At 30.6% G+C, this 57,671-nt stretch carries 52 protein-coding genes, 1 tRNA gene and 1 pseudogene (2 of these 54 cut by a window edge); 8 read left to right on the plus strand and 46 right to left on the minus strand.

Translation table 11 applies throughout. The features are described 5' to 3' along the window. From KQI41_RS16545 to saoL, 5 genes are all read right to left on the minus strand, one after another. Positions 1-676 carry the start of a hypothetical protein gene (locus KQI41_RS16545; protein ID WP_216585748.1) on the minus strand. Its footprint begins 1,778 nt before the window's first position, so 676 of the gene's 2,454 nt are visible here — the first part of the coding sequence; it begins with the start codon at positions 674-676; its stop codon lies beyond the left edge, outside the window. 360 nt (positions 677-1,036) lie between these two features. Then, positions 1,037-1,669 (minus strand): 50S ribosomal protein L25, encoded by a 633-nt coding sequence (locus KQI41_RS16550; RefSeq protein WP_154442889.1) that lies wholly within the window; start codon positions 1,667-1,669, stop codon positions 1,037-1,039. 93 nt (positions 1,670-1,762) lie between these two features. After that, the gene (locus tag KQI41_RS16555) at positions 1,763-2,023 is read right to left on the minus strand and encodes a pro-sigmaK processing inhibitor BofA family protein (protein ID WP_154442890.1); all 261 of its coding nucleotides are present in this window, start codon (positions 2,021-2,023) and stop codon (positions 1,763-1,765) included. Between the two features lie 68 nt (positions 2,024-2,091). Then, the gene (locus KQI41_RS16560; RefSeq protein ID WP_154442891.1) at positions 2,092-2,373 is read right to left on the minus strand and encodes a DUF2508 family protein; all 282 of its coding nucleotides are present in this window, start codon (positions 2,371-2,373) and stop codon (positions 2,092-2,094) included. 89 nt (positions 2,374-2,462) lie between these two features. Then, positions 2,463-3,149, minus strand: a complete 687-nt coding sequence (saoL, locus tag KQI41_RS16565) for a MerB-like organometallic lyase SaoL (protein WP_244971114.1) — start codon at positions 3,147-3,149, stop codon at positions 2,463-2,465. Positions 3,150-3,301: 152 nt separating this feature from the next. Between saoL and saoD the strand changes: the two genes are divergently transcribed. The 4 genes and pseudogenes from saoD to saoC all read left to right on the plus strand — a co-directional run bounded on the left by saoD (position 3,302) and on the right by saoC (position 5,534). Then, complete coding sequence (gene saoD, locus KQI41_RS16570; RefSeq protein ID WP_216585749.1) at positions 3,302-3,634, plus strand: DsrE-related protein SaoD; 333 nt, start codon at positions 3,302-3,304, stop codon at positions 3,632-3,634. Between the two features lie 103 nt (positions 3,635-3,737). Further along, positions 3,738-3,956 (plus strand): annotated as a pseudogene (gene saoT, locus KQI41_RS19215) (thioredoxin-like (seleno)protein SaoT); the annotation flags it as partial. 5 nt (positions 3,957-3,961) lie between these two features. Continuing rightward, positions 3,962-5,059, plus strand: coding sequence for an efflux transporter SaoE (saoE, locus tag KQI41_RS16580; RefSeq protein WP_229768647.1), 1,098 nt, complete (start codon positions 3,962-3,964; stop codon positions 5,057-5,059). Between the two features lie 4 nt (positions 5,060-5,063). Next, positions 5,064-5,534, plus strand: coding sequence for a Cys-Cys-COOH (seleno)protein SaoC (gene saoC / locus KQI41_RS16585; protein ID WP_154442893.1), 471 nt, complete (start codon positions 5,064-5,066; stop codon positions 5,532-5,534). Between the two features lie 46 nt (positions 5,535-5,580). On the opposite strand, the gene KQI41_RS16590 is transcribed toward saoC, so the two are convergent. From KQI41_RS16590 to KQI41_RS16665, 15 genes are all read right to left on the minus strand, one after another. Next, positions 5,581-6,027: a Csac_0668 family 2Fe-2S cluster-binding (seleno)protein gene (locus KQI41_RS16590; RefSeq protein WP_154442894.1), complete on the minus strand. Its 447-nt coding sequence runs from the start codon at positions 6,025-6,027 to the stop codon at positions 5,581-5,583. Positions 6,028-6,153: 126 nt separating this feature from the next. Next, positions 6,154-7,353, minus strand: a complete 1,200-nt coding sequence (gene saoX, locus KQI41_RS16595; RefSeq protein WP_154442895.1) for an ABC transporter substrate-binding subunit SaoX — start codon at positions 7,351-7,353, stop codon at positions 6,154-6,156. Then, positions 7,350-7,778 (minus strand): MerR family transcriptional regulator, encoded by a 429-nt coding sequence (locus tag KQI41_RS16600; RefSeq protein WP_154442896.1) that lies wholly within the window; start codon positions 7,776-7,778, stop codon positions 7,350-7,352. The genes saoX and KQI41_RS16600 overlap by 4 nt, the downstream gene beginning before the upstream one ends. An 85-nt stretch (positions 7,779-7,863) precedes the next feature. Next, complete coding sequence (locus KQI41_RS19455) at positions 7,864-7,998, minus strand: nitrate ABC transporter substrate-binding protein (RefSeq protein WP_154442897.1); 135 nt, start codon at positions 7,996-7,998, stop codon at positions 7,864-7,866. Between the two features lie 39 nt (positions 7,999-8,037). Then, positions 8,038-8,691 carry an ABC transporter permease subunit SaoP gene (saoP, locus tag KQI41_RS16610; RefSeq protein ID WP_216585751.1) on the minus strand — a complete coding sequence of 218 codons (654 nt, stop codon included), beginning with the start codon at positions 8,689-8,691 and terminating at the stop codon, positions 8,038-8,040. A gap of 50 nt (positions 8,692-8,741) precedes the next feature. Further along, the gene (gene saoA, locus KQI41_RS16615) at positions 8,742-9,602 is read right to left on the minus strand and encodes an ABC transporter ATP-binding protein SaoA (protein ID WP_154442898.1); all 861 of its coding nucleotides are present in this window, start codon (positions 9,600-9,602) and stop codon (positions 8,742-8,744) included. A 13-nt stretch (positions 9,603-9,615) separates the two neighbouring features. Beyond that, positions 9,616-10,422: an ABC transporter substrate-binding (seleno)protein SaoB gene (gene saoB, locus KQI41_RS16620; protein ID WP_311144036.1), complete on the minus strand. Its 807-nt coding sequence runs from the start codon at positions 10,420-10,422 to the stop codon at positions 9,616-9,618. Positions 10,423-10,690: 268 nt separating this feature from the next. Beyond that, positions 10,691-11,938: a GGDEF domain-containing protein gene (locus tag KQI41_RS16630; protein WP_154442901.1), complete on the minus strand. Its 1,248-nt coding sequence runs from the start codon at positions 11,936-11,938 to the stop codon at positions 10,691-10,693. Positions 11,939-12,291: 353 nt separating this feature from the next. Continuing rightward, a complete protein-coding gene (locus KQI41_RS16635) occupies positions 12,292-13,095 on the minus strand; it encodes a pseudouridine-5'-phosphate glycosidase (protein WP_154442902.1) in 804 nt (267 codons plus the stop codon). Between the two features lie 70 nt (positions 13,096-13,165). Continuing rightward, on the minus strand, positions 13,166-14,092 hold the full coding sequence (locus KQI41_RS16640; RefSeq protein WP_154442903.1) for an ABC transporter permease: 927 nt from the start codon (positions 14,090-14,092) through the stop codon (positions 13,166-13,168). Further along, positions 14,086-15,183, minus strand: a complete 1,098-nt coding sequence (locus KQI41_RS16645; RefSeq protein ID WP_154442904.1) for an ABC transporter permease — start codon at positions 15,181-15,183, stop codon at positions 14,086-14,088. The genes KQI41_RS16640 and KQI41_RS16645 overlap by 7 nt, the downstream gene beginning before the upstream one ends. After that, positions 15,173-16,702 carry an ABC transporter ATP-binding protein gene (locus KQI41_RS16650; RefSeq protein ID WP_154442905.1) on the minus strand — a complete coding sequence of 510 codons (1,530 nt, stop codon included), beginning with the start codon at positions 16,700-16,702 and terminating at the stop codon, positions 15,173-15,175. The genes KQI41_RS16645 and KQI41_RS16650 overlap by 11 nt, the downstream gene beginning before the upstream one ends. A gap of 65 nt (positions 16,703-16,767) precedes the next feature. After that, positions 16,768-18,012: a PfkB family carbohydrate kinase gene (locus tag KQI41_RS16655; protein WP_154442906.1), complete on the minus strand. Its 1,245-nt coding sequence runs from the start codon at positions 18,010-18,012 to the stop codon at positions 16,768-16,770. Between the two features lie 359 nt (positions 18,013-18,371). Beyond that, positions 18,372-19,169, minus strand: a complete 798-nt coding sequence (gene zupT / locus KQI41_RS16660) for a zinc transporter ZupT (RefSeq protein WP_154443020.1) — start codon at positions 19,167-19,169, stop codon at positions 18,372-18,374. Positions 19,170-19,524: 355 nt separating this feature from the next. Next, a tRNA-Val gene (locus KQI41_RS16665) sits at positions 19,525-19,600 on the minus strand. A 403-nt stretch (positions 19,601-20,003) separates the two neighbouring features. Between KQI41_RS16665 and KQI41_RS16670 the strand changes: the two genes are divergently transcribed. After that, positions 20,004-21,455, plus strand: a complete 1,452-nt coding sequence (locus KQI41_RS16670) for a leucyl aminopeptidase (RefSeq protein WP_216585752.1) — start codon at positions 20,004-20,006, stop codon at positions 21,453-21,455. 75 nt (positions 21,456-21,530) lie between these two features. Here KQI41_RS16670 and KQI41_RS16675 read toward each other — a convergent pair whose 3' ends face one another. The 10 genes from KQI41_RS16675 to KQI41_RS16720 form a co-directional block, all read right to left on the minus strand. Then, on the minus strand, positions 21,531-23,267 hold the full coding sequence (locus KQI41_RS16675; protein WP_154443022.1) for an ABC transporter ATP-binding protein: 1,737 nt from the start codon (positions 23,265-23,267) through the stop codon (positions 21,531-21,533). Continuing rightward, complete coding sequence (locus tag KQI41_RS16680; RefSeq protein ID WP_216585753.1) at positions 23,260-25,014, minus strand: ABC transporter ATP-binding protein; 1,755 nt, start codon at positions 25,012-25,014, stop codon at positions 23,260-23,262. Before KQI41_RS16680 ends, KQI41_RS16675 begins: the two co-directional genes overlap by 8 nt. Positions 25,015-25,152: 138 nt before the next feature. After that, positions 25,153-26,097: a helix-turn-helix transcriptional regulator gene (locus tag KQI41_RS16685; protein ID WP_154443023.1), complete on the minus strand. Its 945-nt coding sequence runs from the start codon at positions 26,095-26,097 to the stop codon at positions 25,153-25,155. 126 nt (positions 26,098-26,223) lie between these two features. Further along, a complete protein-coding gene (locus KQI41_RS16690; protein ID WP_216585754.1) occupies positions 26,224-26,865 on the minus strand; it encodes a DUF3793 family protein in 642 nt (213 codons plus the stop codon). 8 nt (positions 26,866-26,873) lie between these two features. After that, a complete protein-coding gene (locus KQI41_RS16695; protein WP_216585755.1) occupies positions 26,874-27,299 on the minus strand; it encodes a flavodoxin in 426 nt (141 codons plus the stop codon). Between the two features lie 162 nt (positions 27,300-27,461). Then, the gene (locus KQI41_RS16700) at positions 27,462-28,325 is read right to left on the minus strand and encodes a uroporphyrinogen decarboxylase family protein (protein WP_216585756.1); all 864 of its coding nucleotides are present in this window, start codon (positions 28,323-28,325) and stop codon (positions 27,462-27,464) included. A gap of 13 nt (positions 28,326-28,338) precedes the next feature. Then, positions 28,339-30,066 carry an ASKHA domain-containing protein gene (locus tag KQI41_RS16705; protein WP_216585757.1) on the minus strand — a complete coding sequence of 576 codons (1,728 nt, stop codon included), beginning with the start codon at positions 30,064-30,066 and terminating at the stop codon, positions 28,339-28,341. After that, entirely contained in the window at positions 30,066-31,064 is a 999-nt protein-coding gene (locus tag KQI41_RS16710) for a uroporphyrinogen decarboxylase family protein (RefSeq protein ID WP_216585758.1), read from the minus strand. The genes KQI41_RS16705 and KQI41_RS16710 overlap by 1 nt, the downstream gene beginning before the upstream one ends. Positions 31,065-31,078: 14 nt before the next feature. Then, positions 31,079-31,723 (minus strand): corrinoid protein, encoded by a 645-nt coding sequence (locus tag KQI41_RS16715; protein ID WP_216585759.1) that lies wholly within the window; start codon positions 31,721-31,723, stop codon positions 31,079-31,081. A 216-nt stretch (positions 31,724-31,939) separates the two neighbouring features. After that, positions 31,940-33,127, minus strand: a complete 1,188-nt coding sequence (locus tag KQI41_RS16720) for an L-lactate MFS transporter (protein WP_216585760.1) — start codon at positions 33,125-33,127, stop codon at positions 31,940-31,942. Between the two features lie 1,103 nt (positions 33,128-34,230). Between KQI41_RS16720 and KQI41_RS16725 the strand changes: the two genes are divergently transcribed. Both KQI41_RS16725 and KQI41_RS16730 read left to right on the plus strand, forming a co-directional pair. Continuing rightward, the gene (locus KQI41_RS16725) at positions 34,231-35,766 is read left to right on the plus strand and encodes a putative polysaccharide biosynthesis protein (RefSeq protein WP_216585761.1); all 1,536 of its coding nucleotides are present in this window, start codon (positions 34,231-34,233) and stop codon (positions 35,764-35,766) included. Between the two features lie 69 nt (positions 35,767-35,835). Continuing rightward, positions 35,836-36,714 (plus strand): DUF4349 domain-containing protein, encoded by an 879-nt coding sequence (locus KQI41_RS16730; protein WP_195838016.1) that lies wholly within the window; start codon positions 35,836-35,838, stop codon positions 36,712-36,714. A 50-nt stretch (positions 36,715-36,764) separates the two neighbouring features. Here KQI41_RS16730 and KQI41_RS16735 read toward each other — a convergent pair whose 3' ends face one another. From KQI41_RS16735 to KQI41_RS16810, 16 genes are all read right to left on the minus strand, one after another. Beyond that, a complete protein-coding gene (locus KQI41_RS16735; protein ID WP_154441705.1) occupies positions 36,765-37,742 on the minus strand; it encodes an ABC transporter ATP-binding protein in 978 nt (325 codons plus the stop codon). Beyond that, positions 37,732-38,733, minus strand: coding sequence for an ABC transporter ATP-binding protein (locus tag KQI41_RS16740; protein ID WP_216585762.1), 1,002 nt, complete (start codon positions 38,731-38,733; stop codon positions 37,732-37,734). The genes KQI41_RS16735 and KQI41_RS16740 overlap by 11 nt, the downstream gene beginning before the upstream one ends. A 17-nt stretch (positions 38,734-38,750) precedes the next feature. Beyond that, on the minus strand, positions 38,751-39,596 hold the full coding sequence (locus tag KQI41_RS16745) for an ABC transporter permease (protein WP_154441709.1): 846 nt from the start codon (positions 39,594-39,596) through the stop codon (positions 38,751-38,753). A 2-nt stretch (positions 39,597-39,598) separates the two neighbouring features. Next, positions 39,599-40,540 carry an ABC transporter permease gene (locus KQI41_RS16750; RefSeq protein ID WP_154441739.1) on the minus strand — a complete coding sequence of 314 codons (942 nt, stop codon included), beginning with the start codon at positions 40,538-40,540 and terminating at the stop codon, positions 39,599-39,601. A 78-nt stretch (positions 40,541-40,618) separates the two neighbouring features. After that, on the minus strand, positions 40,619-42,229 hold the full coding sequence (locus KQI41_RS16755) for an ABC transporter substrate-binding protein (RefSeq protein WP_216585764.1): 1,611 nt from the start codon (positions 42,227-42,229) through the stop codon (positions 40,619-40,621). A gap of 269 nt (positions 42,230-42,498) precedes the next feature. Continuing rightward, positions 42,499-44,277 carry an aminopeptidase P family protein gene (locus KQI41_RS16760; RefSeq protein WP_216585765.1) on the minus strand — a complete coding sequence of 593 codons (1,779 nt, stop codon included), beginning with the start codon at positions 44,275-44,277 and terminating at the stop codon, positions 42,499-42,501. After that, on the minus strand, positions 44,267-45,349 hold the full coding sequence (gene eutH / locus KQI41_RS16765) for an ethanolamine utilization protein EutH (RefSeq protein WP_342366201.1): 1,083 nt from the start codon (positions 45,347-45,349) through the stop codon (positions 44,267-44,269). The genes KQI41_RS16760 and eutH overlap by 11 nt, the downstream gene beginning before the upstream one ends. A gap of 14 nt (positions 45,350-45,363) precedes the next feature. Then, positions 45,364-46,548, minus strand: a complete 1,185-nt coding sequence (locus KQI41_RS16770) for an amidohydrolase family protein (protein ID WP_216585766.1) — start codon at positions 46,546-46,548, stop codon at positions 45,364-45,366. Next, complete coding sequence (locus KQI41_RS16775; protein WP_216585767.1) at positions 46,542-47,660, minus strand: amidohydrolase family protein; 1,119 nt, start codon at positions 47,658-47,660, stop codon at positions 46,542-46,544. Before KQI41_RS16775 ends, KQI41_RS16770 begins: the two co-directional genes overlap by 7 nt. A 95-nt stretch (positions 47,661-47,755) precedes the next feature. Then, positions 47,756-49,501, minus strand: coding sequence for a peptide ABC transporter substrate-binding protein (locus tag KQI41_RS16780; protein ID WP_154441717.1), 1,746 nt, complete (start codon positions 49,499-49,501; stop codon positions 47,756-47,758). 58 nt (positions 49,502-49,559) lie between these two features. Further along, positions 49,560-50,525, minus strand: a complete 966-nt coding sequence (locus tag KQI41_RS16785; RefSeq protein ID WP_216585768.1) for an ABC transporter ATP-binding protein — start codon at positions 50,523-50,525, stop codon at positions 49,560-49,562. Further along, positions 50,515-51,765: an oligopeptide/dipeptide ABC transporter ATP-binding protein gene (locus KQI41_RS16790; protein ID WP_195838017.1), complete on the minus strand. Its 1,251-nt coding sequence runs from the start codon at positions 51,763-51,765 to the stop codon at positions 50,515-50,517. Before KQI41_RS16790 ends, KQI41_RS16785 begins: the two co-directional genes overlap by 11 nt. A 28-nt stretch (positions 51,766-51,793) precedes the next feature. Next, positions 51,794-52,723, minus strand: coding sequence for an ABC transporter permease (locus tag KQI41_RS16795; RefSeq protein WP_154441719.1), 930 nt, complete (start codon positions 52,721-52,723; stop codon positions 51,794-51,796). 454 nt (positions 52,724-53,177) lie between these two features. Continuing rightward, the gene (locus KQI41_RS16800) at positions 53,178-53,429 is read right to left on the minus strand and encodes a DUF2268 domain-containing putative Zn-dependent protease (protein WP_216585769.1); all 252 of its coding nucleotides are present in this window, start codon (positions 53,427-53,429) and stop codon (positions 53,178-53,180) included. Between the two features lie 119 nt (positions 53,430-53,548). Continuing rightward, a complete protein-coding gene (locus tag KQI41_RS16805) occupies positions 53,549-55,111 on the minus strand; it encodes an ATP-binding cassette domain-containing protein (RefSeq protein ID WP_154441723.1) in 1,563 nt (520 codons plus the stop codon). A gap of 354 nt (positions 55,112-55,465) precedes the next feature. Continuing rightward, a complete protein-coding gene (locus KQI41_RS16810; RefSeq protein ID WP_154441725.1) occupies positions 55,466-56,875 on the minus strand; it encodes a sigma-54 interaction domain-containing protein in 1,410 nt (469 codons plus the stop codon). A gap of 267 nt (positions 56,876-57,142) precedes the next feature. On the opposite strand from KQI41_RS16810, the gene KQI41_RS16815 reads away from it, so the two are divergent. Continuing rightward, positions 57,143-57,671, plus strand: partial view of an ABC transporter ATP-binding protein gene (locus tag KQI41_RS16815; protein ID WP_154441727.1) — the 5' portion only. Its footprint extends 383 nt past the window's final position; 529 of the gene's 912 nt are visible here — the first part of the coding sequence; its start codon is at positions 57,143-57,145; its stop codon lies off the right edge, out of view.

The following is a 57,671-nucleotide window of genomic DNA, read 5'->3' on the forward strand; positions in this document are numbered from 1 at the left end:
CATCACTTACTATTAAAGTATCACTATACATAAATTCTTTATTGCTGTCTTCTGCCTTATCTCCATTTCCCAGTATATTTAAAAACCTCTTAGTAAGTCCATTGTTTTTATATATAGATACTATTTTATACTGTAAAACATCATTCATAACCTTTTCTTCATTTAATAGTCCTTCATATATTACATACTCTATTGGTACTTCTATGGTTTTTCCCATTGCTTTTCTTATGGAACCAAAGTTATTGTATGCGTAGTACTCTGATACTGCCACCTCTCCCTTTGATAGACTAGATATTTCCTTACCCCTAGCCATTTTAAAATTAGTATCTTTTACATTTTCTATATAGTATCCGTCCATCATTCTAGCAGGTACATCTCTAAATACAGTGGTAAATACATCTCTAGTTTTATAACTTTCTACTTTATATCTAGTATATATATCATTATGTAAAAGCTGTCTGTCAAATCCTTCTGGAAAGTTATATAGGGTTTTGTATGGAACATAAAAATTTGTTAAATCTACTCCTTCCTCTTGAAGTTTATCCATTAAAACTTCATTTCCATGGAATACAGGTATGTATATCTGCAATAATATAAAAGTCAAAAAAAGGATAAACACTTTAAAAAACTTAATCCTTTTAGAATAATGGGAATTAATTTTATAAAGTTCTTTCAATATACTCACTCTCCCTATTGTAGATAGTAAAATGTATTTTTATATTAAATAGATTTAATATTATATATATGGCTATAGCTTGTCTCTATGCCATATTTTTATTTTATCACCACTTTAGATTGTTATCAATTTATTATTTTCGACATATTTCGCATATTCTAATATATCTGAATTATTTTATTACTTATATATTAAGGAAAATCTTAATATGGTATGTATTTATGAATCTATTAATATAATATATACTAATATGAAGGAAAGGATTATATATGGAGAAAAGGCTGTTTAAGTAAATAAATTAGACTTTTTAGGTTTACTGGGACTATGTACAAAAAAAGACCTGTATACAGGTCTTTTTCTCTATTCTTCTGATTCAATTTTATCTGGTGCTGCTTCTGTTGCTTCTGGTATATCATCTTCTGTTTCTTCTTCAGTTACAGATGGCTGAGATAATGTACAAACTAGATTGTCTAAATCCGTTAAAATTGTTATATCGTCATTATTGGCAATATCTAAATCCTTTACAAAGATTGGTGTCGTAAAGTCCATATCTTCTACATTTACTTCTGCTCCATTTGGAATATTAGTTGGCAGACATTCAATTTCAACTTGATCTAGTAATTGCATCAATATTGAAGGCTGTAGTTTTATATTATCTCTATTAAGTAATGTAATTGGTACAGACATTTTTACTTTTTCATCCATATTTAACTTTTGGAAATCAACATGAAGAATTTGCTCTTTTACAGGATGCTTTTGTATATCCTTTATAATAGCTGGCATTACTTCTCCTGCTATATCCAATCCTAATAAGGAAGATGCACCTGCTTCTTTATATACTCTTTGAAACTCAGATAAGGATACTGAGGCATGAATAGTTTCTCCTCCCCTGCTGTATATAACTGCAGGTATTATATTCTTTTCTCTTATTTTCTTTATTGCATTTTTTCCTATTTCATCTCTTCTTGTCATTTGCATTTTTATCGCTGTCATACAATATACCCCCTGTTCATATTTGTATTACTCACTACTAGTATATCACATTTTAGCCATTTTTACAAATTTAGAGTTTCATACCCCAGTATACTATATTATGATTTGAAGAATAAGTAAAAGTACCACTCCAGGGACCCCTAAAAGCCCAACTATAATAGCATTTAATGGATTGATGGCTATGCCTAATCCAAAGTATTTTCCTATGGTATTAAAAAGAAACAAGGTTAAGCCTCCTAAAATCCCATTACCTATTAATTTAAATATCTTTTTAATAGGCCATACCAGTATAATTCCTGCGATATATAGTAGAAAAAGTCCTATAACATAATAAATAATTGTACTTAATTCCATATTATCCCTCCCGTTCCTATTATACTATAATTATAGGAGAGAACTAAAAAATATTACATATTTTTGTACTAGCTATTAGCCGAAATATTTTCTATAGATTGATTTTCAATATTCATCTCAATTTCCTTATTCCATTCTTTTACTTTCTTCAGTAAATAAACATATTTAAGCTTAGATGCTTCTATTTCGTATATGGCATAATCTATTAAATCTGGGTCTGAAATCGATTCAAAATACTTTTCGCTATCTTTCCACTCCTTATGAGCCTGTCTTAAATTTTCCAACATCTGGAACTTCAATTCATTTAACTTTTCTAATTCTGTTTTTTCTTTTTTGATGAAACTCAACATAAAAACACCCCCTGATTTCTATTAATATCATTGACAGAAATCAAGGGGTATATACATACTAAAGTTTTTCTATTTTACTCTCCAATATTTTATATATCAGTAACACTAAACAACATTTTTGAAACCTTAATAGCTTCTTCAGCATTTAAACAAAATATCTGAGATTTATCTAGTTCCATTATTTCAACCCAAGTATTATATTCTTTCTCCGTACAGAAGAAATTCATTATGTTTCAGCAATTACCTGACCAGTTTAGATTTTTATTTAAATCCACATGAAGTATATGCAGATCACTAGGCTCATAACTATATAATTCACCATTTTTTATACTTACCTTAATATCAGAACCACATTGACTGCATTTTGACTCTATATCTACATCTTGTTTGAAAGTAAAAGCTGACCCAATAGCATCTATTGCACACATAGCAGTAAATTCTCTGCCATCTTGAAGTCTTACTCTGTGATTCGTAGGAATTGCCGAAACTGGATATATAAAATTAACATTTCCTTCATCATCTACTACTAATCCATTTTTCTGAGTCAAACTATCCAATATTTTATTTGCCTCTTCATATGTAATTTTTATATCTCTTGCAATTTCAGATGTGTTAAACATTTTGAATGCTTGTCCCTTGTCAATAGTATAATTCATTAAATATCTTCTAATTTTCTTTTCATCTTTTGATAATTTACTATCTATACTATCTATTTTTAACTGTTCACTAGTGTAGTATCTATATTCAAATTCATCCACAAAACCATTCCTCTCCATATCTATTATTCAACTTATAATATCATCTTGCAAAATAATTGTTAAATAAATAATATCAATAGCTTGTCCTTTCACTATCAAATATTTTAATTGTTAATTTTAAACCACTTATGATATTATTTAAAGGATTTTAAAGATATGGAGGGATTTTAGTGAAAGTTGCATATGTAATAAGTTCTGATAATGCAAGAACTATATTAAGGGATATGGTAATCCCACAACTTGAGTCTGGTAATCACGGGGCAGAAGTAGTTGGTATGTTTTTTGTATTTGACAATACATTCTTATTATTAAAGGATACTGATATAGGAGAAAGACTTCAGAAATTACATAAAGAAACTGGAATGATACTTTTAGCCTGCGATCAATGTGCCATTGAAAGACAAATAGAAAACAATCTTGTACAAGGTGCTACTATTGGCTGCTTCCCAGTATTATATGGTGCCCTTAATTCAGTAGAGCTTGACCAAGTAATTACATTTTAGAACAAGGTCCGTTAATACGGACCTTGTTCTATTAAAGCATGGAGGTGGATGTATGTCTAAGGTTTTAGTAGAATTTATCAACACATGATCTGGATGTGACGGTTATACCCGTGCTGTGGAGGATGCTGCAGCTAAATACAAAGATAAAGTAGATGTAAAAATTTATTATGCAGGTAAAAACATGGATTATATAAAAAAGTACGGAGTCATATTTAGAGGAACTTTGATTATAAATGAAAAAAAGAAAATCCAAAGAATATCTAAAGATATTATTGAAAAAGAAATTGAATTAGCAGTAAAAGAATTAGAAAACAGGAGGTGATTTTATTGTTGTTATTAGGATTCTTAAAAGATATTTTATTATCTTCTATTAATTTGTTAAATGGTACTTCAAGTTGGCTTGTTTTTAGTTACATAATTGCAGGACTTCTTCATGATGTTATAACTCCAGCTAGATTTCATAAATCCTTGGGAAACACTAAAATCAGTTCCATTTTAAAGGCAACCATATCAGGTATGTGCTTACCTATTTGTAGTTGTGGAACAATTCCCCTTGGTATTAGTTTATACTACTCTGGAGCTTATGTAGGACCTACATTGGCATTTATGGCTTCTACACCTGTACTTAATCCCATAGCATTGATACTTAGTTATGGACTATTGGGAAAAGAACTAACTATGATAAATGTAGTTGCAGGATTTCTGCTTCCTTTTATTATTGGAATAATAGGCAATAATTTAAGTGGTGATGAATTAAGAAAGCCTAACTTAGAGGAAGAAATAATGTCAGCATCATTAGAGCAAACAGAAAGTATTCCTTTATTAGAAAAATTAAAATCAGGTATACATTGGGCAATACATGATTTAGCAACAGTATTAAGCAAATATGTAGTCTTAGGAATGTTATTTGGAGGATTTATTTTAACTGTATTTCCAGATTCATTTATACAAAAATATCTAGGAAACCCTAGTATGTTATCTCTTTGGAATGTGGCAATACTAGCTGCTTTAATGTATGTCTGTGCTGTTGGACATATTCCTTTTATAGCTGCCTTAATTGCCAGTGGTGCTTCTCCTGGTGCTGCAATTACCTTCTTGATGGCAGGAGCAGCTACTAATATTCCAGAACTGCTAAGTATATACAAGATGATAGGTAAAAAAACTGCTATTATATATGGCTTAGTAATCTCTATCTTTGCATTTAGTGTTGGATACTTAACTAATTTATGGTTGATGCCCGGATTTGAACCAGCTATTAATTTTAATAGAATTGATCGTAGTATTGAAAGTGCAAATAAATTTCTTTTTACTTTACCAGAACCACTTAAATATTTATGTTCGTTTATAGTATTTCTATTTTTCCTAAAGGCCATATATCCAAAAGTAAAAGATTTATTTAGAAATCTTGCAAAGCAAACGAGGTAGCAAAATGAAGAAGAATATTAAAATTATATTAGTAGTATTTATACTATTTTCACTGGGTTTCTACATATATTATCTAAACAATGGAAATACCTTACAAGCTTTAGGAGTAGAGCCAGACAATGAGCTTCTTCTATATTTTAAGGAAATCCATCCTGATAATAAAGTAATACTATGTGGATATGAGGATTTAAATAATGACGGACGCAAAGATTTATTAGTTATATATAATGAAGGGCCTAAAAAAAATGCAATGGTCGTAGTTATAGATACAGGTGAAGGATTTAAATTATCTAACCACACAAGAGCTCCCATTGATAATCAGACTATTGAGTTTAAAGATATTGATAAAACTGGTCCAATAGAGTTTATTGTATCAGGCTCAAAGGATGGAAATTTTGGCTATTCTATATTTAGGTTAATTGATGATACTGAAATAAGAGATTTATTTGGTGAGGGCATGGAAGATTGCTGCTAAAAAATATATAAGGTTTTTGATAATTAGAAAAGCTAGAGAAACTTCTCTAGCTTTTAGTATTTTTATCTTTAGCTTCTATTGCCTTATTCATAGCTTCCAATATAACTGAACCACAACATTTACCTAATGGATTGTTTAATATACAGTTTCCATCTTTCATAGCCCCTGTGAACTTTATAATATCCTTCATATTTTTCGCATCTTTATTTGTTACAGCATCTATTATTTCCTCTTCCGTTACCTTACTACAATAACATATATATTTAGGGTTAGCATCACTTTTAAACCATATCGGCACCTTTACTTTTGTCTTATCAAATGTACTTTCTATATCTAAATTATAATATACTACATCGCAGTGTTCATTCATACATAAATAGTAAATTTCCTTATGATCAATTTTCTCCACAAAGTTTTCTATTACTAAATGCTTTACAGTTATCCCCTTTACCTTCTCTCCTAATTCATTGCATATTGGACATTTTACATCCATAAGTTTCACTCCTTTATCTAATTCTATTATAACCTTAAAGTTCACTTTAAGGTCAAGTTTATATAATATAGATTAATGTTTCTTATGGATATAAAAAATGGAGCTTATATAAGCTCCATCGATTAATTATTTACTAGCAGTACTTTCTCCAATTCCATCTATGGCTTTTGCCTTAGCCAACCATTCTTCATAAGTATCTCCAATTGGGAAGTTTGCATCAATATTTTCTTTTATAAATGTATTAAAGTCTTCGATTCCACAAGTCTCAAGTAAATCTGTTGACATAAATTGTTGCATATCATTTATATTTGGAATTTCTTCTTCTGGAATTTCAAAATCATAGAAATATTTAATGTAATTATCTAAATTCTCCTCAGAAAACTTCCATGTAATCGTTCTACCTTCTGCTACAGTCTTCATATATACAGTTTTCAATCCAACTTCTGGATTAGTACCGAAACCTTCTGCAAACATCATTGAAGCATTATAAGGATGTTCATATAGATATTTAATAGATAAAGCATGGGCAAGTACTAACCTTTTTGCTAATTCTGGATGGTCATTTAAAAAATCATTGTTCATACAATAGATACAGCATACACCCCATCCTTCATCCATATTATCTGAAACATGGGCACCCCATCCTGTAGCCATAATACGACCAAAGCCTTCAAATTCTACCATAGACCCATAAGGGTCACAAGCAGAAAAAGCATCAAGTTGTCCAGCTTTTAATGCAAACACCTTATCCTTATCGCCCATATCAACTACCTCATAGTTTTTCAGTTCCACTGGAATGTCTAATTCCTCTGCCCAGCGTCTCCATTCTGGTTTTGTTTCTGCACCTGAACCAATTGCTAAAGTTTTACCGATCAAATCCTTTGGTTCTTTTATATCATTACTTACAACTAAATATCTAGATCCACCTAAATGATTTGCTGCTGCCATAAATAATGGTGCTCCTTGGTTAACTGATTTAATAGCACCTTCAATTCCTTGGTATCCTACGTGCATTTCACCTGAAGACATGGCTTCCATGATTTTACCAGTTTTTGTAACTACTACATTTAGACCCAGTGCATCATAAATTCCAGCTTTCTCTCCTATAATAGCTGGAACCATATGGTCACAGTCTCTGTATCCCAATTGGATTACGAAATCCTTGTCCCCAGCTGATAACTCTCCTAATTCATATTTAGCCACCTCTACAGCTGGGTCGTAGTCCACTTCTTGTATTACAGTATTTTTGCTGCTGTCTGTGCATCCTGATACAACTGCTACCATCATTGCCAATACTAAACTCATAGCAATAATTCTTTTTTTCATATTACATTTCCCCCTATTTTTTTATCTTGTTCTTCAATGCCTTCAATATAATGACATATGCTTCCCTTACATCCACTTGTTTTTCTTGCATCAGATAAATGTTTTTCCAGTTTATCCTTTTCTTTCTCAAGTCTTGATATTTCCATTTTTATAAAAGATACTTTCTCCTGTATCTTATTACTTACATAACTACAAGGGGCTATACCATTATTTTTTAGCATCAATATCTTTTTTATTTCTTCTAGCTCAAAACCTAAGCTTCTAGCTTTTTTAATGAAAAATAACTTTTCTATATCCTTTTCGTCAAATATTCTATAGTTATTATCTCGTCTTTTTATTTCTCCTAATAAACCTTGACTATCATAATATCTAACAGCGGAGCTATTAAGTCCTGTGATTCTACATATATCTTTGATAAATAACATGGCTTTACCCTCCTATTATAAACCTTAAAGTCGACTTTAATGTCAAGAGAAAAAAACTCCACCAGCTTTTAACTGGCGGATAATTTTAGTTTGCTTTCCATCTAAGTAATATACTTTCAACTAAGAGCATCAATCTATCAATACCAAATCCAATTAAAGCAGCTATAAACATATATGCTATAATGGTATGAGTTTCCATTCTAGATTGAGCTTCTACCATACAGTAGCCGAACCCGGCACTGGTCGCAATGAACTCCGCTCAGATAACTGACATCCAACCCATACCAATTGCCAGTCTCAATCCAGTAATAATTCCTGGCAATGACCCAGGAAGTACAATGTCTTTGATAATATCCATTGTATTTGCACCCATACTTCGTGCTGCATTATAGTAATCCTTACTAATATCTTGAACTCCTGCAATGGTATTTAATATAATGGTAAAAATACCAGTAAATGCAATCATAAAAATGGTAGGTCCATCACCTAAACCAAACCAAATAATAGACAGTGGTACCCATGCCATTATAGGGACTTGTCTCAAAGAATTTATAAAAGGTGCAAATGCTCTCATCATAGTCTTAGAATATCCCATAATCATTCCAATAGGCAATCCAATAATAAACGCATAAAAAGCACCTGTTAAAACACGTCTCATAGTAATACCAATGTTTCTAAGTACATATAAATCTGTAACAGCTCTAAATAAAGCCTCCATCACACTTTTTAAAGAAGGGAAAAGGAATGGTTTATTAACAATATCCGCCGCAATCCACCATATTATACCGATTACTACTAATGCAATTGGAGTATAAATATTAAAATCTTTTCCGTTAAGCTTTCTCCAATTATTTCTATCTTTCATCTTAGTAGCATGTACCATTCTCTTTATGTCTTTTTCTTGTGAATTCAACTATTTTCACCTCCTGTATGTTTCTCTCAAAAGCTATATATTTTCTATTTTTAAATAGCTCCTCCTTGAGCAAAAGACGTTTTTTTACTGTCTTTTTTCTCTGTCTTCTGAATAAACTCTAGTAATTCCTCGTCACCTTGATTTTTCACTTCTCCATTTAATGCAGACCTTAAAATATCAGATAATTCATTAGTATATTGATGATATTTTTCATTCTTTCTATCTCTAGGTCTAGGAAGTTCTATTTTTATATCAGCTAGTATCCTTCCATGATCTCTAGACATGACTATAACTCTATCACTTAAATAAATAGCCTCATCAACATCATGAGTAACCATAAGGGCAGTCTTCTTGCTTCCTAGTAACATTGATTCTAACTGTACTTGAAGCATTTGACGCATTTGAAAGTCAACTGCACCTAGAGGCTCGTCCATTAACAGTATCTGAGGATTACATGCCAAAGCCCTTAATAAAGCAACTCTTTGTTTCATTCCGCCAGATATTTCATGAATATAATAGTTTTCATATTCCTCCAGATGTGCCATAGCTAATAATTCTTTAAGTTTCTCCTGACGTTGCTTTTTTGGTATTCCTTGTTTTTTCATAGGGTATACAATATTTTCCCCTACCTTCTGCCAAGGAAAAAGTGCATAGTTTTGAAATACAAATGCCCTATCTGGTCCTGGCTTATTTACATCCTTTCCATTTACCTGAATATTTCCTCCTTCATGCTTTAGAAATCCTGCAATAATATTTAGTGTTGTTGTCTTTCCACAACCTGATGGTCCTAATAAGGACACAAATTCTCCTTCTTTCACATCAAAGGAAATATCTTGCAATACAGTATTCATGGTTTTCTTATCTCTTCTATTGGAAAAAACCTTAGTAATTCCTTGTACAGATATTGACATATCTTCACCTTTCCTATTCTAAACTTAAAAACTTTATATTTGTATTATCCCAAAATTCCTTTGGCATCCCTATATATTCTTTAAGAGTTTTCACTTTATTAAGTTCCTCTATTGTTTTGTTGTATGCCATTAAAAATTCTTGGAAAACTTTTGTATTTATCACATCTTTTCTCACTATTAAACTATAAGAAATATAATCATCTTCTGAAAGAGAAGCAAATTTAAACCCATGTAATAAGGGAGCCTTACTTATATCTAAAACTGCTCCATCAATTTGTTCTCCTTCTAATGAATAAGCCAAACTAGCAGGTTGTATCTCCACTATCTCATCTATATGATTATAGTTTTTTTTGATTAGCCGATGTAAATGCTCTCTCTTTTGTCCTATACCTAATCTATGTATGTTACTTACGTCACCTTTATAAGCTATGACTTCTCCATTCATAATAACAGGACCATATATTTCAAAATCGGCATTGGCACGAACCAAATGTAAAGCCATGTGATTACAATAAAATGCCATATCAATTTCATCTGAGCTCAAGGCCCATTGTGCAGTATTACTTCAACAGTCCTTAAAGGTAAAATCCAGTAGAATATCTTCATTTTTCTCTGTAGTATGAAGATTATCTATATTCATTTCTTGACTGGTACTGATAATTTGTTCTAAAAGTAATCCAGTCATGTCATCTCCTGAACCAACCCTTAATCTTGTGTCTATCTTTTCTATCTTTCTCTCTCTAGGCATAAATTCAGACAATCCAAATCCTAAAATTACAACTAATATCAAGAAAAAGAATATCTTTTTTGTTATATTCATATAATCATCACTCATATTTTAATTTGTAGGCCATGGATAATGTAGATTAGATATTATCTATATATCGAAAATATAATATCAGACTTTGTTATTTAATAGAATAATTATAGATATTTTTTATGATATTGCTTACTGGTATAGGAAAATATAATCACCTATTCCTAGATATTCCAGACCTCTTAATAACATTTCAAAATATGCTCCATACTAAAAAACTCCACTTATTGACTGATTTAGTCAATAAGTGGAGTAGGTATATAGGTCTTTATTATTTTGAAATAGATACTCTATTTCTTCCATATCTTTTAGATAAGTAAAGAGCATTATCTGCGTCCTTTAAAAGATCATATGGATCCATTTCATTGGTGGGAATAGTACTAGCTATACCAATACTTACAGTTTGATGATTATCTATAGGTGAATATTCATGAATTAGTTTTAGACTATTTACTTCTTCTAAAATCTCATTGGCAACTTTTTCACTTTGATATAAGTCAAGCTGAGGAAATAAAATTACAAACTCATCTCCTCCATATCTACATACATATCCATTAAATGGCTTGGTTCTTCTTTTTAGAACTGAGCCTATGTCTCTTAAAAGAGTATCACCAGCTATATGACCATAGTTATCATTGAACTCCTTAAAATAATCTAAATCTATTAAGGCTAAAGATAGTTCTTCCCTATTTTCCTTAGCATTTCTCCATAGACTTTGAAGTATCTCATTAAATTTTCTTCTATTGAACACACAAGTAAGATCATCTATTTCTGAAATATGCTTTTGACTTTCTAATTGACCACATACAGAATTCATATGTCTATACATGAAAAAGGCTATGGAACCAATTATAAGATTTATAACTATAAACAATACTATAATATTCATATAATTGCTTGATATGCTTTCTAATAGATTTAAAGAAACTTTCAATCCTATTAAACCTACATAATTTCCTTCTGTAGTATAAAAAGGAGCATATGCACATATATGCTCTGACAATTTGGTTTTAAATACCCTATAGCTAGGAATCTTAGTCTTCTCCACTTCTTCAAAGAGATCGTCAGACATACCATATCTGGGACTACCCTTATAATAATCTCCATCTCTAAAATCATTTATCTTAGTCTCAGCTGTATCTAATATATAAATTATATTATTGTTGTCTTTTATTTCTCCCTTATCCAATCTGGCTGTTAGATAAATATGCTTATAATCTAAATTATCCTTTATGGATTTAGCACTATCCTGGAATTTTTGATTTATTTCATTTTTTAACAGTTCTTCAAATGATAGAGATTTTAAATATAGTATATCTTCATCTGTAAGTTCTAGTGAATTTGCTATATATGTAGCTAAAATAGTAACTCTATTGCCTACCTGTTCTTTCACATAATAATTTATTTTATTATTAGAATAAAACATTAAACAAACTAGTGTACAAATCCACAAAATCATAATAGCTTTAAAATATATTTTTATATCATAATATTTGCCCTTACTAGTATGATTAGCCATTTAAGTCATCCTTCCCTTACATTTGATAACTATTGTTTATTAATCATATCATAAAATAGGAATAAAGTCCTATATATTTTCCCATAATTTTACATCACCTAAATCTTTATAATTACCATTACAAATTTCTACTATATATGCTATAATTATGTAACAAAGTATTTTTTATGTTTTAATTATTATACATGCTTATTACTCTCATTATATAAAGACTCCTTTACTCATTAGTCTAATAGCCTAGTGATAACTATGTCATTAAAGTTATTACTAGGCCCTATTATAGGGTTAATAGAATTATATCTTTATATTGATGAAAAATTTTACATATTAAAAAAGGGCTATTTCACAACTGATTAATCAGTTGTGAAATAGTCCTTTTTTCTAGTTAATTCATCTGCCCATATACTATTTTCAATTAATGACCTTAATTGTAGTTCAGAGGATTTTCCATATGACAGTGTATCTATCATGGCATTTGCTGCAGGATGATAGTATTCCCCTCTTTTTTCTGCTTCCTTCCCTGCTGCTTTAGATTTTTCTATTATAGTTAGGTCTTTTAATCTCATTTCATTTGGTATAGGGTTTAATAATAATGTTTGCCCTTTTAAGGGTTGTCCATTATATTTCCCTGTGAATTTAATTGGTCTGTGGGTTACCATAAAACCATCTATAGTATCTGTATCTCTTCCCCATATGCTTACATCATGTTTTAACAGCCATTCAATGGTTCCTTCTATATCTATAACATCCTTTGGTGACGTGGCTATAAGTGTTACATTCATAGTGGCTATGGCAGGTAAATCTGCACATAGTTCTTCTCCTACAATATCTCCAATACCACCCATTCCAGCAGTTACTGCAATATGAATTCCTCTTTCCTTTGCTGCCATCATAGTCCCAGATGCAGTTAATGCACCACTTATACTTTTGTTACATGACTCCATAAAAATATCTCTATCTATACGTATCAATTCCTTTGCACTTTCTCTAAAACTAATAAATTCTTCTATGTCCCCTATTATTACTTCTCCCTTATGAACCCAGGCTATACATCTATGTTTCCATGGCCATAATTCAATAAGTCTTTCATTAGCAATGGATTTTAATCCATGGGTCAATAAAGCCGTTTCTACAAGAAATTTAGTTTCTATATTCATTAAATCTTCACTTCCTTAAATTAATATTATTGGTTCTAAAATTATTCCTCTGTCGTCCTTATCATTCTATCTATTGATTATTTATTGTAGGATTTTTACTAAAGTTCTTCAAACTACTAATTATCAATACTAGAATAACTACTACAAAGGGCATCATCTGCAATAATTGAGTAGGTACTCCAAAGGATGTTAAGGTAAGGGTTATTGCATTGGTATAAGCAAATAATATGCCTATAAATGCGGCTTTTAAAGGATTACCCTTCCCTACAAGTATAGCGGCAAAGGCTAAAAATCCACGACCTGCTGTCATATTTTCAGAAAACATACTTAGACCTGATAAAGGCATATATGCACCTCCTAAGCCAGACATTACCCCCATAATAATTAATGCTATCCATTTATATTTCAATATATTTACTCCAGAGGTTTGTGCCCCTACTTGATTTATTCCAATACCTCTAAGTCTTAAACCAAAGGGAGTTTTATACATAATTATAGCCCCAATAAATATAGAAATATAAGCTATATATACTAATATGATTTGATTATTTAAAATCTTATGGATATATGGAATTGTTCTTAAAATAGGTATATCTATAGATTGGAAATTCACAATTTTAGGACTGTGAAAAAATCCCCTTACCTTAAATACCTTAGTTAATAATAGGGTAGTCATTGCCCATGATCCAAAATTAAGTGCTATACTTACTATCATTGGATTTGCATTAAAATGAAGGACAAATACACCAAAGACTGCAGCAAGAATTACTCCTGCAACAATGGCAAGTAAAGCACCTATATAAGGATTTCCTGATAAATAACTTCCCCATGCAGCAAAAAATGCTGCTGAAAGCATAAAACATTCAAATGCAATACAAAAAGTTCCCGTTTGTTTACTAAATGAACCACCTACACTTGTTAATATAATTGGAGTGCTCAATCGAAATGTAGCTGACCATGTTACGGTTCCAAATAAAATTTTTATTATAGTCAACATATTGAGGATCCTCCTTTACTATTAGTTTTCTTTAATCTTATTTTTTCCTTCCATCTGCTAAATAAATTATCATAATCAATGGAAACAAATAGTACAAATAACATTTGGATTATAATAACTACAAGCCTATTTAATGTAGTCATACGTTCCATATGTAATGCTCCTTGTTTCAAAGCCCCCCATATAATAGAAACGATTATTACTGCAAGGGGATTATTATTTGCTACACGGGTTATCATAATTCCATCCCAACCTAAATTATTACTGAAATTAGGCATAAATCTATAATATGAGCCAGTTACCTCTATACCTCCACCCATTCCAGATATTAATCCCGACATTAGGAAAACCATTATAAATGATTTATTGATATTCACTCCACCCATTCTAGCAAAACTCATATTTTGTCCTATTTGAGTAAACTCATAGCCTTCTAAAGTATATTTATAAATAAATGCTATGAAAAATAAAATTCCCAATGCTATAAAGATTCCTGTATTGGCAGTTGTACCTTTAATAATTGTAGATAATCTAGCAGTATTGAGTATCTGTGGAGTTGTTATAGATGCAGAACCATTGGCAGATTGCTGTCCTCCCATTATTATCCACATAGTTATATATTCAGTTAAATATTTTGCTATGAAATTCAATATTAAGGTGGTTATAAGTTCATTGATTTTAAAATATACTCGCAACAATGCTGGTATTAATGCATATAACATTCCAAGTATAGATGCCGCTAACAGACATGCCATTACATGTAGTCCATGGGGTAATTCTATGGAATATCCAATTATTGCTGCTGACAATGCTCCCATATATAATTGCCCTTCAATACCTAAATTAGAAACTCCCGATTTAAAAGCAACTATAGCCGCTCCTCCAACCATAAGACTAGATATAATCCATCTAATGGTATTGCCAATATTTATTCTATTTCCAAAGGCCCCTTCAAAAATATGTCCTACAGCTTCCAAAGGGCTTTCTCCTTGAATGGCAATCAGAATACTTCCAAATAAAAGCGTCAATATAATGGATATTCCATATCTTAATATTGTTTTCTTAACCTCATGACTAATCTTAAGCTTCATGGATTTCACCGCCTAACATCATAAGACCTATTTGTTCTTCTGTTAATGATCTGCTATTTTTATGTTCAATTATTGAACCATTATACATTACTAATATCCTATCAGAAAGCTGCATTACTTCATTGAGTTCATGGCTAATTAATAAAACTGCCACTCCCTCTTTTGCCATTTGAATTATTCTATTCCATATGAATTCAACTGAACCAATATCAATTCCTCTAGTTGGATCTTCTATAATCAGAAGCTTTTGTTCCTGTAGAAATTCACGTCCCACTAAAAGTTTTTGTATATTACCACCAGAAAGTGTTTTTACTTTATCTTCTGTTGCTTGCACTTTTACCGCATAATCTTTAATTATTTTATTGGTAAATGAATTTATATCTTTATAATCAAGTAAATGTTTAGTCTTAAATCCTTTTGTCCTATGGTATCCCATTATTGCATTTTCCCATATAGTTCCCTCTTTATTAGTGCCTACTGCTGATCTATCTTGGGCAATATAGCCAATTCCTAATTTCCGCCTTTTAGCCACTGTCTCATTTATTATATTTTCTCCATTGAATAGTATTTGTCCTTCTATGTTACCATTTGATAATCCCACTAAGGCTTCTACTAATTCAGTTTGTCCCGAACCTGCTACGCCAGATATACCTAGGATTTCTCCAGCTTGTACGTGGAAACTAGCATTTTTAACTCTTTCTACTCTTGAAGAATCTTTAACTGATAAATTTTCAATCTTTAATATAATCTCTCCAATATTGTATTCTGGTTTTTCAACCTGTAATATTACCTCTCTCCCAACCATAAGCCTAGCTAGTTCTAATTCATTTGTATCCTTAGCCAATAAAGTTCCTGTCACTCGACCATTTTTTAAGACTGTAATATCATCAGCTATTTCTAATACTTCTTTCAATTTATGAGTTATGAGTATTATTGTTTTTCCTTGATCTACTAAAAATCTTATGGCATGAAATAGACTCTCTACTCCTTGAGGAGTTAATACAGAAGTGGGTTCATCTAATATTATAATATCAGCATTTCTATACAAAACCTTTATTATCTCTACTTGCTGCAGTGCAGCAACAGGTAATCCGTCTACTTTTGCATCAATAGAAATATTAAATTCATACTTTTTACAGATTTCTTCAACTTTTCTTCTAGATTCTTTATAATCTATGAAAATTCCCTTTTTCTGTTCAAATCCCATTATTATATTATCCAAAACTGTCATTTCTGGAAAAACCATGAATTCTTGATATACCATTCCTATTCCATGTCTAACTGCATCTAGGGGGTTCTTAAAATTTACCTGCTCCCCACGAAGATATACCTGACCACTATCGGGGCTTTGAATATTTGTTAATATATTCATTAAAGTACTTTTTCCAGCACCATTTTCTCCAATCAGTGCATGTACTGTACCTGACCTAACTTTAAATGTAATATTATCATTGGCCAGTAGATTTTTAAATTTCTTATTGATATTGTGCATTTCCAATACAAATTTTTCTTTATCCATATCTCTATCTCCTTGATATGAAAATATAGGAACGATTAAACGTTCCTATATTTTTAAAAATATTATTAATAATTTAATCTATATTGCTCAAATCCTTCATAAACATCTATTTTATCACTTTTAATATCATCAATTAATTGATTAACTTTTACTAATAAATCTTCTGGGATATTCTTTTCATCTCTTTCATCATAAACAGCACCACCTGAGCTTAGGTCAAAATCCACTGATGTTTCAAATTCTTTTCCTGCTGCATGGTCTTCAGCTAAAGATATAACTGCAATGTCCATAGATTTAACTGCTGACCAGAATACAGCTGGATCTATATCTCCTTGCCAGTCATCAACACCGATAACTTTAATACCTGCTTCAGCACAAGCTGATATTACTCCAGGTCCTCCTAAATATGCACTTTGGTATATAATGTCTACATCGTTATTTTGAATCATTGTCTTAGCTGTCTCTTGTCCCTTAACCGGATCAAATGGGTCTCCTGTAAATGCAGAAATTACAGTTTTTCCATTGTTAGCATAGTTAACACCTGTGGTATCTATAGCTTCTACAGAATAGGCATCTCTATGAATAAAATCTTTAGTATATCGCCATAATACCCCTTCATCTCCAGCAGTACAGATTACCCCTTGTGGAACAGGATATTTTTTGAAAAACATTTCTACCCCTTTATGATAATCCACTTCACCAGTCATTTCAAAATAGCCTTCTCGTCCACTGGAAAATACAGTAGAAAGGCTAATCATTTCTTCTATCTCTTCAATGGTAATACCACATGTCTTCATAAAACTTGGAGTACACTGCATATTATATATAACAGGAATTCCCTTTTCTTTAGCCAACTTTCCCAGATAAATCGATGCACGAGATGAAAACATATCTGTATAAAATACATCAATTCCCTCCAATATATCTTCTGGAAGTTCTTCTGGCTGCAAGTTTGCTACCGAATCTCCCATGTTTGCAATTATACAATGTTTTCCACCTGGAGCAGTTATAATAAATGTATGTAAAGTTGATCCACCTGGTTTAGTAACTAAAAAACGATCATCAACACCATCTTCAACCAAAGTCCTTCGGAATTCATCTCCATATTTGTCGTCCCCAATTTTCCCAGTTTGATAAGTGTCTATACCATAACGAGCCAATGCTACTGAAAGGTTAGCAGCACTCCCTCCAGGTACAAGTCTTTCAGAATCTATAAAACCAAATCCATCTTCCTTTGGTAATTCTCTTGTTTCTAATATAATATCCATTGCCACTGTGCCAAGGGAAAGCACTTTCTTCTTTTGTTCCATTCAATATCCACCTTTCTTTGTCAAACTAATTTTAAATCTATCAAACTCTTATTATTGATTAAAGCATTATTATGAGATTTAATAATTCCCATTGTTGTTATAGTTAATCTTAATACAGATACAAAATATTCATCTATACAGATAATCTATTTACTACTCTTTACATTAGAATGATTTATGATAACAGACATTATAGCAACAATATATATTTTCAAAAGAACTTAAAATAAAGGGGTTTAAATAAGATTGGAAGCTTGATTTAAATCGAAAGATAAAAATTGCCAGAAGAACAGTTCTTCTGGCAATTTTTATAAAAAACAAAATATCCGTCTATGACAAGGAATGTTCATACCACTTATCTAGTGATGATGGAATATACTCATGGCTATTGCCATAACCAACATTCCTGCTATGGCACCGTATACTGAAATATGGTGATCCTCGTATTTTTGTGAAGAAGGTAACAATTCATCTAAAGATACAAATATCATAATTCCTGCTATTATAGAAAATAGAATACCAAACAGTGTATCACTAAAGAATTTAGATAAAAACAAATATCCAGCAATAGCACCTAAAGGCTGACATAGTCCTACAAATAACGAGTATAGAAATGATTTAGCTTTACTTCCTGTTGAATAATATACAGGCACAGATATGGCTATACCTAAAGGTATATTGTGTAATACTATGGCTACAGCTATGGGAATTGCCACAGATATGTCTTTTAGTCCAGTTGTAAATAGTGCCAATCCTTCTGGAAGATTATGTATGGCTATGGCTACAGCTGACATCAGCCCTAGTTTAGATAGATGTTCTTCACATCCGTGATGATGACTGTGGTCATGATGATGGCTATGACCTCCAAATAAGTGAATTACCTTTTCCATGAATGCAGTTATTAACATTCCTCCAAAGAAACCACCTAAGGCTACAAATTTTCCATGTTCTCCTAAATTATTTTCCATCAACTCTATTCCTTCTGGTAAAATTGACATAAAGGATACATAAATCATAATTCCTGCTGAAAAACTTAGGGATAGTGATAAAAATCTTTTATTGGTTTTATTTACAAGAAAAGAAAGTAAACTACCTACTGCCATAGTTAGCCCTACTATTGTTGTAAGTCCAAAGGATAATAATACTTCTTTTGCCATTTTGATTTCCTCCATTGATTAAATATATCTTGATTATACCCCTTATAATAAGGTATTCATTCATAGTTACTGAAGATTTAACAAGTAATGCCAGAAGACTAGCTTCTGGCAATTTATATAACTAAAGATGTTATTACAGGTATAATTATTCCAATAAAAAATGATATTATTAGTAAATAAATTACAACCTTAGTAAATTTACTTTGCCTCATACCCACACCCCCAATATTATAATTATACCTTAATTATGTGATTTAGACTATTTATTTTTTGAAAAATACAATACTCTATGCTATATCTAAAGTTCAAAAACACCTAGATATTATAAATATTATCTAGGTGTTTTGTTATTATATGGTGGGCAAGATAGGACTCGAACCTACGACTTTTTGCTTGTCGAGCAAACACTCTCCCAGCTGAGTTACTCACCCATTGGATTATATGATAACATAAGGCATTAAACTATGCAATCCAAATTTAAAAATAATTGTTTGTGTAAATGTTACTATTCACAATAACTCTGAAAAATAATAAAAATCCACACTCACTGTTTCGGACACGAATAATTCTATAGCTCATTCCAGCTAAAAATCCTACAGTTTGCAAACTCGCTACGCTCAAACAGTGCAAACTGCTTAACGGCTTTTCATCTTGCATTCACTAAGAATTAAATCGTGTCCTGCAAATGTTCCCTTAGTATTTTTATTATTTTTCTTATCCAGTGTGATTATTAACAACTATATTTTATATTTTCCTACTTTATTATGTTTTTCTTTGATATACTAATTATATGGATAATCAACATAAATCATAATAAAAAAAGGGGTGTTATATTTGAAAATATTAATAGGTAAAAGTGGAGAAGTGGAAATTGTTCCAGTATTTAAAAATGCAGATAATGTAAGTAAGGCAGCTGAATTATATAGCTATCTAAAAGAAAGAGACTTATGGAAAGGTAATTGTGGTGAAGTTTATTCAGATATATCACATAAAGGAAGTAATATAGTATTGTTAGGTTTAGGGGAAGAAGAAAAACTTAGTCTTGATTCTCTAAGGAAAGCTTTTTTCAATTTAGGTAAAGAATTGATGAAACTAAAAGTGGAGTCAGCATTTATAACTGTACCTAAATTTGAAAACCTTTGCTATAGAAAAACCAATATGAGTATAGCAGAAGGACTTTTACAATCAGAGTATTCCTTTGAAAAATACTTATCTGAAAAGAAAACTAAACTTACAGTTAAAGAATTCTATCTTGATGTTTTAGAAGATAAGAAAGACAAGGTAGAAGAAGGAATAGAAGAAATCAATAATATAGTAGAAGGTATATTCTTAACAAGAGACTTAGTAAATGAACCTGCAATAGTTATGACACCTAAGGAATTGGCAAATAGGGCTAAGGAAGAATTATCTCCTCTTGGAGTTGAAGTAGAAGTATTAGGTCAAGAAAAAATAGAAGAACTTGGTATGGAAGCGTTTTTAGCTGTATCAAAAGGCTCTGCCAATGAGCCACAGTTTATTATTATGAAATGGAACGGAGATAAAAATTCAGAAGAAAAACTTGCTTTAGTAGGAAAGGGTTTAACATATGATTCAGGTGGATACTGTATTAAACCAGCAGATAGTATGGTAACTATGCACACTGATATGGCTGGTTCTGGTGCTGTTATTGGAACTATGAAATCCATTGCTAAATCTAAATTAAATAAAAATGTAGTAGCAATTGTTGCTGCTTGTGAAAACTTGATTTCTGGTGAAGCTTATAAAACTGGAGATATAATAGGTTCTATGGCTGGTAAGACTATTGAAGTATTAAATACAGATGCCGAAGGTAGATTAACTTTAGCCGATGCACTATATTATGCTGCAACTGTTGAGAAAGCTACTAAAATAGTAGATGTAGCAACGCTTACTGGTGCTTGTATCATAGCTTTAGGTAGTGTAAATACTGGTGCCATAACTAATAATGAGGAATTTATGTCTGAAGTAGAAGAAGCTGCTAAAAAAGCTGGAGAGCCTGTATGGCAACTTCCATCAAATGATGAATATAGAGAACTTATAAAAGGCACTTTTGGAGATTTGAAGAATATAGGTGGTAGAGGAGCAGGTACTATAACTGCTGGACTTTTCCTAGAAGAATTTGTAAATGATATTCCTTGGGTTCATTTAGATATAGCTGGAACATCATATATATCTAAAGGAACTGGATACCTACCAACAGGTGCTACTGGAGTCCCAGTAAAAACCTTATATAATTTAGTCAAGAATTGTAATTGTAAACATAACTAAAAAAACTTATTTAATATTGCCAAAACCATTAGATGGTTTTGGCAATAATTTTATATCCCTATATAGTTAATCACCTTAACTACTTATCTTCCAGCTTCTTGACTCCATACGCCTTTGCCAAAATTCATAATAATTCCCTTTTTTATTTATTAGTTCACTATGTTTTCCCTCTTCGATTACTTGTCCTTTATCTATTACTAATATCTTTCCAGCATTTTTTATGGTAGAAAGTCTATGGGCTATTACAATCAAAGTTTTGTTTTTTACTAATTCATTTATAGCCTCTTGTATATACCTTTCATTATCAGGGTCAACACTTGCAGTAGCCTCATCTAATAAGATAATAGGTGCATTTTTCAACATAGCTCTAGCTATGGATATTCTCTGTTTTTCTCCTCCTGAAAGTGTAGAGCCAGCTTCACCTACAACAGTATTGTAGCCATTTTCTAATTCCATGATGAAATCATGACATCTAGCCTTTTTACACACTTCAATGACTTCTTCCATAGTTGCCTCTGGTTTTGCAAACTTTATATTATTTAAAACAGTGTCGTTAAATAGGTATACTCTTTGAAATACCATACTTATATTTTTTAATAGGTTTTCCATTCCTATTTCCTTTATATCTACTCCTCCAATTTTTATAGCCCCATTGTCTATATCCCAAAATCTTGCTATTAAATTTACAACAGTAGTTTTCCCACATCCTGAGCTTCCAACTAAAGCTGTCATACTTTTTTCTTCTGCTTTAAAACTTATATCCTTTAAAACTTCCTCTTTTTCATATGCAAAAGACACATTTTGAAATTCTATATCAAAATTTTTAAACTGTACCTTTTTATTGTTTTCTTGTAGGACTTCTTCTTCCATCAGCCTCTCATATCGGTCTAATCCTGCCATCATTATTCTTCCTAAGGGCAACTGACCTCCTATGATTCTAAATGGGAGAAATATCTGATAAATAAAGATCATTATCATAAATGCAGTTGGAAGTTCCATAGTTTCATTTATAACAAAATATGAGGATAGAAAGATTACAACTCCTGTTCCTATGGCTATAAATGTATCCATTGCAATAAATGGAGCTATTACTACCTTTTCAAATTTTATAAGTATGTCCCTAGTTTCTTTAAAGCTTCTATGTGTAGCTTTTGATTTTTCCCCTTCCAAATTAAATGCTTTTATAACAGGAATACCTTTTACATATTCTATTACAGCACTTATAAGCCTGGATTGAACTTCTTGTTTTTGTACAGAGGATTCACTTGAAACTTTCAATAGTATATTTGAAATTATAAAAGAAATTATAGTCGTTAAAATTACCACTATGCCAATCCTATAATCCAGTATAGTAATCATAATTGAACTTATGATTACTCCTATTGAACTAGAAACTATTTTAGATAGAGTATTCATTCCATGTTCTTCTATGAAGTTTATATCAGAAGACAAAACTGCACTTACATATCCTATATTTCCTTCTGTAAAATATCCCATAGGTAAATTCCTTAGATAATCTCCTATTTTCATTCTTTCATCAGCAAATATATTGTATCCCGTTCCGCTTTGCAATCCATCTACTAATCTTCTAAATAAAGCTCTTAGAATAACACTAATAACTATACCTATGGCTACAACAAATATATCTTTTTTAACTAATTCATTATTATTTATTTTTATCAAACCATATAATATACATAGAATTGGAACATTTATAGTAAATGACTCTAAAATACTTAGAAATATTGCCCACTTTAAACGACCACCATATTTCCCTGAAAAATTTATCATTCTTTTGACTATACTAAGCATACTCTTCCTCCTCTACCTGTATACCCCAGTCCATAGACTTCATATGTGACTCCCATAGAGTTTTGTATTTATGGTTTTTTTCTAAAAGTTCCTTATGTGTACCTTGAGCTATTAGTTCTCCATTATCCATTACTATAATATTATCTGCATCTACTATGGTGGAAAGTCTATGGGCTATTACTAAAACAGTTTTACCTACTATGAGCTTGCTCAATGCGGCTTGTATTTTATCTTCATTTTCTGGATCTGTAAATGCTGTTGCTTCATCCATTATAATAATAGGAGAGTTTTTCAAAATTGCACGAGCTATTGTTATCCTTTGTTTTTGACCTCCAGATAATTTGTCTCCAGAGTCTCCAACAATTGTATTATATCCTTCTTCCATTTCCACAATAAAATCGTGACACTGTGCAAGTTTTGCAGCTTCTTTTATTTCCTCCTCTGTTGCTTTAGGGTTTCCTATTTTTATATTTTCCATAATACTTGTGTTAAATAAAAAATTGTCTTGAGAAACATAACTTATTTCATTCATTAAATCTGTAACAGAAAACTTATTTATATTCTTTCCATCTAGGGTTATTTCACCTTTTTGTATATCCCAAAAATGTACTAAAAGTTTTGCTAATGTAGATTTTCCACTACCTGATTCTCCAACTATTGCTGTTAAAGTATTTTGCCTTAGTTTAAAGCTTACATCTTTTATGACATCTTCCTCTTCATATGCAAAAGTTACATTTTTAAATTCTATAATATGTTTTTTTATTGCTATGGATTCATTTCCTTCCTTTAATTGTACACCTTCAGAGGTCTTTTCTAATTGGTCGATTTTATAAGTAAGCTGTATTACTGTAGGTGCAAAATCTAACATTCTAGTTAAAGGCATTCCTGCACTCATGGATAACATTAAAGAGAAAATAAATTTACTCAATTCCAATGTTCCGTTTAAATACACATTTAATTCAACTGGCAATAATAAAAGAATAGTACAAGGAAGTACAGCAGTATACATTGCCATATAGGTCCAAGACTCTCTAAACCAATCTAGAGTAAAGTCTCTATATCCTTCTACAGAATCTTTATATCTTTTATAAGAATCTGTAGTTCTTCCAAATATCTTTATTACTTCCATTCCATTTATATATTCAATTATTGTATTATTCATATCTTCTGCCGATTTATAGTACATTGGCATTTTCTTAGTTCCATTTTTCATCATAAACATCATTGGAATAAATCCAAATGGAATTGAACCTAAAGAAAGAAGTCCCAATCTCCAATCTGTAACAAATATCATAGTATAAATTAATATAGGAACTATAACAAAGGGGATACCCTCTGGTATCATATGAGCCAGTAAAGTTTCTACAGAGTCTATATCATCTATTAGATTCTTTTTATAACTGCCTACTCCTTTTGCATTTATTTCTCCTAATGGAGCTTTTCTCATTTTCTCTACAAATTTAATCCTCATTCCCATTAAAGTGTCAAAAGCTGCTTCATGTGAAGCATTTAACCCTTGAAAATAAAGATATCCCTTTAAAAATAAGGATAAAATAATTCCTCCTGACATAATCAATAAATAATTTATCCCTATACTACTTTTTTCAATAAATTTTATTATTATGTCATAAGTCAATAAAAAGGGGATTACTCCCATTATTCCACTTAAAAGAATAAGAAAAATAGCTAAATAAGTTTTCCCTTTATATTCTTCTGCATAACTAAAAGCTTTTTTTAGTCCTTTCAAATATATCCCTTCCTTTCAAATAACCTTTAAACAATATAATAGGTCTAATGATAATAATTATCATTAGACCTATTATATTAAATACTATTTCTTTTTGCTATGTCCAAAAGGTATTTTATTTTAGCCAATCAGTATTTTTTATCTTATACTAGAAAAGCAATCACTGGGGCTAAATCCATATCTTTTACTAAATGCCTTGGAAAAACCACTGCTACTTGAGTATCCAACCATTTGTGCAACTTCGTTAACACTAATATGATGAATTTCAAGAAATATACGTGCTAACTCCATTCTTTTATCCAATAAATAAGTATATACTGGTTTTCCAAAGACCTGTTTAAAACCAGTTTTTAATTTTAATTCATTCAAACAAACTAATCTAGAAAGTTCAGTAAGGGTTATGGGTGAGGAAATACTATTATCTAATATTTCTTTTGCCCTATATAAACTTTGCAAATCTGTTTTTGAAAGCTTTAAGGTATTCATATGATTTATTTCTTTATCTATAATATTATTTAGACATATTGAAATAAGTTCAATAATTTTTCCTTCTAAGTATATGTTTTTAACATTATTATTATATGGACAATTAAATATTTGTTTTATAACAATTTTGCTCTCCACTGGTAATACAAATTTATTGATTTTAAAGTTTTTATAATCTTTATTAAAAATACTTTTATCAAAGGAAATAGATGAAATAAATTCTTTAAATTTATCAGGTTTTATTATAATTGAAATTCCTTTATAATGATGATTGGGTATAAAATTACAAACTTCTTTTATATCATTTACTTGATATAGAATTCCTTCCCCTGTATTCATCTGAAGTTCTGTGTTGCTATTATACTCAGTCCATTCTATGTTTTCTCCAGTACATATAGCCAATAGAAATATTTCTCCTTTTGTTATACCACTCATCTCAATATTTTTCTTTGGTTTTATACTATTACTATAAATCTCTAAATCTCTATTTAAAATAATCCTATTATATTTACCAATCCCAATATGTTCAGGAATTTCAAAACTTATTTCTTTATTTGCATCTTTATATTTAAACTCCCTAGCAAATTCTTCTGACAAAGTGTTATTTATATTAGAAAAAATTTTAAATTCACGTATTATCTCTGATGTTAAAATATGAATACCCCCTTTATTACTTAAAAGAAAAAAATCCTATTTAGGATTTTTTCTTTTAAATTAATATTTCTAGCCCACATATCTATACAACTGTTGCCTATGTCTAGCATATAAATCTTTTATTTTATTTTTTCTGTTGTTTAAAACATTTAACATATAGATCTCTCTGGATTTATCATACAAATCAAATATTTCTTCGTGTCTGTAATCATTTGTATATACCTTCCAGTACCCCTTGAATAAACAATCATCTCCATTGATAAATCCCATTACATCCTCATATGGTATACCTAAAAATATACCACTTTCATGGGGAAAGTCCTCTACGCTTTTTACTCTATTCTTTAAACAGTTTAAACATTTCTGTAATTGGAAATCTGTATTATAACCAAAATCACATAGCAATCTATGGTTTTTTTCTATCTTTAAATGTTCGCAAAGATTATTCATATCATAAACCAGCAGAACAACACTTTCTTTTGTTTCTTGAAGTACAATATATTCTAAATTATATTTATACAGTAAGTACTTACCATTTTGGCACCAAAAACTATAAAACTTTTTTCTACCATCTTTTAATGTTATTGTAGAAGCTGGTTTAATACCTGTAATAACTGGAGATAACATATAGCCAATAAAACTCTCTATATAATCTTCTTCATTTAATGATTCTATTTCTTTTAAAAAACTCAATAATAAATTGCTAGTCATTTTTCTACCTATCCTACAATTCTTCTACCATAATCTACACATTTATCTGCTTCTTCTCCTTCTGGCGATAAGTTGACTATACAACCTTCTTCAAATACCTTTGCACCATAAGAATTCATTCTTTCAACCCAGTTTCGCATCCACTCTCCATCGCCCCAATCATAGGAACCAAACAATCCAACTACCTTATCTTTTACATTATCTTTTATAGATTCTACAAAAGGTTCCATCTCACTTTCTTCAATTACTTCACTTCCCATTGAAGGTGAACCAAGAAGTAAAACATCCGCATCAACTACATCTTCTACCTTTGCACTTCCAACAGGAATTGACTTTACCTCAGAACCATTTTCCTTAGCTCCATTGGAGATTAAATTAGCCATTTCCTCCGTATTGCCTGTACCTGACCAATATATTATAGATACTTTCTTCATATTTATCCCTTCCTTTTTTTGAAATAATTTATTATTTATTAAATGATTATTCATGATATTGATAATCATTATCATTCCTTTGTTTTGTATCATATCAAAATAATCATTATATGTCAATATAAATTTCTAGAAATGTAAAATACTAGGAAAGGAAAATTTCCATTATTTCAGTTTACATATAATCATTTCACCATAAGCCTTATTTAGTTTTAAACATCTATGACCTATAAACTTTATATCCTTTTCTTCCTTTTTTATGTTTTCAATCATCTCAAAATAAGTTTTACCTTCCACTTTCTTTCTTTCAATATCTAGAAGTCCTATTGACTCTAAGGAAGTAGATGTTTTGCCACATAGATGAACTACTGTATTTCCTGTAATATTATCTTCTATCCTTTTCAATATATTATATACTGATTTTCCCGACATCTCTTTATATACTTTTGGTCCAACTATATCTATAGTTCCTGTAGGATCAGCAAATGAAATAATATTTACTTCTTGTTCCATAGCTTTTAGTGTAAGTTCCACTATACTGTCCTCAATTATAGACAATAATCTATTGATCATTTCCTTTTCTTTTCTTATGGATTTATAAAATAACTGACTATCTAAAATGGAAGTAACTACACTAATAGGTCCTGTTATATTCAGAACTATATTTTCTCCTTCTTCCTTCAATATATTTATTGCCTTTAAAACTTCAAATATTCTTCCCCTTTTTAAATCTATCTTTTCCATTTCTGAAATTTGGTCTATGTTCTCAATTCCATATTTTATTATTCTATTTCCTACGTCTGGATTAAAAGCTACAGTAGAACCAAAAGATTCTGCTTCTACTGTATGACAAAGTGGCAGACTACAATAATCTTTATTATTATAGTCTTTTAATTTCTTAGCCAATATTGACATTTTTAATGCTTCTTTATTACCTTCTTCATAGGAAATATTTAGTTCCTGTAGGATTTCATCAGGTATTATTTCGACTTCGTTTCCTGTACATTTGAATATATTTTGAACTGCCATTTAATCACCTTTTCTAAAAGTTTAATTGAGATATAAATACATCTTGAAACTTTTCTCCCATGGATAATTCTAAAACTTTCATTTCTCTCCTTATGGTATATGCTTTTTCAAGATATTCTTTATTAATTAGTGCTAATCTAGCCCCTTCTAAAGAAGTATTACCTAAGAAATATATTTCTCCATTAAATCCATTGGGAATAAGCCCTATGATTTTTATACTGTTAGGGTTAACATGATACCCAAATGAGCCTGCAATATATATTTTTGGTATTTCCTCTATGTTCAATTCCATTTCCTCTAGCATTAAAATTACACCAGCAGCTATGGCTCCCTTTGCCAACTGAATTTGTCTTATATCTTTTTGAGAAATATATATGTCCTCAGTTATATAGAATTTTTTATCTACTAATCTATCTTTTATTTTAGAATCTAGGTTTTTATTCCATCTTCCTGATTTCATCAATATATTTCTTTTAACTAATGCCGCCGCTATATCTATTAATCCACTACCACAAATTCCTGTAGGATTTTCATCTCCTATTGTGGTAAATTGAATATTATAGTCTTCGTCTATATCAAAGCTTTCTATTGCTCCTTTTTCTGCACGACACCCACATTCTATATTCATTCCCTCTAGAGCAGGTCCTGCCGCTGTAGATGTACATATTATTTCTCCGTCTTTTATGGCTGCCATTTCACCATTTGTTCCTATATCTATAAATATAGCCTCTTTATTATTTTGGAAATCTGATGCTATAATCCCTGAAACTATATCACCACCTACATATGATGATGCAGATGGAATTATACTAAGTACTGCTTCCTTATTGGATTTGATATTTATATGATTTGCTTTAATATTCTTTGGACTTAATACTATGGACCTATAAGGTGCCTTAGATAAAGCTACTGGACTTATTCCAAGTAAAAGATGTATCATAGTGGTATTGGCAGAAACTATAATATGATATATAGCATCATTATTATAAATACTCCCTAACAATATCTCTATGGAGTTATTTATATCTTCTATTATTAATTCCTGCATTTCACTAGCACCTAATGGGTTCTCCATACAATATGAAATTCTTGTAAGTACATCTCCTCCATATTGAGTTTGAGGATTGAGAGAGGAATATCTTTCTATTATTTCTCCATCTTTTAAATTTATCAAATAATATGAAACACCTGTAGTCCCAATATCTATACCTACTCCTAGTATTTTCTTTTCACAACTACCAATGTCCATTAGTTCTTCTTTAAATACGACTCCCCATATTTCTGTAGAATCATTTTCTTCCATATGACTAATCTTTCTATATAGTTCTACTGAATTAAAGGAGTAATCTAGAGAGTCCACATAAGGTATGGATTTTTCTCTATGAATACTTGGCAATTTAATAGATTTAATAGAGCTATCTACAGCTACATCAATACTAAATCCTTTATGCACTGTTTTTAGTGATTTTTCATTGTGTATTATTTCTACTTCCACATTTCCAAGAACTTTTGCCATACAAGACAATCTTTCATTTTTACTTTCATCGATTATTTCTCTTTCTTGAGAACTTGGTTCTGATAACTGTCCTTTTTTAATTATTACTTTACATTTACCACAAAACCCCATACCATTACATGGGGTTTCCATCTTTAACTTTGTCTTTCTAATGGCATCTAGTAAAAAACTTCCCGTTTCTACTTCAACATCTATATTCTCTTTAGTAAATTTAACTATAGGCATTAGATACTTCCTTTCACATAATCTGTCATAGCTTTTAGATTTTCTATGGGAGTAGACATACCTAGACCACAGGCAGGTGATACAATGTCCACACCAGAATCCATAGCATTTTTAGTTATTGATATGATTTTATCTGTAGATCCATTCTGTAACAGTAAAGTACTTACATTTCCCATAAGTTTTGTTTTAAGGGTTTTTCTTGCAAATCTCATATTTACTATGGAATCAAAGCTAAGGGCGGCAACATCTAATGTATCTAAACTATCTATTATGGTTTTTGCATCTCCACAAATATGAATAATAACAGGAATATTTATTTCTTTCATTCTATTTAAGAATTTAATATACATGGGCATTGCAAATTTATCAAAGTTCTTTCTACCTAGTATTTCACCTGTTGCTGTAGGGTCTGAAATCGCTATTATATCTGCACCAGCATGAACCATTTTTTCTGCATATTCTATTAGATATAAATTTATATATTCTATAAATTTATATGCCTTATCTGCCTCTCTTCTCAACATTTTAAATAATTTCATGGGGTCTACAATAGAAGTAGCTGTACTTATGGGGCCAGTAATATTTCCTATTACAGGTATTTCATCATTCTTTAGCCCTTGAATTGCTTGTATCACAGTTTTAGCCCTAAAGTTCATATTTATATTTGGGTCAAAATTATCCATTATTTTTTCTAAATCATCTTCGTTATATGCCAATACTCTTGGTTCATTATTTTTGTCACCTTCACTGATTTTTACACCAAAGGATTCTGACTCGCAAGTCATACAAAAAGGAACTCCATAGTTTTCAAATCCTGTAAGTTCTCTTACTTTAATAGCAGTAGATACCATAGCTTCCACATCAATATTATGATTGGAGTGCATATCTTCTATAATCTCTGTAACAGCAGCATTCATCATCCCTCCTGGGCATATGACGGGAGGTCTATCTACTTTTTCTCCACTTAAGACTTTTAAAATTCTTTCTTTTTCCTTCATTGTATCTCTCCATTTTAATTATTTGCAATTAGTTTCATTCTTCTTACTGCTTCGTTTGCGTCTACAGCATAGGCATCGGCTCCTATTTCATCGGCAAATCTTTGAGATATAGGTCCTCCACCTACTAGAACTTTATATTTATCTCTAATATTATTTTCTTCTAACATATCGATTACCTTCTTCATTCCCATCATAGTTGTAGTCATTAAAGTTGACATACAGATAAAATCCGCCTCTACTTCTTCTGCCACTGTAATAAAGTTTTTAAGAGGAACATCTCTCCCTAAATCATATACTTCTATTCCAGCAGATTCTGTCATTATTTTCACTAAATTTTTCCCTATATCATGGGTATCTCCCTCTACTACTCCAATAACCACTTTTATAGTATTTTCTCTATCCTCTTTTTCAATATGAGGCTTTAATATATCTAGTCCTATATTTAAAGTATCTGAACATATTAGTACTTCAGGTAAAAAATATTCCTCTTCCTCATATAGTTCTCCTACTCTATCCATTCCTGATATTAAACCTTTCGTAATTGTTTCATTAGGTGGTATGAACACCTCTAAAGATTTATTGCAAAGCTCCTCTACTAATTCATCATCCATTTCTACTACAGCATCACTTATTTCTTGAAATAATTTTTCCTTCTCCATTTTGTCATCTCCAATTATTATTTACTTTGTTAATTATTATTTTATCTCAATTAGCCCTAGTATTCTAATAGGTATTATTTATCTGCCATCTTGTATCTATAGGATAATATAATAGTATTAATAGTATGAAAATAAAGTTTCTAAATCTAGAAGTTTCCTTCTAGATAAATAAAAACGAATCCTTGAAGGGATTCGTTTTTATTTACAATATATTTTTTATTTTTTCTTCACCATGAACGTAATTCCTATGGCAATTAAAAGAAGAACTCCTGCTACTATATAAGCATAATTATAAGTTCCAGTAAAATCCAGTATAGTAGCTGCTGTCATAGGTCCTATTACTCCTCCTAATCCCCAAGCCGTAAATAATATTCCATAATTCATACCAAAATTTTTACTTCCATAGGCATCTGATGCCATGGCTGGAAATATGGCGAATCCTCCTCCATAGCATAGTCCTGCTATGGCAACACCAATACTAAGTAATGCTACATTTGAATATACGGCGAAACTAAACATATTTATCATCTGTAATATAAATATAAATCTAACTAAAGTAAGTCTATCTACTTTATCAGATATAAGTCCACCAAGTACTCTCCCTAAACTGTTAAAAATAGATAATATAATTACTAAAATAAATCCAGCTTCCCATTTTATCTGAAGCTTTGCTATATTGGATATATGTCCAATAATCATCAGTCCAGCTGATGAAGATAATCCAAGCATTACCCATAGTTTATAGAAATATTTATCTTTTATTATATATTTCCAATCATAGTCTACACTTATATTTTTCTGTTTATTTACTTCTTTATTTTCTGGAATAAAATTCTGTGGTGGATTCTTTATAATTAAAGATAATGGTATGGCTGTAAGTAAAACAAATATTCCCAAATAGGAAAAAGTCCTAGATATACCAACTGAGTTTATAAGGTAATTGGATAATGGTGAATAAAATGCAGAGGATAGTCCTACTCCTGCAACTACTATTCCTGTTACCATACCTTTTTTCTCCTGTGAAAACCATTTTACAACAGTAGCAGTAGTTGCAACATTTATAATACCTGAACCTGCTCCAACAAGTATCCCCATTGTAAATACCATAAGTATAGGGCTAGTAGTCATTCCTGAACAAATCAAACCTATTCCGATTAAAATACCTCCTGCTGTAGCAGGTATTCTAGGTCCCTTAGAATCTACTATTTTCCCAAATATAACCATTGCTATTACAAAGGATATAGTTAATACAGTATAGGGAAGAGATGCTTCTTTGCTTGTCCAATTCAGCTCAGTGACAAGCGCCTTGCTTATTACACTCCAAACATACATTATTGCTGAAATAAAGTTAATTCCTGCTGCGGCTGACAGTACTATATATCCTCTCTTATTACTATTCTTCATCTTATCCTCCTTTTAATTTTTTATGTATACAGTATAAGATTATACCATTGAACAATTCTGTCTACAAGAGGAATAGGGTCTTGTTCACAATAAACATCCACCTCCGAAAAATCAAAGGTTCAATTTCCTTGCAAAAAAATGATATAACTTATTCCATAATTTTCCTAGATTTAGTTTCTACCTTATGATATTATTAAAACTAGTATATACTTTATCTGTTCTTCTTGCTAAAGGGCAGATTAACGGAGTTTAAGTTTATATAATACACAGATATAGGGAGGTTATTATGAGTATAAAAAATATCATAAAACAACTATTGTATATGTTTTTGCCAGCTGTTTTTTTCAGAGTATTGTATGGAAAGTTAGGAATACCCATAGCTTTAAGCATCTCTATCAGCATCAGTACTATTATGATTTTATACAATCTTAAGAAACATAAAAAGATTAACAATTCGCTTATAATCGGGTTTTGTCTAACTCTATTTTCATTATTAGGCTGTGTTTTTTCGGGCAATGATCGGTTCATGTTTTATCCAGCTGTACTTGAAAACTTTATTTTAGTAGTCATTCTCTTAATCTGTATAATAAAAAAAAGGTCTTACTCATATTTTTTCGCTAAAGATTTTGAAATTCCATATATCAAAGACATGGATGAAAGTGTTTTTCTACCGACTAATTATGCGTGGCTTCTTATATTTTCAATAAGACTTTCTTTAAGGGTAATCAGCTTGTTAAGTACAAATATAAGTTTTAACAGCTTATATTGGGTATCATTTTTGGCTGGTGACCCCATAACAATTCCTGTATATATTTATACATATTATTTTTTTAGGAAAAAAATAATAGAACATTGTGACGACAGTTCACAATAATACTTACTACACTTTTTAGTATCCATTTAAGTTGTGGAAAATAAAAATTAAATATGGTTAATATATTACTTTGTATGTCACTTGATTATGTAAATTTTCTCTGACATACAATTTTTTATTTTATTCTATAAAAATTAGACCATCTCCTCATAAGTTCCATAATAAAGATAATATAATCACTTAAAGAACATATAAATTAATATTGGACTTTTTTTAAGAGGTGATTTTTTTGAATAAAAACGGATTTATTTATGGTTCAGTTTTTATGGTTTTTATGAATTTTTTTATGAGAATCATTGGATTTGCTTATGATATTTTTCTATCTAAACTCTTAGGAGCAGAGTCTATGGGATTATTTCAAATTGGATTGTCTACCCTTATGACATTTTTGATTATAACAATCTCTGGAATTCCTACTGCCCTCACAAAGATAATTGCAGAAGAAAACTCTAAAAGTGGTCCTAATAATGTAGAAGGTATTTTTAAACTAACTTTTATATTTAATTTTTTATTGGCCATTTTACTTAGTGGAGTCTTAATATTTTTCTCAGATTTTATAGCCGTTAAAATGCTTAAAAACAAAGATATGATTCTTGGAGTATATTTTATGGTTCCAGCTATTATTATATTTTCTTTAAGCAATGTATTAAAAGCATATTTCTATGGAATGAAGAATATGGTGACTCCTGGTCTTGCACAAATAATTGAACATTTCACTAGGTTTGTTGGGGTTATGGCTATTATATATTGTGTAAAGCCTACAAATCCAATTAACGGAGCTATAATAGCACTAATTGGTCTTAGTATTGGAGAATCCTTCGATTTACTATGGTCCATATACTGGAAAAATCGTTTATATAAAAGGAAGAAAATTCCCCATAATGTAAGCAGTATAGCTTTGTTTCTAAAACTTTTGACTATGGCAGTTCCTTTAACTGTTGCTGGTTCTTTTCAAGTTGTATTCAGGTTTACCAATACTGTTTTAATTCCTAGCAGACTTATGGCTTCAGGATATAGTAGCAGTGAGGCTATATCAACCTTTGGAAGAATTATGGGAATGGCTATGCCCCTTATTCATCTATCCTTTATAGTTACAGCTGCTTTGGTTCTTAACCTGATTCCAAGTCTTTCAGAACAGATGGCTTTAAAGAGATATAAGGAGATGAAAAGAGATATAAATCTATCTATAAAGGCAACTATTCTTGTTTCTCTGCCTTTGACAGCAATATATACTGTGTTTTCTAAACCTTTAGCAGTATTTTTATATAGTGATATAAAGGTTGCACCTTATATATATATTATGGCTTTTGGTACTATTCTTATGGCTTTACAGAACACTATTTCAGGTGTACTTCTAGGTCTAAACAGGCAAGTGCAGGATACTATAAACGGAATCATTAGTATGGTCATTAGAATTATTCTTATTTATATATTAGTAGGAAATCCTCAATTTGGGATCAACGGATTTTTTATTGCATTTTATGTATCTATTATAGTAGCTCTTATTTTGGACTTAATTGTTTTACGTTCTGTAATTAAGCTGAATATCAATTATCTAGATATTATAGGAAAACCTCTTTTAGCCACTATATTTATGATTGGAGCAATACTTTTAACTACCCATGATTTATCTAACCTTCAAAGCTCTAATTTTATTGGATTTATATCTAGCCTTTTAGTAGGCATAATAGCTTATATATTTATTTTGGTAATTACAAAGGCAGTACCTAAAAACTTCTTTAGACGATTCCTAAAATCTAAATAGTTTTGTAAAAAATTTGTAACCTATACTTTGACATATCATTGTATAATAGTGGAAAAGGAGATGAGAAATTTGAAAAATAGAAGATTAATCCTTATAGTAGCTTTTATTTTAAGTTTTTCCATAATATTTTCAGGATGTGCTAGAAAAGGCATATCAAAATCAGAAACTTCTTATGATATGGCACCTATGGAAACAGAGGAAAATAAAATTTCTGGAATTAGAGATGATTTAATAGTTGAAAACTCTAGTATTGATTCAGTTGAACCTGAAAAGATAATAACTACAGTTTTAATTTCTATGGAAACAAAGGAATTCATGGTTACCACTGACAAGTTGAATGAATTAATTACAAAATATAAAGGCTATGTTGAAAACTCTGATATATATTATAATAATTATATTGAGCATAGTGGATTAAAAAACTCTCATCATTCCATAAGGATTCCTAAAGAAAATCTTAATCAGTTTGTAGAAGAACTCAAGGAAATAGGCAACGTTATTTCAGAAAATACCTCTAAGGAAGATATAAGTAAAACCTATAGAGATACAGAGTCTAGACTTAGAGTTTTGGAAGCAAAGGAAAAAAGAATCCTTGAATTATTAAATAAAGCAGAAAAAATGGAAGATATAATAGCACTGGAAAACCAACTTAGTACCATTATCTATGAAAAAGAAAATTTAACTATAAATATAAAGGATATGGATGATAAAATAGATTATTCTACTGTATATTTTGAATTAAGAGAAGTATCAAAACTAAGTTCTAAAGACAATAGCAAAACTCCTTTTTCTACTAAAATTGCAAACGCCTTTAAGGATTCTCTATATTTCTTTACTTCAAATATTGAAAACTTAGTTGTATCTCTTATATATTTCTTGCCATATGGTATAATAATTGGAGTTGTAATTTATGTTTTATTAAAGTTTAGGAAAAAAAGAGGGGAATAATTAAAATATTTTAATCACTCTGTACGGGCATACAGAGTGATTACTTTTTCTTAATATAAATGACATGCCACAAAATGGTCTTTTTCTACTTCTTTAAGTTCTGGCTCCAGGTTGTTACATTCCTTTTTCTTATATTTACATCTAGTGACAAATCTACATCCTGTAGGAGGTTTAAGAGGGCTTGGTACATCTCCTTCTATTACTCTTATGGGATTTTCTCTGGCTAATTTTGGATCTGGTTCTAGTACTGAGGATAATAAAGCTTTAGTATAAGGATGTAGAGGGTTTTTATATATAGCATGGCTAGGTCCTATTTCTACTAGTTTACCTAAATACATTACTCCAATACGCTGAGATATATGTCTTACCATAGATAAATCATGGGCTATAAATAAATAAGTCAGCCCCAATTCATGTTGTAAATCCTCCAGCATATTGACTACCTGTGCCTGAATAGATACATCGAGGGCTGATATAGGCTCGTCACATAGTATAAATTCTGGATTAATAGATAAAGCTCTTGCGATGCCTATTCTCTGTCTTTGCCCTCCACTGAATTCATGAGGGTATCTATCTAAATGTTCCTTAGTTAGTCCTACTTTTTCTATTAGTTCTAATACTCTTTCATATCTTTCTTTTTTGTTTCCTATATGGTAAACATCTAAAGGCTCAGATACCAAGTCCTTTACAGTTAAAGTTGGATTAAGAGAGGCATAAGGGTCTTGAAATATTACCTGCATTTTTCTTCTATAGGGTTTCAATTTTTTTTCTTTTAATTTAGATATATCTACCCCCTTATAATATATCTCTCCACCATTTATATCAAACATTCTAATAATACTTCTGCCTGTAGTAGATTTTCCACATCCAGACTCTCCCACTAATCCCAAAGTTTCTCCTTGATTTATATAAAAGCTAATATCATCTACAGCCTTCAGATAATTGGTGCTACCAAATAAAGAGGATTTACCTACTGGAAAATACTTCTTTAAATTCTTTACTTCTATTAACTTATTCTTATTTTCCATTAGATTCATCTCCTTTCTTTATACTATTATCTAAAAGCCAACACATTGCCCTATGATTTTCTCCATCATAATAATACTCTGGTTCTTTGTTACATATATCCATGGCATGAGGACAGCGTTCTTTAAAGGGACATCCAGAAACTATTTTTGCTAAATCAGGTGGATTTCCCTTTATAGGTATAAGCCTTTGTCTTTCTTCTGTATTTTTCTTTGGTAAAGATTGCAGAAGTCCCCTTGTATAAGGGTGCATGGGCTTATAAAAAATATCATCTACAGTTCCTTCTTCCATTATAAGTCCACCATACATTACAATTACTCTAGAGCAGGTATTTGCTACTACTCCTAAATCATGGGTTATTAAAATAATGGAAGTATCTATTTTTTCCTTTAACTCCATTAGGAGTTGAAGGATTTGAGCTTGAATAGTTACATCTAAAGCTGTAGTAGGCTCATCTGCTATAAGTAAATCTGGCTCACAGCTTAAAGCCATGGCAATAATTGCACGTTGTCTCATACCACCGCTAAATTCATGGGGATAATTGCTATACCTTTCTTCTGGTGAAGGAATTCCCACCATTTTAAGCATTTCTATTGCCTTTTCCCTAGATTTAGCCTTACTTAATCCTTGATGTCTTCTGATAACATCGGATATTTGAGAACCTACTGTAAATACTGGATTAAGGGAAGTCATAGGGTCTTGAAATATCATGGCTATGTCATTACCCCTTATTTTCATCATTTCTTTTTCAGATTTTTTAACTATGTCTTCGCCTTTATAAATAATCTCACCATTTGTGATTTGTCCTGTTCCTTTTAAAAGTTTTATAATGGACATAGATGTAACAGATTTTCCACTTCCTGATTCTCCAACTACTCCAAGGACTTCTCCCTTTTGTAAATCAAAGGAAACTCCACGAATTACTTTTACTTCTCCGCTATTATTAAAAAAGGAAACCTTTAAATCCTTTATGTTTAGTAAGGGCTCTTTCATTTTAAAACTCCTTTCCCCTAATCATTATTTGCCTTAGGCTCAAAGGCAACTCTAAATATATCTCCCAAAATATTAAAACTAAGTACCGTAAGTAATATTAATATTCCAGGAAATAAAGCTAAATATGGTGCATCTCCTATATATCCTTGAGCATATTTAAGCATACTTCCCCAAGATGAGTCTGGCTGACGTACTCCTAAACCTAAAAAAGATAAAGAAGACTCCGTAAGTATGGCTCCTGCAATATTTAAGGTTGATGCAACTATAACTGTAGGAAAGATATTTGGTATAATATGCTTTAGCATAATAGTTCGAGACTTTTCTCCAGTAACTTTTGAATACAATACATATTCTCTTTCCTTAACTGAGAGAGTCTCGCCTCTAACTATCCTTGCTATTCCCATCCAACTAAACAAACCTATGATTATAATTATATTTTGAATTCCAGGTTTTAAATATGCGTTTAGTATAAGTATCAAGAAAAATGTAGGTATACTCATTAAAATATCTATAGTTCTCATAATCAAACTATCAATTCTTCCACCAAAATAACCACTAATGGTTCCAACTATTGTTCCTATTACTGTGGAGATTATCATAGATAGAAATCCAACTGTAAGGGACACTCTTCCACCATATAATGCACGGGCAAAATAATCTCGTCCCATTTCATCTGTACCAAATATATGCTCCTTATTTGGAGACTTTAAACTGTTCATTATATCAATTTTATTTGGATCATGAGGAGCTAAGAAAGCAAGAATAGATGCAATTAATAATATTGCTATGACTATTACAGCAATAATTCCCAGTTTGTTTTGTTTTAACTGATATTTTAAATTTCCTCTTAACCTGCTATTCATTATTAACTCAACTCCTTAATCCTTGGATCTGCAATACCATATAATATATCAGATAATAGATTTCCTATAATTAATATCAAAGATGAAAACATGGTAATAGCCATAATAAGGGGATAATCATAACTAAATATAGATGTTATGCCAAGCTGACCCATACCTGGCCATCCAAAAATACTCTCTGTAATAAATGCACCTGATACTAGGTTTGGTAAAGACATTCCAAGTATTGTAATTACAGGTAAAATTGCATTTTTTAATACATACTTATATAACACTTCTCTTTTACTAGCTCCTGAAGCATATTCTACTACTACATAGTCCTCTTTTAACTGTGATATGGTACTTGACCTAATATATCTGGCTATGGTTGCTATACTTTGTAAACTTAAAACGATTGTAGGCATTATTCCATGTTTTATTAAATCCCAAGTTGTATGAACTCCTATGGTCCTCATACCAATACTAGGTAAAAGTTTTAATTTTAAAGATAAAACATATACTAACATCATTGCAAACCAAAAACTGGGTATAGAAATCCCAAGGTAAGAAATAAAAGTTGCAATATTGTCAAATGCCTTATTCTGGTTGGCTGCTGAAACAAGACCTATTATAATACCAATAATCATAGATGTAATTAAAGATGCTCCCATGAGACCTAAGGTAGCTGGAAGTCTCTCTGCTATTTGTACTCCTACTGGTCTATGATTTACTAATGAATAGCCTAAATCACCTTGTAATGTGGATTTTAGCCATCGTATATATTGTATATGCAAAGGACTATTTAGCCCCATATTTTCCCTTATTGTCTCTATTTCTGCTGGACCCATTTCAGGAGTAATATATGCTTGAACAGGGTCTCCTGGTGCTAATTGTATAAGAAGAAATGAAACTATAGATATGGCAAATAGCATTGGTATTGCTTGAACCACTCTTTTTACAATCATTCTTACCACAAAAATTCCTCCTAATATAATTACAAAAGTAAACTGAAATTCAGTTTACTTTTGTGAACTTTATTTAAATTATTTCATGATATAAAGTTTAGATAAATCTCTAAACATAAATATTGGAGCTGGTGTTGCTTCTTCTATTCCACCAAATTCACTGCTTATTGCTACAATTGAATTTGGGTAGGCTATTGGATATACTACCATATCGTCCATTAATTGTTTTTGAATACTTTCATAGATTTCAGCTCTTTTAGCTTCATCTGTTTCAACTACTCCTGCTTCCCATTTTGCATCTAATTCTTGATTCTCATATGCCATGAAATTGTTAAAATCTCCTGTACGGAATAAAGGCTTATATCCGTTTGGCTCTACTCCCATTACATATCCGTTAAATGCTAAGTCGAAATCAGTACTTGAAGCATCTAGTAACTTATCATAGAAAGCTCCTCTTTCCATAGGTATAAGTTCTAATTCTACCCCAATTTCTTTTAATTGCTGCTGCATAATTAGTCCAAAACCTTCGTTCTCTTTACTTGAATTAATATATGCTAATCTTAATTTTAGATTTTCAGCTCCTGCACCTTTAAGAAGTTCTTTTGCTTTTTCTACATTATATTCATATTTCTCTACTTCATTAGTATGGAATTGTGTACTTGGTACAAAAACTGAGTATGCTTGTTCTGCATATTCTTCTGATTTATAAACTCCTGTTACTAACTCTGCCCTATTGATTCCATATGCAATTGCTTTTCTTATATCTTCATTTTGTAAATCTTTGTTAGATAGTTTAAATACCATATTATTTAACATACCTTCTTTGTATGTCACCACATTAATATTTTCTTCTGAATTGAATTTATCTAAATCAGCAGTAGTAATATATCTAGCAGATAGCTCTCCATTTAATAAAGCTGTATTTGCAGCATTTGGATCAGCTATTACTCTAAATACTACTGATTCTAAATTTGCTTTTCCATCAAAGTATTCATCAAATCTTACTAATTCTACTTTTTCGCCACTTTTCATTTCTTTAAATTTAAACGGTCCTGAACCTATTGGTTCTAAATTCTTTGGACTTTTTTGCAAATCTGCCTCTGCTTCAAATATATGCTGAGGTATTGGACGAAGTCCACCTAAGCTACCCATAAATGGTACTGAAATTTCTGGTAATACAAATTCTACTGTTAAATCATCTATCTTTTTAGCTTCTACTGGTTTACCATTAATTACAAAGGAACCTCTGGAGTTAGCATTTTGCTTTTCATCAGTTATTGAATTCAATGTAAATATTACATCGTCTGCATTTAAATCTTCTCCATCATGCCATTTTATACCTGATTTTAATTTCAAAGTATATGTTAAATAATCTTCTGATGGTGTGATACTTTCAGCTAAATAGAATTCTGTTCCTTGTTCATCAACAACATATAATGGTGAAAATATTGCATTATTTATAGTCATTGTAACTCTATCCCCTGCATATAATGGATTCATTACATTAGGGTCACTTCCAATTGGAAGTATAAGGATTCCTCCATCTACTTTCTGTGGAGCTACTGACTCTTGTGCCGTATCCTTTGATGTATCAGTTGTTTGTTCTTCTATTGGAGTTTTATTACCACAAGCTGTAGATACTACCATCACTAAAGCAAGTAGTAACACTAACCATTTTTTATTTTTCATTCTAATCCTCCTAAACTTATTTTATTCACTAGTTTTCCCAATTGCTATTGTACATCTACTTATGCAGATGAATCAAATCAATTATTTATATGGAGGATCATATGAATATAGACAAAATTAATTGACTGAATTTTCGCCATTTCCTGCATTTATCAATCCTTTTAATAACTATATACTAAATAATAATGCTCCCTCTAATGTGTAAGATTGTAATTAAAAATCTGTTTACATTAGGGGAGCATATAGTAAGCCCTTATTTTGTTATTCTTTTATATGTTTTTTGTTTCTTCTTTTAGCCAAGCTTTTTCTTCTTCAGTTAAATAAGAAGAAAGGTTATTATATACTTCTTTATGATATTCATTTAACCATAACCTTTCACTTTCAGATAATAAGCTTACATCTATTCCCTCTAAATCTATTGGTACAAATGATATTGTGTCGAATTTCATAAATTGACCAGAGTCAGTTTTTATATCTTCTTCTACTACTACAACGTTTTCTATTCTTATACCATGACTTCCTTCCTTATATACGCCTGGCTCTATGGTAATTATCATTCCTTTTTCCAATACAACAGTATTTGAGACCATGGCAAAACCATGAGGCCCCTCATGTACATTTAGTAAAAATCCTACACCATGTCCAGTGCCGCATTTATAGTCTATGCCTTCCTGCCATAATGGGTATCTTGATAACACATCAAGGCTATGTCCTGTAGCACCGTAAAGGAATCTAGCGTTTCCCAGATTTATATGAGCCTTTAATGTTAAGGTAAAATCTCTTTTTTCTTCTTCTGTTATTGGACCCATTACTGCTGTTCTAGTAATATCTGTAGTTCCATCAAAATATTGTCCACCTGAATCAATTAAATATAGACCTTCCTTTTTAATCTCAGAACTTGAGTCTTCATCAGCTGAATAGTGCATCATTGCAGCATTCGCTTTATATGCAGATATAGATCCAAAACTTGGTTCAATAAATCCTTCTTGCTCTTTTCTAAATTCTAGTAACTTTTCTTGGGCAGAATATTCCGTAATATAAGTACTACCTACATTTTTATCCAGCCAGTATAGAAATTTGACTAAAGCAACACCATCTTTAATATAGGCATTTTTTTGATTTTCTATTTCTGTAGGATTTTTAATTCCTTTTAACTTCGTTGTAATATCTATTCCTGATTCTATAGTACACTCTGAAGGTATTGATTTATATATCCATCTATTTATTCTATTTTTATCTAAATATATTTTGGAATTTTTATCCAGTGATTTTATATAATCAATTATTTCTTCATATGCAGCTATTTGTACATTATTTTCACCTAAGAAAGTTTTAACTTCCGAATTTATCTTTTCCTTGTCTACAAATAAATAAGCCTCATCCTTTGAAATTATGCCATAGGAGATAACAACAGGATTATTTAATACATCTTTTCCTCTAATATTATAAATCCAAGCTATATCATCTAGGCTCCCTATTAAAACATAATCTATATTTTGTTTTTCCATTTCTTTTCTAACTTCTTCTATTTTTTCCTTACCAGTTTTTCCTGTATATTTTACCTCATGTATGAATGCCTCTCCCTTAGGAATACTTGGTCTGTCTTCCCATATTTCTCCTACTAAATCATATTCATCAATGAATTTAATATCTTTCCCCTCAAATTCTTTTTCTAAACTTTCAACCGAAGACTGTGAAAATACTTCTCCATCAAAACCTAAGGTATCTCCATCTTTTAATTTCTCATTTAGCCATTGACTATAGGTCGGATATCCTGGAATCCTCATTTTAAATAATTTATATTCTGAACCTTCTAGTTCTTTTTCAGCTTGAATAAAATATCTGCCATCAGTCCATAGAATTGCTTCATCTTGAGTGATAACTACAGTACCAGCTGACCCTGTAAATCCTGATATCCAAATCCTTCCTTTATAGTAATCTGCCACATATTCAGATTGATGCGGATCTCCCGTATTTACTATATAGGCATTAATTCCTTTCTCACTCATTAACTTCCTTAGTTCTTTTAGTCTTTCATTAATAGTCATATTTGACCTCCTTAACCTTTTCTAATCTTAAAAATAATATAGATATAAATATTGCAAAAATTCCTCCTACTAATTTGCTGACTATAAATGGATTAATATTATCTGGTGAAACAGAAGATATATACGCAAGCTGTCCTCCAAAGGTAAATGCACCTGATACAATAAATGAAGCATTTATTACCTTACCCTTTTCATTCATTTTATCATAAATTCCTAACATGGGAATACAATTGGCTAAGGAGCTTAAAATACCCAGTATGGAATATTCATCAAGCCCTACTTTTTCACTAATATTAGATAGAAATTTATTTAACTTTTGAGATATAAAGTGAAACATTGGATATGCTCCAGATAGTATAATTCCTATTTTAGCAACTAATAATATACCTTCTTCTAAAGGTATCATACCAGGAATCAAATTATATCCAAAAATAAAACTAATTATATTTAATATTAAGCCTATGGTGCTAATTATAACAATAACTTTACCTAATATATTAAAGGTCTTGACCATCTTATCTGGAAATTTAAGTAGTCCACAAATTATTAAAATGGAAAATATAATGACTGGTACTAGATTATATACAATAGAAATAAATTCAATTCCCATTATAACTCCACCTACAATCATTCCCAAAGGCAGGGCAGTAATACCTCCTAAAATTCCTTTAGCAAAGAATTTAAAATCCTCCTTTGATATAAGACCAACTGCCACTGGAATAGTAAATGATATAGTGGCTCCTAAAGTAGAAGCTAATATTAGTCCATTGAATTCACCTATTATTGATGAATTTGCTATTTCAATACTAGTATTATATCCTCCTAAATCTACTGCTAATATGCTACTTAAAAAAACAGAGGGATCTACATTAATTAGTTTTGATAATGGACCTAAAACAATCATAAGCTTTTCTCCTATAATTGGAGATAAGCTATAAATGCCAATTATACTTAGGGCTAAATCTCCCATGGCTTTAAATCCCTCTTCAAACTTCTCTCCTAATCCAAATTTATTGTTTAGTATCTTATCTATTCCTGCTATAATTGAAAATACAATCATTATCTGAATCACTTTACACCTCGCTATTATGGATTAGAGGAATATACAATTTTTCCATCTATTATTGTGTTAATCAATTTTGCATTTGTATTGTATGTTGGCATTCCTTTAAACAATAGTAAATCAGCATCTTTTCCTTCTTCTATACTTCCTACTACATCATCTATTCCAAGTATTTTTGCAGGATTTATTGTTATCATTCTTAGGGTTCTTTCCACATCTAATCCTGAACGAACTGCTTCTCCAGCATGATGAACTAAACTATCTATACTAAGTATTGGAGCATCTGTTGTTATGGCAGTCAATACTCCTCTATTATCTAATTCTATTACGCTTTCTATATCTATTAATCTAGCCTCCCCAAAGCTTTTTATTGACCCTAAAGGTCCAAAAACTATGGAACACTTAGATTCTACTAATTCTTCTATATAATCCCTGGCACCCCAAGCATGATCAATGGAAAATTCTAAATTAAATTTCTTTGCTACTTCTATTGCAGTCATCATATCAAATTGAGTACAATGTATTTTAAGTGGAATTTCCTTTTTAATCGCTGGTATAATGGCTTCTAAATCTCTATTATATTTAGGCATTTCACCTTTTCCCAATTCTGCTGCTTCTTTTTCTTCTAAGTATTTAATTGCTTTGTTAAATGAATCTATTATTATATTAGGAATAGCCATTCTACTTGATGGTGTCTGGTTTCTATCACCATAAGTTCTCTTAGGATTTCCCCCTAATGCCACCTTTAATGCTACTGGGTTTTTAATTGTCATATCAAATATATTATCTCCATATGTCTTGGTAGCAAAAACTAATCCACATATTACATTTCCACTGCCTGGTGTGATTCCCAATGTAGTTATACCATTTTCATAGGAATATTTAAAGTCTGGAGACTTTGGATCAACTCCATAAATCGCTTCCATATTAGCTGTTACACTGTTGGTCATTTCATTCAAATCATCAATACTAGTGGATTCACTGAAGTTCATACCACCTATATGGGAATGACAATCTACAAATCCTGGTAACAAAACTAATCCATCTCCATCAATTATTTCAATATCCCTAGATTCAGAAATAATTGGTTCTAAATAAGCCTCATCATCTCCAACTTTGATTATCTTTTTTCCCTTAACTACTACATAACCCTTTTCTATTATTCTATCAGCCATTGTATAAATCTTACTATTTCTTATTACTAACACCCTAACCCCTCCTCTGAATATACAAGCTCTCCACCAACTATTGTATTAGAAACTCTTGCATCATAATATTCAATAGGGTTCTTTGTATATATGACTATATCAGCATACTTCCCTTCCTCAATACTTCCCAAGATATTATCTATGCCTAGTATTTTGGCAGGATTTAGAGTCATGATTTTTACAATATCTTCCTTATCTATTCCAGCTTTGTAAAACTCTATGGCATTCCAAAGGTACTTTACTTTTCCAGACATACCATAGTCTCCAGAAATTGTAAAACTTACTAAATTTCCTTCTTCCATTAGTCTAGAAATCTTATATAGATCTGTGTTATTATATTTTCCTTTTGTAAGATATATTTGTTCTCCAACTATAACAGAGGCATTAGACTTTATTATACTATCAATACATTTATCTCCTTCATAAGCTCCTACAATAGCAAGCTTTATATTAGTTCCCTTAATTATTTCAATAAGGGCATTTATTTCGGCTGAAGTATTTGCAGTAATAATTAATGGTAGTTTTCCTTCTACAATAGAATTAACTATTTCCTTACTTTCATCACTTAATTCTAATTTATTATTTAGAAACTCCTCTAATTTTGAAAATATGCCCATCTTTGTCATTGGAAACATCTTTTTCTCACCATACTGTTCCTTAACATTGTTAATGACAGAACCCTTTATTCCTATGGGTTCCTTTATTAACATAGTGCTTGAGTTTTTCCCCCAAGTTCTATATGCAGCCATTTGTCCTCCTATTATATTTGAATTTCCTGGAGATGCACCTATGGTTGTTATTCCTACCTTATATAATTCCTCTAAGTCAATTTCTCTATGATTAAAAGAATACTTTATTTTACATTCTGGTGTTATAGGATTTGATATTTCATTATTGTCCTTTATACGAAAGGAAATATCTGTACATCCAAAACTACTTACAGGATCAATAAATCCTGGGAAAACTTCCTTACCTTTTGCATCAATTATTATATTATCATCAGTCCTAATATCTTTATTTATTTCTTTTATAATCCCATTTTCTATTAAAATATCATAATCAATTAATACTGTTCCATTACCAACATGAATATTTCCATTTTTTATAATCAAATTGTTACCTCCTTATTTATAACTAACAATGATGTGAAAGCAAGACCTAGTTTTTTTACCTACTAAGTCTTGCTTTCTTATATCAAGGGGTAGTGTTATTTTCCTGATATATGCATTAAGCTATAATCTATACTTGAATGTGGATTAGTATAATATCCTTTTACATATTTAGCTAAGAAAACAGTAGATGTTTTACAATAAGTAGGAGCAATTACACCTGTACCTACAAGAAGTTTTTCTGCTTCTACAAATAGTTCTGCTCTCTTTTGGTTATCTGGAGAATTAGAAGCCTCTTCTAATATTTCAGCATATCTCTCAGCATCTGGTCCAGTCCAACCTGATTTAGTACTGTTGAAATATCCATTAACTGGTTCATATAATTCTAATATAGCATTAGGGTCATTATAATAAGGTCCCCATCCTGCAGTACATATATCATAATCTCCTGCGTCAACTCTATCCCACATAACATTCCACTCTATCATATCTATTTTTATTTCAACGCCTAGTTTTTCCTGCCATTGTTGTAATAACCACTCTGCTGATTTCTTAGAATACTCTGTTGTACCTCTTGTTGCATAGCTAATATCCATCTTTGCTGGATCTGGATCTAATCCTTCTTCCTTAAGTCCTTCTATTAAAAGCGCCTTTGGATCTGGATACTTTTTCATAAGTTCCTTTAAAACTTCGTTTTGTCCATTAACCCTTTCACTATATAGCTTATCTCCTACATTTGTAACTCCTGGCATTACAGAATATAATGGTTCTCCTTCACCTTCTCTTAGATCTTCAATATATTTTTCTCTATCATATGCTAATGAGAAAGCTAATCTTATTTTTGGATTTTTGAAATATTTATTTTTAGCATTAAATCCTAAGAATTCTGGTGCATTGTTAGGTATTACCATTGATTCAAATCTACCATCTTCAATAATTAATTCCTTCCAATTAGGATCATTTGTTGTAACAACATCAATCTCTCCACTGATTAACGCCTGTACAGCAGTTGCAGGGTCTTGTATAAGTTTTCTCTCGATTTTTTCAAGTTTCATGTTTTTAGCATCCCAATGACTTTCGTTTTTCACGAATGTTATTTGAACATTTTGATCCCAGCTTTCCATTAAGAAAGGTCCGTTCATTACAATTTTATCTATAGATGAACCATAGTTATCCCCAAATTCCTCATACTTATCTTGTCTAACTGGTTTTGCTCCAGCTAGTAAATCTAGAAAATATCCATAAGGCTTAACTAATGTAAATTCTATTGTTTTCTCATCTACTACCTTAACTCCTATGTCTTCTGGTTTTTTATTATAATCTGGATTAGTTCCATCGTTATAAAGTGACTCCCCAAAATTTAAAATTACCCCGTCAAATAGCCAAGCATTAGTAGATCCAACTTCTGGTGTAGCCATTGTTCTAAAAGTAAATAAGAAGTCATTTGCTGTTACAGGAACTCCATCATTCCATACAGCATCTTCCCTAATATTAAAAGTATAAATAGTTCCATCTTCACTAATTGTCCAGTCCTTTGCAGCAGCAGGCTTTATTATACCATTACCTTCTTCATCAGCCACATCTGCAACTAATGTTTCATAAATAAAATTTTGAACATTATTATCTGGACCTGTGGTATTTGCCATTGGATTAAGTCCTGTTATATCACTATTGTCACTATATTTATATACTTGTTCTTTATCCATTTGCAATTCATTTTTATTTATGTCGTTAGTATCACCTGTAACTACTGGTGAATCTTCAGTTTTACCGCATCCTGCTAATGTACCTAAACACATTACTAAAACAATAATTAAAATTGCTACATTTCTAATTTTTTTCATTTTTGCCTCCTATTAATAATATTTTTATACTTTAAAAGCATTGGCTATTAAAGACTTCTTATTTTCTTATCATATGACAAGATACAAAATGTTCCTTCTCTACCTCAATGAATTCAGGTACTTCCTTTGTACATATTTCCATAGCATGCTTGCATCTTGAAGCAAACTTACATCCCGGAGGAGAATTAATAGGGCTTGGTATCTCGCCATCTATTGGTATCCTTTTTTTCACCTTCTCCTCCTTAGGATCAGGTATTGGAATTGCAGATAATAAAGCTTGTGTATATGGGTGTAATGGTTTTTTATAAAGATTTTCACTAGTTGTAAACTCTACCATACTACCAAGATACATTACACCAACTCTATCAGAAATATGTTTAATCATTGATAGGTCATGTGCTATAAATAGGTATGTAAGACCTCTTTTCCTTTGTAATTCAATTAAAAGGTTTACAACTTGTGCTTGAATAGAAACATCAAGGGCAGAAATTGGCTCGTCACAAACAATAAAATCTGGTTCAATGGCCAATGCTCTTGCTATTCCAATTCTTTGTCTCTGACCTCCTGAAAACTCGTGGGGAAATCTTGAAACATGTTCCCTATTTAACCCTACAGTTTCAAGTAATTCAAAAATCTTTTCTTCTCGTTCCTTTCCCTTATATAGAGAATGTATGTCTATTCCTTCTCCAATTATATCCCCCACTGTCATCCTTGGATTTAAAGAAGAATATGGATCTTGAAATATAATTTGAGCTTTTTTAGCAAACTCCTTTTTTTCTCTATTATTAAACTTGTGTATATTAACTCCATCGTAGATAACTTCTCCTTCTGTAGCTTCATATAGACCCATTACAGTTTTTCCACAGGTTGTCTTACCACAACCTGATTCTCCTACTAACCCTAATGTTTCACCTTTATAAATATTGAAGCTTACATTATCAACAGCTTTTAATACACTATTTTTACTAATCTTAAAATGCTTTTTTAAATTCTTAACCTCAATTAATACTTCTTTAGTAGCCACATACCTCACCCCTTTTTACTAATACCTCTGGCACTCCACTTAATTCAGCTCTTTTATCATGTAACCAACAGGAACATTCCTGTGTTTTACTAAAGCTTGTTGTCTCTGGATGTTTTACTCTACAGATTTTCATGCCATGCTCACATCTTGCCGCGAATGGGCAACCAACTGGAGGATTTATTAAATCTGGAGGAGTACCTGTTAAAGAATATAAAGTTTCCTTATGATTTGAATTTAACTTCGGTACAGAGTTTAAAAGTGCAAGAGTATAAGGATGTTTTGGATTGTAGAAAATTTCATCTACTGTTCCTCTTTCAACAATTTTACCAGCATACATTACTTGTATTCTATCTGCAACACTTGCTACAACTCCTAAGTCATGGGTAACTAAAATAACACCTGTATTCAATTCTTTTTGTAAATCAGCTATTAAATCCATGATTTGAGCCTGAATAGTTACATCTAATGCAGTGGTAGGCTCATCAGCAATTAGCACATTTGGATTACAGGCAAGGGCAATTGCAATCATAGCACGCTGTCTCATTCCTCCTGAAAATTCAAAAGGATATTGATTTAGTCTCACTTTTGCATTAGGTATTCTAACTAATTCAAGCATTTTTAAGGCTATATTTCTTGATTCTCTATGAGACATATTACTGTGCAAGAAAACACTTTCAGCAATTTGATCTCCAATTTTCATAGTAGGGTTTAAAGATGTCATTGGATCTTGAAATATCATTGAAATTTCTTTTCCCCTTATTTTAGACATTTCTGCCTCATCAAGATGCAGAAGATTTTTACCTTTAAAATTAATCTCTGATCCACCTTCCCCAATTACTGATTGAGGCTTAGGTAGTAATCCCATAATTGCTTTGGCTGTTACTGTTTTTCCACATCCCGATTCTCCTACTATTGCAAGGTTTTCTCCCTTATTTAAATAAAAATCAATTCCTCTAACAGCATAGGCAGTACCTGTTGCAGAAGAGTCCATATACTGATAGTCTTTTCCTGAAAGTGATGGTCCGATATATATAGTAAGTACTACAAATATTAAGAGAACCAGTCCAACAATTGCTAACTTATTTGATTTAAATCTTCTCCAAACATCTGCCCAATAAGTTAACGAAGGTTTATTTATTGCCTCATCATCTAAACCCTTTATTCCAACTCTTTCAAACATATCATCTGTAACAGTCATTTCATTCTTAAGTACTTCTACATTGCTTTCTAAACTATTCATATTATCATTACCTCACTATTGTTTTTATCTAAGATTCTGTAACTCTAATTCTTGGGTCAACAATACCATATAAAATATCCACTAATATTAATGCCAAGGTATATAATATTGCAAAAAATATAGTCAGTCCTATTATCATAGTATAATCACTATCTGACACAGCCTTTACATAGTAATTTCCAAGTCCAGGTATGGAAAACATCTTTTCAATTATAAAGGAACCTCCAAATATACCTGCAACTGCTGGCCCTATCATAGTAACTATTGGAATCATGGAGTTTCTTGTAATATGTTTTCTAACAACCCTAGGTTTTTTACATCCTTTTGCTTTTGCAGTAAGTACATAATCCTCCGTCATTACAGAAATAGTACTACTTCTCATAAACTTTGTATAACTTGCAATTCCTCCTATGGCGTAGGTTGTAACTGGTAAAATATAATGTTTTAATTGTCCCCAGCCAAAAACAGGTACTAATTTCCACTTAAAGGCTATAAAGTATTGTAAAAGTGCTGCTACTACAAAGCTGGGAACACATATTGCAATAACAACCCAGACCCTTATAATATGATCACCTATCTTTTCTCTATTGAGTGCTGAAATTAGCCCCAGTAAAACGCCAATTGTTATTTGTAGAGCTAATGCTATAATCCCTACTTTTGCAGATATGGGAGCATTTTTCTTTATGACATCATTTGCAGATTGACCTGTATAAATAATCGATTCTCCAAAATCACCAGTAGTTAAAAGATTTTTCATGTATATAAAGTATCTTTCGGTTACTGGCTTGTCTAATCCATATTTAACTCGAATTACTTCTTGTGCTTTTTCAGGCATTTGCCCAACCTTAGCTGCAATAGGATCTCCTGGAGCACCAGCTATTAAAAAAAATGTTGCTGTAATAATTAAAAACAAAGTAATTAATGAATACCATACTCTTTTAATAATGAATTTAAGCATAAATAAATCTACCTCTCTTATAAATTAAAATTATGAAAATATAGTTACCTATTATATTTTTCTATTCACCTCCTTGACCATATTATTAAGCAATCTCTATGCCAAGTTTTTACTTTAATGAAACTTAGTGATACCAATGTATTTATCAATCTCAATAAAAAAAGAATTAAAGAAAAGTATTAAATTTAATACTTTTCTTTAATTCTTTTAAAACTAGTATGAAATTTCAGACTAAATTTACAATTATAGTAGACTTTATTCCTTTTCATCTATTTTATATCTCTTTAATTTACTAGATTTTATTATCTATAGTAGTAACTTTAATGCAGCCCTTTGTAAAAAGAATGTGAAATCTTAAAAATTAAATCTTTTCCTATTTCTTTGTTATCCACTTTCCTTTATTCTAATTAATAATATATTACAATCCAATAAAACTTGTCAAAACTCTAAATCATCAATTATTATATTCTTCCAACCTCTTTTCCAAACTTTCCTCATACCCACTCTTTTCTAAAATCTCTTTAGCATCCATTTCAGTCCATTCTTCTATACTAACATCCGGGTTGTTCTTTATAAATTCTTGCATTATATTGTATCCTATTTTATAACCACAATTTGTTGGAATACCTTTGACCCCTCCAAAAATTATCTCTCTTTGATATTTATAATCTACACTATTAAGATTCTCTTCTATCTTATTCCACATTTCTTTTTCCATTATTATTGGAAGTGGAACTGTACTTGTCCGTCCAGTTCTACTTTTGCATCTGGATAAAAAATTTCTGCAAGGCTGATAACCTCTTCCTCAATCTCAAGAAAAAATTATTATAAATCAATTCGCTTATTACAGTATTTTAAATTATCTTGATCATGGGAAATTAAAAATATTATTTTATCTTTTGATAATTGCTGTATTGATTCGTATATATCTCTTGCTGAATCTTTATCTATATTGCTGGTAATCTCATCTAGCAAAATTACATCTGTATCATTTAATAATTCACGTAGTATAGCAATTTTTTGCTTCTCCCCTCCAGATAAATTGGTTCCATTTTCGTGAACCTTTTCATCTAAAGATTTGAATTTAGTAATAGTCTTTAGCAATGTAGAATTTTGTAGTTTCTCCATATCTACATCCTTTTCATTACGACCAAAGAGAATATTTTCTTTAATCGTTAGTGGTAAAATAGGAATATCTTGAGTAACAAAAGATATATTGTTTCGTAAACAATTATTATTTAAATCCCTTATATCATATCCGTTTATATAAATAGTATCAGTAAGACGAAACTTGGGAATCAACTTCAATAAAGTAGATTTCCCTTTTCCAGAATCCCCTGTAATTCCTACGATATCACCTTTACAGAAAGTACCCTTAATATCTTTAGACAAAACCTTTTCATTAATCTTTAGTTGTTCAATGTCAAATCGTATCTCATTAATGCTATCTATTATTAAGCTTCCATCTTCCTCTTCGTTATTATCCAAAGTTTCTATAAATTCATTACTTCCCTTCAAATCTCTAATTTGAATATTGGTATTAATTATTTGATTAATAGCTTCAAAATAAATAGGAAGTAGAATACTTATTAAAATAATATTTGTGACCTGTGTCTCTCCATTTAAAATATATATACTTACTGTCAAAATAGTTATATTCTTAACTAAACTATTTAGCATTCTCAAAGTAGAACTCATTACTTGTCCAAAGATGTTCACATCAGATATACTCTTGTAAATTCGGTTAAATGAAGGATTTAGTAGCTCAATTACATGTTCAGTATCTCCTAATTGCTTTATATAATCACTATGTCTACAGACACTAACAATTTCTTTAAATCCAGTAGATGTTTGGTCTTGCATATGTATTGCCTTTTTTTGTAACTCCTTATTTAAATACTTAAACCCAAAATAATTTATAGGTAGCATAGCAAATAAAATAATCATCAATATAGGATTAATGTAAAATATCATACATAAAGAGATTAGACAAATAATAAAGCTACTCACCATAGCAGTAATTCCTTGAGCTAAAAATGCATATATACTATTAATTGCTATGCCAATTCGTTCAATAGTATAAGTGGGTTCAAAAGATATCATCTTATCATATTGTAATCGAAACATCTTATTGTATAACTCTTTTGCCTTGGATATATTAAATTTAACAGCAAATTTCTCTCTAATATAGATAATCAATATTTGAATTAAGTGAGAAAACAATAGCACTCCTACAATTATAAAAATCAAGTGTATAGTAATTTTCTGTTCTACCTGAATGCAATAATTGATAAATATTGGAGAAATCATAACAAATAATGAACTTAACAACACTAAAAAAAGTAATAACAATAAAAACATCCTATATTCCTTTAGTAATCTTAACATAATACTCCCCCATTTTAAATTTACTTTTTAGGATAAAATCTATCTATCTCATCCAAAATCTTATCTTTTTCTATTGCACCTTTAATAATTATATCGGGTATAACTCCATCCCTAAATGTTGGTTCTTGAAATAATACCCGATAAATTGGTAGTTTGGTAATTATGCTGGTCTCTACTTATCTTTCTTAAGCAATCCCTATGCCAAGCTTTTATTTTGACAAAGTCTAATGATACCAATGTATTTATCCATCTCAATAAAAAAGAATTAAAGAAAAGTATTAAATTTAATACTTTTGTTTAATTCTTTTAAAACTAGTATGAAACTTCAGACTAAATTTAGAATTATAATAGACTTTATTCCTTTTCATCTATTTTATATCTCTTTAATTTACTATAAAGTGTTTGTTTTGGTATTTTAAGATTTCTTGCAGCTTGGGCATAGTTGTTATTTGCTTCATCAATTGCTAATTTAATGATATTTTTTTCGTACTCTTCTACCATCATTTTAAGATCAATTTCTCTTTGCATATTATTTTCAAAATCTTCTATTTCAACGTTTTTTATATATCTATCATTATATGATTGAAAATCTTCCATCTTAATATAATCATCTTCAGCAAAATTCATAGCACTCTCAATGGTATTTTGTAGTTCTCTAACATTACCTGGCCAGTCATAGTTTAAGAAATATTCCATTACCTGACTATCTATTGACTTAATTGTTTTATTCATTTTATCATTACAAATCCTAATAAAATGATCAACTAAAATTGGAATATCTTCTTTTCTATCCCTAAGAGGTGGTATATTTAAATTTAATACATTTAGTCTATAATATAAATCTTCTCTAATTTTATTTTCTTTTAGAAGTCTTTTAGGCTCTTCATTTGAAGCTACAATTAACCTTACATCAACTAAGATAGTTTTTGTACTTCCTATTCTTCTTATAATTCCATCTTCAATTACTCTCAATAACTTGGATTGCAGTCCTAACTGCATAGAATTTAATTCATCTAAGAATAATGTACCACCATCTGCTAATTCAAATAATCCTGGATTGTCCTTCGCACCCGTAAAACTTCCTTGTACTGTACCAAAAATTATACTTTCAAGTAAATTTTCTGGCAATGCTCCACAATTTTGTGCAATAAAAGGTTTACTTCTTCTATGACTTAAATTATGTATTCCTTGTACTACAAGCTCTTTCCCTGTACCTGTTTCCCCAAATACAAATACTGGTGAATTGCTATTAGCAATTTTTTGTATCTTCGATTTAAGTTGGTTTATGGTATTACTTTGTCCGATTATATCAGATATATTATATTGTGTACCATTTTGTAGAAACCTACTGCCTCTCATATCTTTACTGTATAATGTACTTTGTAACATAAGTATTTTTTCTGATAGCTCAACTACCTTACTAAGATCCTTAAAAATCTCCATAGCTCCCTGAATTCTACCATTACTAATTATAGGTATTGTTGATGTCACTATGGAAACACTTTTCCCTACATAGTTTATATAGTTCTGAACATGTTCTATTATAGGTCTTTTAGTATTAATTGCTTTATAAAAGGTACTATCCTCCCTTTTAATATTTGGAAACACTTGGAGAATACTTTTCCCTATGGCTTCTTTGGAATTAAATCCTGTAATATTTTTGGATGATTCATTAAAATATCTAATTTTTAAATCTGAATCTACAACTATTATGCCTTCTTCTAGATTGTTGATCATTAAGTCAATGATATTTTTATAATCCATAATATACCACCGTTCTCTATTATTTGCTTACATAATATCTATATATTTACTTTACCAAATTATCCCATTATTGTCCAACAGATTTAATTATATAGCTTTTAGATTGTAATATGAAGATTTGTAAAAAACTAGAAAATAAGATATGTTAAAATAATGACTAAAGTAATTATATTACTTACTTCATTCCTTTTTACAGGATTTTCCCTTGTCTTACTAATTCCTATACCCTATAATTTAAAATATATATTTCATAAAGGGGCTGATTTTATGATACTTGAGATAAAAAACATACGCAAAAGTTTTTCAGGAACTGAAGTGTTACATGGCGTATCTTTTTCAATAACAAGTGGTAAAGCATTGGGATTTCTCGGTCGAAATGGCGCTGGTAAAACTACAACCATTAGAATACTTATGGGATTATTTGATGCAAATGAAGGGGAAATTCTTTTAGATGGAAAACCTTTTAACCCTAGAGAACATTCAATAGGATATCTTCCAGAAGAAAGAGGACTATATCCTAAGCAAAAGATATTAGACCAACTTATTTATTTTGGAGAGTTAAGAGGACTATCTAGAAAGAAAGCTAAAGAAAATACATTATATTGGCTAGAAAAACTAGGTGTATTGGAATACAAAGATAAAAAACTAGAAACTCTTTCTAAGGGTAATCAACAAAAGGTACAAATAGCAGAAACCTTACTATGTGATCCAGATATAATTGTATTAGATGAACCCTTTAGTGGTCTAGATCCTGTTAACTCCCAGATACTTAAGGATGTAATTAATGAGTTAATAG

This window comes from Tissierella pigra, from assembly GCF_018917845.1.
In the GTDB taxonomy this organism is placed as follows: Bacteria; Bacillota; Clostridia; order Tissierellales; family Tissierellaceae; genus Tissierella; species Tissierella pigra.

Bases quoted from the DNA above. Each gene is read 5' to 3' on its own strand.
- KQI41_RS16720 (WP_216585760.1), bottom strand. From the start codon at position 33,127: ATGAAGAATAGTAATAAGAGAGGATATATAGTACTGTCAGCCGCAGCA.
- KQI41_RS16745 (WP_154441709.1), bottom strand. From the start codon at position 39,596: ATGAATAGCAGGTTAAGAGGAAATTTAAAATATCAGTTAAAACAAAAC.
- KQI41_RS16655 (WP_154442906.1), bottom strand. From the start codon at position 18,012: ATGGAACAAAAGAAGAAAGTGCTTTCCCTTGGCACAGTGGCAATGGAT.
- KQI41_RS16635 (WP_154442902.1), bottom strand. From the start codon at position 13,095: ATGAATATAGAAACTAAATTTCTTGTAGAAACGGCTTTATTGACCCAT.
- KQI41_RS16755 (WP_216585764.1), bottom strand. From the start codon at position 42,229: ATGAAAAATAAAAAATGGTTAGTGTTACTACTTGCTTTAGTGATGGTA.
- saoA (WP_154442898.1), bottom strand. From the start codon at position 9,602: ATGTCAATATCTGTACAAGGAATTACTAAGGTTTTTTCCAATAGAAGA.
- KQI41_RS16555 (WP_154442890.1), bottom strand. From the start codon at position 2,023: ATGGAATTAAGTACAATTATTTATTATGTTATAGGACTTTTTCTACTA.
- KQI41_RS16750 (WP_154441739.1), bottom strand. From the start codon at position 40,540: ATGATTGTAAAAAGAGTGGTTCAAGCAATACCAATGCTATTTGCCATA.
- KQI41_RS16715 (WP_216585759.1), bottom strand. From the start codon at position 31,723: ATGGAGAAGGAAAAATTATTTCAAGAAATAAGTGATGCTGTAGTAGAA.
- KQI41_RS19455 (WP_154442897.1), bottom strand. From the start codon at position 7,998: ATGGTAGAAGCTCAATCTAGAATGGAAACTCATACCATTATAGCATAT.
- KQI41_RS16550 (WP_154442889.1), bottom strand. From the start codon at position 1,669: ATGACAGCGATAAAAATGCAAATGACAAGAAGAGATGAAATAGGAAAA.
- KQI41_RS16705 (WP_216585757.1), bottom strand. From the start codon at position 30,066: ATGCCTATAGTTAAATTTACTAAAGAGAATATAGATGTTGAAGTAGAA.
- KQI41_RS16795 (WP_154441719.1), bottom strand. From the start codon at position 52,723: ATGCTTAAATTCATTATTAAAAGAGTATGGTATTCATTAATTACTTTG.
- KQI41_RS16630 (WP_154442901.1), bottom strand. From the start codon at position 11,938: ATGGCTAATCATACTAGTAAGGGCAAATATTATGATATAAAAATATAT.
- KQI41_RS16805 (WP_154441723.1), bottom strand. From the start codon at position 55,111: ATGTTAAGATTACTAAAGGAATATAGGATGTTTTTATTGTTATTACTT.
- KQI41_RS16780 (WP_154441717.1), bottom strand. From the start codon at position 49,501: ATGAAAAAAATTAGAAATGTAGCAATTTTAATTATTGTTTTAGTAATG.
- KQI41_RS16560 (WP_154442891.1), bottom strand. From the start codon at position 2,373: ATGTTGAGTTTCATCAAAAAAGAAAAAACAGAATTAGAAAAGTTAAAT.
- KQI41_RS16690 (WP_216585754.1), bottom strand. From the start codon at position 26,865: ATGACTAGCAATTTATTATTGAGTTTTTTAAAAGAAATAGAATCATTA.
- KQI41_RS16760 (WP_216585765.1), bottom strand. From the start codon at position 44,277: ATGACTATTAATGAAAGACTAAAAGAACTAAGGAAGTTAATGAGTGAG.
- zupT (WP_154443020.1), bottom strand. From the start codon at position 19,169: ATGGCAAAAGAAGTATTATTATCCTTTGGACTTACAACAATAGTAGGG.
- KQI41_RS16640 (WP_154442903.1), bottom strand. From the start codon at position 14,092: ATGTTGACTATAATAAAAATTTTATTTGGAACCGTAACATGGTCAGCT.
- KQI41_RS16810 (WP_154441725.1), bottom strand. From the start codon at position 56,875: ATGGATTATAAAAATATCATTGACTTAATGATCAACAATCTAGAAGAA.
- KQI41_RS16590 (WP_154442894.1), bottom strand. From the start codon at position 6,027: ATGGATGTAAAATGTCCAATATGCAATGAATTAGGAGAGAAGGTAAAG.
- KQI41_RS16790 (WP_195838017.1), bottom strand. From the start codon at position 51,765: ATGAATAGTTTAGAAAGCAATGTAGAAGTACTTAAGAATGAAATGACT.
- saoX (WP_154442895.1), bottom strand. From the start codon at position 7,353: ATGAAAAAAAGAATTATTGCTATGAGTTTAGTATTGGCAATGATGGTA.
- KQI41_RS16740 (WP_216585762.1), bottom strand. From the start codon at position 38,733: ATGAAAGAGCCCTTACTAAACATAAAGGATTTAAAGGTTTCCTTTTTT.
- KQI41_RS16710 (WP_216585758.1), bottom strand. From the start codon at position 31,064: ATGAAGGAAAAAGAAAGAATTTTAAAAGTCTTAAGTGGAGAAAAAGTA.
- KQI41_RS16800 (WP_216585769.1), bottom strand. From the start codon at position 53,429: ATGTGGAATAAGATAGAAGAGAATCTTAATAGTGTAGATTATAAATAT.
- saoC (WP_154442893.1), top strand. From the start codon at position 5,064: ATGAAGAAGAATATTAAAATTATATTAGTAGTATTTATACTATTTTCA.
- KQI41_RS16735 (WP_154441705.1), bottom strand. From the start codon at position 37,742: ATGGAAAATAAGAATAAGTTAATAGAAGTAAAGAATTTAAAGAAGTAT.
- KQI41_RS16645 (WP_154442904.1), bottom strand. From the start codon at position 15,183: ATGAAGCTTAAGATTAGTCATGAGGTTAAGAAAACAATATTAAGATAT.
- KQI41_RS16675 (WP_154443022.1), bottom strand. From the start codon at position 23,267: ATGCTTAGTATAGTCAAAAGAATGATAAATTTTTCAGGGAAATATGGT.
- KQI41_RS16700 (WP_216585756.1), bottom strand. From the start codon at position 28,325: ATGGCAGTTCAAAATATATTCAAATGTACAGGAAACGAAGTCGAAATA.
- KQI41_RS16650 (WP_154442905.1), bottom strand. From the start codon at position 16,702: ATGGATAAAGAAAAATTTGTATTGGAAATGCACAATATCAATAAGAAA.
- KQI41_RS16695 (WP_216585755.1), bottom strand. From the start codon at position 27,299: ATGAAGAAAGTATCTATAATATATTGGTCAGGTACAGGCAATACGGAG.
- KQI41_RS16600 (WP_154442896.1), bottom strand. From the start codon at position 7,778: ATGTTATTTATCAAAGATATATGTAGAATCACAGGACTTAATAGCTCC.